The 51497-nt window shown below is 68.0% G+C and carries 50 protein-coding genes, 2 pseudogenes and 1 riboswitch; of the genes and pseudogenes, 32 read left to right on the forward strand and 20 right to left on the reverse strand.

What is annotated here, in order from left to right; all coding sequences use genetic code 11:
* A partial coding sequence (locus N1F91_RS24715; RefSeq protein ID WP_289996147.1) for a peptigoglycan-binding protein LysM occupies positions 1-924 on the reverse strand: 924 nt, incomplete at its 3' end.
* 117 nt (positions 925-1041) lie between these two features.
* Between N1F91_RS24715 and N1F91_RS24720 the strand changes: the two genes are divergently transcribed.
* A complete protein-coding gene (locus N1F91_RS24720) occupies positions 1042-1650 on the forward strand; it encodes a TIGR00730 family Rossman fold protein (protein WP_289996148.1) in 609 nt (202 codons plus the stop codon).
* A 479-nt stretch (positions 1651-2129) separates the two neighbouring features.
* Positions 2130-2417, forward strand: coding sequence for a hypothetical protein (locus N1F91_RS24725; RefSeq protein WP_289996149.1), 288 nt, complete (start codon positions 2130-2132; stop codon positions 2415-2417).
* Positions 2418-2527: 110 nt separating this feature from the next.
* On the opposite strand, the gene N1F91_RS24730 is transcribed toward N1F91_RS24725, so the two are convergent.
* Positions 2528-2836: a lipocalin-like domain-containing protein gene (locus N1F91_RS24730; RefSeq protein WP_289996150.1), complete on the reverse strand. Its 309-nt coding sequence runs from the start codon at positions 2834-2836 to the stop codon at positions 2528-2530.
* Between the two features lie 34 nt (positions 2837-2870).
* On the reverse strand, positions 2871-3971 hold the full coding sequence (locus N1F91_RS24735) for an alcohol dehydrogenase family protein (protein WP_289996152.1): 1101 nt from the start codon (positions 3969-3971) through the stop codon (positions 2871-2873).
* A gap of 211 nt (positions 3972-4182) precedes the next feature.
* On the opposite strand from N1F91_RS24735, the gene N1F91_RS24740 reads away from it, so the two are divergent.
* Together N1F91_RS24740 and N1F91_RS24745 are read left to right on the forward strand one after the other, a co-directional pair.
* The gene (locus tag N1F91_RS24740) at positions 4183-5481 is read left to right on the forward strand and encodes a glycerophosphodiester phosphodiesterase family protein (RefSeq protein ID WP_289996153.1); all 1299 of its coding nucleotides are present in this window, start codon (positions 4183-4185) and stop codon (positions 5479-5481) included.
* A gap of 162 nt (positions 5482-5643) precedes the next feature.
* Positions 5644-6423 (forward strand): SOS response-associated peptidase, encoded by a 780-nt coding sequence (locus N1F91_RS24745; protein WP_289996208.1) that lies wholly within the window; start codon positions 5644-5646, stop codon positions 6421-6423.
* Between the two features lie 83 nt (positions 6424-6506).
* Here N1F91_RS24745 and N1F91_RS24750 read toward each other — a convergent pair whose 3' ends face one another.
* Complete coding sequence (locus N1F91_RS24750) at positions 6507-6689, reverse strand: transcriptional regulator (protein WP_289996154.1); 183 nt, start codon at positions 6687-6689, stop codon at positions 6507-6509.
* Between the two features lie 419 nt (positions 6690-7108).
* Here N1F91_RS24750 and cysS point away from each other — a divergent pair, with 419 nt between their 5' ends.
* The 13 genes from cysS to N1F91_RS24815 all read left to right on the forward strand — a co-directional run bounded on the left by cysS (position 7109) and on the right by N1F91_RS24815 (position 18136).
* Positions 7109-8611 (forward strand): cysteine--tRNA ligase, encoded by a 1503-nt coding sequence (gene cysS, locus N1F91_RS24755; protein ID WP_289996155.1) that lies wholly within the window; start codon positions 7109-7111, stop codon positions 8609-8611.
* An 897-nt stretch (positions 8612-9508) separates the two neighbouring features.
* The gene (locus N1F91_RS24760; RefSeq protein WP_289996209.1) at positions 9509-9907 is read left to right on the forward strand and encodes an endonuclease domain-containing protein; all 399 of its coding nucleotides are present in this window, start codon (positions 9509-9511) and stop codon (positions 9905-9907) included.
* A complete protein-coding gene (locus tag N1F91_RS24765) occupies positions 9904-10407 on the forward strand; it encodes a GFA family protein (protein WP_289996156.1) in 504 nt (167 codons plus the stop codon). Before N1F91_RS24760 ends, N1F91_RS24765 begins: the two co-directional genes overlap by 4 nt.
* Positions 10404-10880, forward strand: coding sequence for a GFA family protein (locus N1F91_RS24770; protein WP_289996157.1), 477 nt, complete (start codon positions 10404-10406; stop codon positions 10878-10880). The genes N1F91_RS24765 and N1F91_RS24770 overlap by 4 nt, the downstream gene beginning before the upstream one ends.
* The gene (gene pip / locus N1F91_RS24775; RefSeq protein WP_289996159.1) at positions 10877-11830 is read left to right on the forward strand and encodes a prolyl aminopeptidase; all 954 of its coding nucleotides are present in this window, start codon (positions 10877-10879) and stop codon (positions 11828-11830) included. The genes N1F91_RS24770 and pip overlap by 4 nt, the downstream gene beginning before the upstream one ends.
* Positions 11831-12059: 229 nt before the next feature.
* Positions 12060-13676 (forward strand): citramalate synthase, encoded by a 1617-nt coding sequence (cimA, locus tag N1F91_RS24780; protein ID WP_289996160.1) that lies wholly within the window; start codon positions 12060-12062, stop codon positions 13674-13676.
* Positions 13677-13681: 5 nt separating this feature from the next.
* Positions 13682-14254, forward strand: coding sequence for a hypothetical protein (locus N1F91_RS24785; protein ID WP_289996161.1), 573 nt, complete (start codon positions 13682-13684; stop codon positions 14252-14254).
* A 129-nt stretch (positions 14255-14383) separates the two neighbouring features.
* A complete protein-coding gene (gene rarD / locus N1F91_RS24790; protein WP_289996163.1) occupies positions 14384-15313 on the forward strand; it encodes an EamA family transporter RarD in 930 nt (309 codons plus the stop codon).
* Between the two features lies 1 nt (position 15314).
* On the forward strand, positions 15315-16001 hold the full coding sequence (locus N1F91_RS24795; RefSeq protein WP_289996164.1) for a glutathione S-transferase family protein: 687 nt from the start codon (positions 15315-15317) through the stop codon (positions 15999-16001).
* A gap of 67 nt (positions 16002-16068) precedes the next feature.
* Positions 16069-16476, forward strand: coding sequence for an NUDIX hydrolase (locus tag N1F91_RS24800; RefSeq protein WP_289996166.1), 408 nt, complete (start codon positions 16069-16071; stop codon positions 16474-16476).
* A gap of 65 nt (positions 16477-16541) precedes the next feature.
* A complete protein-coding gene (locus tag N1F91_RS24805; protein ID WP_289996167.1) occupies positions 16542-16916 on the forward strand; it encodes a TIGR02301 family protein in 375 nt (124 codons plus the stop codon).
* A gap of 133 nt (positions 16917-17049) precedes the next feature.
* Positions 17050-17307 carry a hypothetical protein gene (locus tag N1F91_RS24810; protein ID WP_289996169.1) on the forward strand — a complete coding sequence of 86 codons (258 nt, stop codon included), beginning with the start codon at positions 17050-17052 and terminating at the stop codon, positions 17305-17307.
* 55 nt (positions 17308-17362) lie between these two features.
* Positions 17363-18136 carry a hypothetical protein gene (locus N1F91_RS24815; RefSeq protein WP_289996170.1) on the forward strand — a complete coding sequence of 258 codons (774 nt, stop codon included), beginning with the start codon at positions 17363-17365 and terminating at the stop codon, positions 18134-18136.
* A 130-nt stretch (positions 18137-18266) separates the two neighbouring features.
* Here N1F91_RS24815 and N1F91_RS24820 read toward each other — a convergent pair whose 3' ends face one another.
* Entirely contained in the window at positions 18267-19598 is a 1332-nt protein-coding gene (locus N1F91_RS24820) for a dihydroorotase (RefSeq protein WP_289996172.1), read from the reverse strand.
* A 118-nt stretch (positions 19599-19716) separates the two neighbouring features.
* On the opposite strand from N1F91_RS24820, the gene N1F91_RS24825 reads away from it, so the two are divergent.
* The 3 genes from N1F91_RS24825 to N1F91_RS24835 all read left to right on the forward strand — a co-directional run bounded on the left by N1F91_RS24825 (position 19717) and on the right by N1F91_RS24835 (position 22227).
* A complete protein-coding gene (locus tag N1F91_RS24825; protein ID WP_289996174.1) occupies positions 19717-20601 on the forward strand; it encodes a folate-binding protein YgfZ in 885 nt (294 codons plus the stop codon).
* Positions 20601-21221, forward strand: a complete 621-nt coding sequence (locus tag N1F91_RS24830; RefSeq protein ID WP_289996176.1) for an HD family hydrolase — start codon at positions 20601-20603, stop codon at positions 21219-21221. The genes N1F91_RS24825 and N1F91_RS24830 overlap by 1 nt, the downstream gene beginning before the upstream one ends.
* Before the next feature lie 361 nt (positions 21222-21582).
* Positions 21583-22227: a helix-turn-helix transcriptional regulator gene (locus N1F91_RS24835; RefSeq protein ID WP_289996177.1), complete on the forward strand. Its 645-nt coding sequence runs from the start codon at positions 21583-21585 to the stop codon at positions 22225-22227.
* A 9-nt stretch (positions 22228-22236) separates the two neighbouring features.
* Here the strand turns inward: N1F91_RS24835 and N1F91_RS24840 are convergent.
* Positions 22237-23306, reverse strand: a protein-coding gene (locus tag N1F91_RS24840) for an IS630 family transposase (RefSeq protein ID WP_289996178.1) whose coding sequence is annotated in 2 segments (ribosomal slippage) — positions 22237-22820 and positions 22820-23306 — 1071 coding nt in all. Because the reading frame shifts where the segments join, the coding sequence is not laid out codon by codon here.
* Positions 23307-23458: 152 nt separating this feature from the next.
* Here N1F91_RS24840 and N1F91_RS24845 point away from each other — a divergent pair.
* A pseudogene (locus N1F91_RS24845) lies at positions 23459-23779 on the forward strand (hypothetical protein); the annotation flags it as partial.
* Between the two features lie 199 nt (positions 23780-23978).
* Here N1F91_RS24845 and N1F91_RS24850 read toward each other — a convergent pair.
* Entirely contained in the window at positions 23979-24872 is an 894-nt protein-coding gene (locus tag N1F91_RS24850) for a DUF6602 domain-containing protein (protein WP_289996179.1), read from the reverse strand.
* A gap of 36 nt (positions 24873-24908) precedes the next feature.
* Positions 24909-26075 (reverse strand): hypothetical protein, encoded by a 1167-nt coding sequence (locus N1F91_RS24855; protein ID WP_289996180.1) that lies wholly within the window; start codon positions 26073-26075, stop codon positions 24909-24911.
* Between the two features lie 478 nt (positions 26076-26553).
* On the opposite strand from N1F91_RS24855, the gene N1F91_RS24860 reads away from it, so the two are divergent.
* The 7 genes from N1F91_RS24860 (at position 26554) to N1F91_RS24890 (ending at position 33469) form a co-directional block, all read left to right on the forward strand.
* Positions 26554-27579: a TRAP transporter substrate-binding protein gene (locus N1F91_RS24860; RefSeq protein ID WP_289996181.1), complete on the forward strand. Its 1026-nt coding sequence runs from the start codon at positions 26554-26556 to the stop codon at positions 27577-27579.
* A 112-nt stretch (positions 27580-27691) separates the two neighbouring features.
* On the forward strand, positions 27692-28198 hold the full coding sequence (locus N1F91_RS24865; protein WP_289996183.1) for a TRAP transporter small permease: 507 nt from the start codon (positions 27692-27694) through the stop codon (positions 28196-28198).
* Positions 28198-29499 (forward strand): TRAP transporter large permease, encoded by a 1302-nt coding sequence (locus tag N1F91_RS24870; protein WP_289996211.1) that lies wholly within the window; start codon positions 28198-28200, stop codon positions 29497-29499. Before N1F91_RS24865 ends, N1F91_RS24870 begins: the two co-directional genes overlap by 1 nt.
* 95 nt (positions 29500-29594) lie before the next feature.
* Positions 29595-29707, forward strand: a riboswitch (TPP riboswitch).
* Positions 29698-30303, forward strand: coding sequence for a YkoF family thiamine/hydroxymethylpyrimidine-binding protein (locus N1F91_RS24875; RefSeq protein WP_289996184.1), 606 nt, complete (start codon positions 29698-29700; stop codon positions 30301-30303). It overlaps the preceding riboswitch by 10 nt.
* Positions 30304-30364: 61 nt before the next feature.
* Positions 30365-30958 (forward strand): ECF transporter S component, encoded by a 594-nt coding sequence (locus N1F91_RS24880; RefSeq protein WP_289996186.1) that lies wholly within the window; start codon positions 30365-30367, stop codon positions 30956-30958.
* 7 nt (positions 30959-30965) lie between these two features.
* Positions 30966-32732, forward strand: coding sequence for an ATP-binding cassette domain-containing protein (locus N1F91_RS24885; RefSeq protein WP_289996188.1), 1767 nt, complete (start codon positions 30966-30968; stop codon positions 32730-32732).
* Complete coding sequence (locus N1F91_RS24890; protein WP_289996189.1) at positions 32726-33469, forward strand: energy-coupling factor transporter transmembrane component T; 744 nt, start codon at positions 32726-32728, stop codon at positions 33467-33469. Before N1F91_RS24885 ends, N1F91_RS24890 begins: the two co-directional genes overlap by 7 nt.
* Positions 33470-33490: 21 nt before the next feature.
* Here N1F91_RS24890 and N1F91_RS24895 read toward each other — a convergent pair whose 3' ends face one another.
* Positions 33491-34954, reverse strand: a complete 1464-nt coding sequence (locus N1F91_RS24895; RefSeq protein ID WP_289996190.1) for a RimK family protein — start codon at positions 34952-34954, stop codon at positions 33491-33493.
* Positions 34951-36057 (reverse strand): peptidase C39 family protein, encoded by a 1107-nt coding sequence (locus tag N1F91_RS24900; RefSeq protein WP_289996191.1) that lies wholly within the window; start codon positions 36055-36057, stop codon positions 34951-34953. Before N1F91_RS24900 ends, N1F91_RS24895 begins: the two co-directional genes overlap by 4 nt.
* Positions 36058-36301: 244 nt before the next feature.
* On the opposite strand from N1F91_RS24900, the gene N1F91_RS24905 reads away from it, so the two are divergent.
* On the forward strand, positions 36302-37213 hold the full coding sequence (locus tag N1F91_RS24905) for a mechanosensitive ion channel domain-containing protein (RefSeq protein WP_289996192.1): 912 nt from the start codon (positions 36302-36304) through the stop codon (positions 37211-37213).
* Positions 37214-37235: 22 nt separating this feature from the next.
* Here N1F91_RS24905 and N1F91_RS24910 read toward each other — a convergent pair whose 3' ends face one another.
* Positions 37236-37691, reverse strand: a complete 456-nt coding sequence (locus N1F91_RS24910; RefSeq protein ID WP_289996194.1) for a MarR family transcriptional regulator — start codon at positions 37689-37691, stop codon at positions 37236-37238.
* Between the two features lie 224 nt (positions 37692-37915).
* Here N1F91_RS24910 and N1F91_RS24915 point away from each other — a divergent pair, with 224 nt between their 5' ends.
* Both N1F91_RS24915 and N1F91_RS24920 read left to right on the forward strand, forming a co-directional pair.
* Entirely contained in the window at positions 37916-39154 is a 1239-nt protein-coding gene (locus tag N1F91_RS24915; protein ID WP_289996196.1) for an MFS transporter, read from the forward strand.
* 2 nt (positions 39155-39156) lie between these two features.
* Positions 39157-39690, forward strand: coding sequence for a TlpA disulfide reductase family protein (locus N1F91_RS24920; protein WP_289996197.1), 534 nt, complete (start codon positions 39157-39159; stop codon positions 39688-39690).
* 16 nt (positions 39691-39706) lie between these two features.
* Here the strand turns inward: N1F91_RS24920 and N1F91_RS24925 are convergent, their stop codons facing one another.
* From N1F91_RS24925 to N1F91_RS24945, 5 genes are all read right to left on the reverse strand, one after another.
* Positions 39707-40210 (reverse strand): copper chaperone PCu(A)C, encoded by a 504-nt coding sequence (locus N1F91_RS24925; protein WP_289996198.1) that lies wholly within the window; start codon positions 40208-40210, stop codon positions 39707-39709.
* Positions 40211-40227: 17 nt separating this feature from the next.
* Positions 40228-41544: an FtsX-like permease family protein gene (locus N1F91_RS24930; RefSeq protein WP_289996199.1), complete on the reverse strand. Its 1317-nt coding sequence runs from the start codon at positions 41542-41544 to the stop codon at positions 40228-40230.
* A gap of 3 nt (positions 41545-41547) precedes the next feature.
* Positions 41548-42225: an ATP-binding cassette domain-containing protein gene (locus tag N1F91_RS24935; protein WP_289996200.1), complete on the reverse strand. Its 678-nt coding sequence runs from the start codon at positions 42223-42225 to the stop codon at positions 41548-41550.
* Positions 42222-42641: a hypothetical protein gene (locus N1F91_RS24940; RefSeq protein WP_289996201.1), complete on the reverse strand. Its 420-nt coding sequence runs from the start codon at positions 42639-42641 to the stop codon at positions 42222-42224. The genes N1F91_RS24935 and N1F91_RS24940 overlap by 4 nt, the downstream gene beginning before the upstream one ends.
* A 105-nt stretch (positions 42642-42746) precedes the next feature.
* Complete coding sequence (locus N1F91_RS24945) at positions 42747-44267, reverse strand: alkaline phosphatase (protein ID WP_289996203.1); 1521 nt, start codon at positions 44265-44267, stop codon at positions 42747-42749.
* A 334-nt stretch (positions 44268-44601) separates the two neighbouring features.
* Here N1F91_RS24945 and N1F91_RS24950 point away from each other — a divergent pair, with 334 nt between their 5' ends.
* Entirely contained in the window at positions 44602-46605 is a 2004-nt protein-coding gene (locus N1F91_RS24950) for a PhoX family phosphatase (RefSeq protein ID WP_289996204.1), read from the forward strand.
* Positions 46606-46608: 3 nt separating this feature from the next.
* Here N1F91_RS24950 and N1F91_RS24955 read toward each other — a convergent pair whose 3' ends face one another.
* The 4 genes and pseudogenes from N1F91_RS24955 to N1F91_RS24970 form a co-directional block, all read right to left on the reverse strand.
* Positions 46609-49983, reverse strand: a complete 3375-nt coding sequence (locus tag N1F91_RS24955) for a DUF2339 domain-containing protein (protein WP_354670560.1) — start codon at positions 49981-49983, stop codon at positions 46609-46611.
* A 57-nt stretch (positions 49984-50040) separates the two neighbouring features.
* On the reverse strand, positions 50041-50559 hold the full coding sequence (locus N1F91_RS24960) for a PaaI family thioesterase (protein WP_289996206.1): 519 nt from the start codon (positions 50557-50559) through the stop codon (positions 50041-50043).
* The gene (gene recO / locus N1F91_RS24965) at positions 50556-51320 is read right to left on the reverse strand and encodes a DNA repair protein RecO (RefSeq protein WP_289996207.1); all 765 of its coding nucleotides are present in this window, start codon (positions 51318-51320) and stop codon (positions 50556-50558) included. The genes N1F91_RS24960 and recO overlap by 4 nt, the downstream gene beginning before the upstream one ends.
* Positions 51321-51381: 61 nt before the next feature.
* Positions 51382-51497 (reverse strand): annotated as a pseudogene (locus N1F91_RS24970) (ISAs1 family transposase); the annotation flags it as partial.

The raw sequence follows: 51497 nt of genomic DNA on the forward strand, positions 1-51497 counted from the left end.
CATGGTCTGGCCGGTGCCGGCGGCCGGGGCTTCGGGCAGAACCGCCGGCGCGGCGGTGTCGTCCGCCGGTGCATCGGCGGCGGCGAGTGCTGCGGGCGCAGCCGTGTCGCCCGCCGGGGCATCGGCGGTCTGCGGGGCATCGGCCGGCGCGGACGGCGTCGCCTCGGCGACTGTCTCGGCAGCGGCCTCGCCGGCAGCGGGCGCTTCGGCGATGGCAGCGGGTGCGGCGGCGCCCGCCACGGGCGCTCCGGCAACGGCCGCGGGCGGTTCGAACGAAGTGGCCGGAGCCTCTGCGACGAGGGCTGCAGCCGTGCCGGCCGCGGCGTCATCCGTCGCCGCGGCGACGGCGGCCGGGGCCTCGCCCTCGGGCACGGTGATCAGCCGGCTCGCCTTGCCGGGCTCCTCGACGAGCGCCAGCACCTCGCCCGAGGGCGAATCAGGCACCGAGACCAGCGCGGTCTCCAGCGAGGTGGCGACGACGTTGTCGGGCGAGGTCGAGCGCAGCACGATCTGGTAATTGCCGGGCTTCAGCGGCTCGTCGAGGACGACGACGAACTCCCGGTCAGCATTGGCGGTGGCGGTGGCGATGACGTTGGAGCCGACGACGACCTCGATGCCGGCCTTGGGCGTGGAGCGGCCGGCAATGACCATGGAGCCGTCCGGCTCGACGCGCAGGAGATCGAAGGTGGGAGCCAGAACCTGTTCATTTCCAACGACTTGCGGCTCGGCGGCGGCAGGCTCGACGGCCGCAGACGGCGCGGGCGCGGCATCGGCCTGGGGCGCGGCCTTGTCTTCGGGCAGGGCGGCGACCATCGGCGCGTTGCCGAGCGACCCTTTCCCCGGCCCGTCGACATAGTAGGCCACGGCACCGATGGTGGCGAGACCGCCGATAAGGAAGAGCAGCACCTTCAAGGGAGAATTCACCGTCAAGCCCCGATCCTTTGCCGATTATCCTCGCTCTAGCGCGTTTTTTGCAGTGCCACAAGAAAAACGCCCGTCGCGGTCTTGACCGCCCGGCCACCCCCGGGCCCATTGCCGGCCATGAGCACGATTCGATCCATCTGCGTCTACTGCGGCTCCTCGCCGGGCCGGCAATCCCTCTATGTCGAGGCCGGCCGGGCACTCGGCCGATCCATCGCCGAGGCCGGGCTGCGGCTCGTCTATGGCGGCGGCACCAAGGGCATCATGGGCGCGGTGGCCGACGGCGCGATGGCGGCCGGCGGCCCCGTGACCGGCATCATCCCGCGCTTCCTGATGACCAAGGAACGCACCGCGTCGGACCTCGACCGGCTCGACGAACTCGTCGTCACCGAAGACATGCACCAGCGCAAGCACATGATGTTCGAGAAATCCGACGCCTTCGTGGCCCTGCCCGGCGGCATCGGCACGCTGGAAGAGATCGTCGAGATCATGACCTGGGCGCAGCTCGGCCGCCACCGCAAGCCGATCGTCTTCGCCAACCTGGACGGCTTCTGGAACCCGATGACGGCGCTGCTCGACCACATGCGCGCCGAGGGCTTCGTGCATACGGGGCACCTGGTGCAGCCGCTGATCGTGGAGGCGGTGGTGGACATCGTGCCGGCGATCGTGGAGGCGGCGCGGGCGGCGGACGAGGCGGAGGGGGATGCGGGGGTGATCGGGAGGCTGTAAAAGGGGTGGTGATAGCGTTTGCCCGGCGGCACGTCCGGCGGCCATCCGACAACCCTCGCGCCCTGTCACGCCCCCCTCTGCCTCGCCGACCGGCGCTTCGCCAGCGCTCCGGGCGTTCGGCCTGCGGTAGACCAGAACGTCTGCGGCCGGTCGGGCGCCCCCACCGTGCCGCGCGTGGTCCCCTGCCGGGGCGAGGCTCTGGTCTCGTCCGTCTTCTTGTCCTCCGCCTCGCAGGGAGAAGCAGAGGGCCGCGCGGCGACAGCGTGATCCGGGTTCCTCTTGACCACCGTGGGCAGACCGGCCGGCCGGGAGGGCGGGCGGGCGAATTGCCATCGACATCCTCCGCCCGAAATGCGACTTATGTTCATCGGTCGCCGATCGAGCTTTTTTCCTAGCGGTATCGAATATCGGCAGACCGGCTTCTAGGCTAAAATTTTCTATATTTCATATTATAAAATCCAAAGGGGAAGGAAACTCAGATGACTTATGGCGCAATCTCGAACTGGAAGTCGAATGTACCGAATACAGACGATATGAAGGCGACCGCAAAGGCGAAGTATGTCAAAGCCGTCATGGCCCTTGGCGCGGACGACTGCTACTTCATCGAGACCGGCAGCGACACGTTTTCCGTCTGCACCATCTATCCTGACGAAGCCACAGCGACGACTGCGATGGCAAAGCAGAATGCCGTCCGGGCGGATGCTTCGTCGGAAATGCCCGTCAAGCTGCTGGGCGAAGCTCGCGGGACGGTTTTTGCCTCGTCCTGACGATCCCGTCGCCTGACGATCGGGGCGACGAGCCGCACCCGACCCATGCGCGAAATGTCGCCGTTTCGCGCGTGGGCGTGCCGCAAGTCGGCGAGGCGATCTCCGGCGCGTCAGAAGGCCGACGCCCTGCGCCATTTCAGGACTCCCAGTCCGTTCCGGCCGGGAAACATCGGATGCAACGTCTCTCCAGTGGTGATCGAGAGAATGTCGTCCTCGATCGAGAAGGTTCGCGCCTGGTCGGTGCCGACCCATCCGGGATGCCAGGAGACCTCGACGTCGGTCACGAACCTGTCCTCGCCTTCAATCCGGAATAGTCTCAAACAGGCCATCATGCTTCTGAAAAGGGCGGCGTCGCCGGTTTCACCGATCGCGGACGTTGCAGGCGGCGCGGCGGCGTCGGAGCTGCCGATCCCGCACAAAGGGGAGATCGGTAGCTTCGCCGGTTTCGCAGCGTCACGACGGCGGGATCAGGACGAGCTTGCCGGTGTGGTGCTTTTCCTGGAAGGCGCGCTGGGCGTCGGCGATCTTGTCGAGCGGGTAGGTGGCGGCGAGCAGGGGGCGGATTTCGCCTTTCTCGATATGGGAGACGAGATCGGGGAAGACCGGGGCGTCCCATGCGGTGCAGCCGACGAGCGTGATGTCCTTGAGGTACAGGTCGCGCAGGTCGAGTTCGACGACCGGGCCGGCGATGGCCCCCGATGTGGCGTAGCGGCCGCCGCGCTTCAGGAGCTTCAGCATCGTGCCGAAGCCCGGCCCGGCCACATTGTCGATGACGACGTCCATGCCGTCGGCCCCGAGAACGGCCAAGGGATCGTCGTCGCGGACGAGAACGCGGGCCGCGCCGAGCCCGGCGATGGCGTCGCGCTTCGAGGCGCTCGTGACCGCGATCACCTCGGCGCCGCGGCGCGCGAGCAACTGGACCAGCGCCGACCCGACGCCGCCCGACGCCCCCGGCACCAGCACCCGGTCGCCGCGCGCGACGCCGGCGCGTCGCACCATGTTCTGCGCCGTGCCGTAGGCGCAGGGGATGGTGGCGAGCTCGGCATCGCTCCAGTCGCAGGCGACGGCGAAGGCCTCGCTCTCCGGAACCTTGACATATTGCGCGAAGGCGCCGTCGAAATCGGTGCCGAGCCAGACGGTGTCCATCCGGTCGAAACCCGCCTTGCGCATGCACGGCCGAACCAGAACGCGCTCGCCGATCCGGTCGGCGTCGCCGCCCGGCCCGACCGCGACGACCCGGCCGCAGCAATCGGCGCCCTGGATGAGCGGAAACGGCGTCGCGCCGTTCCAGCCGCCATCCCGGCGACCGGCATCGACGGCCGTGGCGTCGGTGCCCTGCCTTACGGACCCGGCATACCAGCCCAGCCGGGTGTTGATGTCGGTGTTGTTGACCCCCGCCGCGAGCACGCGAAGCAGGAACTCGCCCGGACCGGGGACCGGCCTGGCGACCTGCCTGAATTCGAGCCGATCGTATCCGCCGCTTCCGGTGGTCACGACGGCCAGCATCGTGGCCCGGTCGTCGGGGCTCGCGCGCCCCGCAAGTTCCTGCCGCATCCTTCCGCTCCGTACAGCCCAGCCCGACGGGACCATAGCATCGCGGACGGCGGAAGCACGCGGCTTCCCGAGACCGAGCCGCAAACCGAAGGCGATGATCGCGTCCTCGCGCAAGCGTGATCGGCTTTTCCACAGGGCGGCGGGCGGGCGAGACGGGGGTGTCATGGAGGCGTGGTTCGATGGGCCTTTCATCACGAAAGGACCAGAGCCGATGAACCCTATCCTCGCCGCCACGCTGCACGTCGCACGTGGCTCCGGGCCGCTCGTCGCACGTGCTTCCTCGCTGCACGTCGCGTGTGTTTCCGCGCTGCTTCTCGTCAGCGCCACGGCCGGCGCGCAGGCGCATGAGACGACGGCGAGTTCCGTCCAGCTCGGGCCGCGGCCGTTCCATCTGGTGCAGGACATGGACGAGGGGCCGCTGAAGGAGACATTGCTGGCCTGCCAGGACGGGCCGTTCGAGAGGACGGCGTGGTCGATCGGCCATCGCGGGGCGCCGCTGCAGTTTCCCGAGCATACCCGCGAGGGCTATGTCGCGGCGGCGCGGATGGGGGCGGGCATCATCGAGTGCGACGTGACCTTCACGAAGGACCGCCAGCTCGTCTGCCGGCATGCGCAGGACGACCTGCACACGACGACGGACATCCTGGCGACGGATCTGGCCGCAAAGTGCACGGCGCCCTTCGTGCCGGCGGCGGCCGGGCAGAAGGCGTCGGCAGAATGCCGGGCGTCGGACGTGACGCTGGCCGAGTTTCGCACGCTGAACGGCAAGATGGACGCGGCCAACCCGGCGGCGACGACGGTGGCGGAGTACATGGACGGGACAGCCAGGTGGCGGACCGACCTCTACGCGACGAAGGGCACGCTGATGACGCATGCCGAATCGATCGCGCTGTTCAAGGCGCTCGGCGTCAAGTTCACGCCGGAGCTGAAGGCGCCGGCCGTGGCGATGCCCTACGAGGGCGACTACACGCAGGCCATGTATGCGCAGCAGATGATCGACGAGTACAGGGCGGCGGGCGTGGACCCGGCCGACGTGTTTGCGCAATCGTTCAACCTCGACGACGTGCTGTACTGGATCAAGACCGAGCCGGACTTCGGCCGGCAGGCGGTCTATCTCGACGGACGCGACGGGACCCTGCCCGGCTTCGACCCGATGGTGGCCGCGACCTGGGACCGGTCGATGGCGGAGCTGAAGGCGCTGGGCGTGAACTTCATCGCGCCGCCGATGTGGATGCTGGTGACGCTGGAGAACGGGCAGATCGTGCCCTCGACCTATGCGAAGGAGGCGAAGGCTGCGGGGCTGAAGATCATCGCCTGGACGGCGGAACGCTCCGGCCCGCTGTATTCCGGCGGCGGCTGGTACTTCCAGTCGGTGAAGGATGCGATCGACAATGACGGCGACGTGTTCACGCTGATGAACGTGCTGCACCAGGAGGTGGGAATCGTCGGACTGTTCTCGGACTGGCCGGCGACGACGACCTACTACGCCAACTGCTTCGGGCTGGAATAGGCGGCGGCCGCGGCTGCCTTTCGGGGGCTCCGCCCCTCCACCGCATGCCACCCGCGTGCGGGGGAGGGTTTCGCTTCGCCGTCGGCGCTGCCGCCTTGCACGGTCCCTGCCGAAGTCCTTCGCCGCTTGACCTTTGCAAGCCGGACCGCCAAGTCTGGCGGCATGTGCGGACGGTTCACATTGGCGGCGACGCCGGAAGAGGTGGCGGCGTTCCTGGCGACGCTGGAGCTGGATGCGTTTCCGCCGCGCTACAACATCGCGCCGACGCAGCCGATCCTGCTTGCCATGGCCGGCCCGCCGCGCGAGCCGGGCTCGAACCTGCCCGACCGGGTGGCGCTGCTGGTGCGGTGGGGGCTGATCCCGTCCTGGTGCAAGGACCCCAAGGCGCTGCCGCTGCTGATCAATGCGCGTTCCGAGACGGCGGCCGAGAAGAACGCCTTCCGTGCCGCCATGCGCCACCGCCGGGCGCTGATCCCGGCGACGGGGTTCTACGAGTGGAAGCGGGAGGGCAAGGCCAAGCAGGCCTATCTGATCCGGCCGAAGGGCGGCGGGCTGATGGCCTTCGGCGCGCTGATGGAGACCTATGCCGAGCCCGGCGGCGGGGAAATCGATACCGGCGCGATCCTGACCACGGCAGCGAACGATGAGATCGCCGAGATCCACGACCGCATGCCGGTGGTGATCCGCCCGGCGGATTTCGCGCGCTGGCTGGATTGCCGCGGCAAGGAGCCGCGCGACGTGGCCGACCTGCTCGCCCCCGTGGAGCCGGGCTACTTCGAGGCGATCGCGATTTCGGACAAGGTGAACAAGGTGGCCAATATCGGCCCCGACATCCAGGAGCCTCTTGGGCAGGAGCCGATCGCCAGCGCTCAGCCGGCCGCCCCCGTGCCGAAGGCGGCGCAAAAGCCCGCGCCGCCCGCCGATCAGCTCAAGCTGTTCTGAAACGCGTCCCGCGGGGCATCACCCGCGCCGTCCCGCGATGGCGGAACGGGCCGGCGCCCGCGTCGGGCGCGGGGCGAGGCGCCTCAGTCGGTGTCCTTCTGCGACGACAGCGGGCCCGTCGTCGGGGCGGTGCCGGCCTGCTTCGCCTTCTTGTGGGAACAGACAAGGGCAGCCAGAACGGCAGCCGGGCCGATGGTCCGGAACTTCTCGAGCTGGGGGCCGGCCTTGGCACGTTCGCTGTCGGCCTGCGTGGCGGTGCGTTGCATCGTCTTTTCCCTTGGGGTCCTCTGTGTCCGGGCTCTCCGGCCCGTATCGCGGCAGGTGGTGTCCGATTTCGTCCGAAACATGGCCGAACCACCTCCTGTTCCCGAATATCCGACTCGTGGGGCGGGAACTGTGAAATCTGCCCCATTCACTGTTGCAGGAGCGACACAGGCCAAGGCGTCGCCCGGCTTGACGCGGCCGGAGCCGGGCGGCATAAAGCACGCGATGAAAACGACCTTCGCCATTGTCGGCATCTGCATTTGTGGCTAGCGCACGCGCTGGTCCGGACGTTTTCACCCTTTCTCCCAGGAAAAGAAAAACGCCCCGGCCAGCCGGCGGGTGAATTTCGGTGCGCCGTCAGCAGGCGCCCGTCGGGAAACCTGGCGTCGGCGCCTGCGCCGCGCCCGTTGGGAAAGAGAACATGTCCGAGGGTATCCGCCTCTACAACACGCTGACGCGCTCGAAGGAGCCGTTCCAGCCGATCGACCCGGACAATGTGCGGCTCTATGTCTGCGGCCCGACGGTCTACGACTACGCCCATATCGGCAATGCGCGGCCGGCGATCGTGTTCGACGTGCTGTTCCGGCTGCTCAGGCACCTCTACGGGGCCGAACACGTCACCTATGTCCGCAACATCACCGACGTCGACGACAAGATCAACGCGCGGGCGCTGCGTGACTTCGGGGCCGAGATCGAGGCCGGCCGGCTGTCGCTCAACGCGGCGATCCGCAAGGTCACCGAGACGACCTACGAGCAGTACCAGAAGGACGTGGCGGCGCTGGGCTGCCTGCCGCCGACGGTGCAGCCGCGGGCGACGGAATTCGTGCTGCCGCGCGCCGACGGCCGGTCCGACATGGTGAGCCTGATCCAGTCGCTGCTCGACCGCGGCCATGCCTACGTGGCGCGCGGAGCCTCGGGCGCCGAGGTGCTGTTCGACACCGGCTCGATGGCCGATTACGGCCGCCTGTCGAAGCGCAATCTCGACGAGCAGCAGGCCGGCGCCCGCGTGGCGGTGGAGGCGCACAAGAAGAACCCGGCGGACTTCGTGCTGTGGAAGGAAAGTGCCGCCGACGAACCCGGCTGGGAAGCGCATTTCGACATGGCGGACGGCGGCCACGCGCACATCCGCGGCCGCCCCGGCTGGCACATCGAGTGCTCGGCCATGTCGGCCGCCTATCTCGGCCAGACCTTCGACATCCATGGCGGCGGGCTCGACCTGATCTTCCCCCACCACGAGAACGAAATCGCCCAGTCGCGCTGCGCCCACGGCACCGACGTGATGGCGAACGTGTGGATGCACAACGGCTTCGTGCAGGTGGAAGGCCGCAAGATGTCGAAGAGCGAGGGGAATTTCGTCACGATCCACGAGTTGCTGGAGACGGAGAGGTTCGGGGGACGGAAATGGCCGGGCGAGGTGCTGCGGCTGGCGATGCTGATGACGCATTATCGCGAGCCGATCGATTTCAGTGTGCGGAGGCTGGAGGAGGCGGAGAAGAAAATAATTCGGTGGGGCAAGAGTGCCTACCACAAAGTGGAACCGAGCTCGGACCTGATCTCTCCCGAGGTGATTTCATGCTTGTCAGACGATTTGAATTTCTGGCCAGCGATGAAGATTTTGGATGACCTCGCTTATCCGGGCAACGCCCTCGACGGACATTCTCACCAGGTTCTGGAAGCGACACTCCGTTTCCTAGGGCTTCTGATGCCGTATGAACGATTTCAGAATTGGCTGAACGTCGCAGACGAAGACACAATACTCATGATTAACGCCCGCATCGCGGATCGCCTCGCGCTCATCGCCCAGAAGAACTGGGCCGAGGCCGACCGCATCCGCGACGAGCTGCTCGCGCAGGGGATCCAGCTGAAGGACGGGAAGGATCCCGTCACCGGCGAGCGGGTGACGACGTGGGAGGTGAAGCGGTGAGGGTGGAGCACGACAGCGTGGAGAGGTCGGCGCCTGGGCGCCCCCCTCTGGCCTGCCGGCCATCTCCCCCACGAGGGGGGAGATCGGCAGCTTCGGCGTCTCCGCAGCTTCTTCACCGTCGGCGATTGGCGGAGCCGGCGGCGACGGCCGATCTCCCCCCTCGTGGGGGAGATGTCCGGCAGGACAGAGGGGGGCGCCGTAGGGCGCTGACGTCTGCTTCTGAGACTTCTGCGACCGGCCGAGGCCGACCGCATCCGCGACGAGTTGCTCGCGCAGGGGTTCCAGCTGAAGGACGGGAAGGACCCGGTCACCGGCGAGCGGGTGACGACGTGGGAGGTGAAGCGGTGAGGAGGGAGCACGACAGCGTGGAGAGGTCGGCGCCTGGGNGCGAGCGGGTGACGACGTGGGAGGTGAAGCGGTGAGGAGGGAGCACGACAGCGTGGAGAGGTCGGCGCCTGGGCGCCCCCCTCTGGCCTGCCGGGCGGGGCGAGCCACTTGTCTCGCCCGTCCTTCGGACCCCCCACGAGGGGGGAGATCGGCAGCTTCGGCGTCGGCGCTCAACCTGCCAACATCGGAATTTGGCGAAGACGGCGGAGCGAATGATCTCCCCCCTCGTGGGGGAGATGGGCGGCAGCCCAGAGGGGGGCGCCGTAGGGCTCGACGGCAGCCGAGGCGCGCGCGCCGTCGGGCGCTGGCCGTTCCGCTCGGACGTGCACCCGGCGGTGAAGCGGTGAGGGCGATGATGCAATTGCAGACGCTTGCACTCTACGGCGCCCCCCTCTGCCTGCCGGCATCTCCCCCACGAGGGGGGAGATCGGCAACTCCGCCGTCTTCGCCAACTTCCGATGCGGGGCGGATGAGCGCTCCCCGCACCCCGCGACGGTGGACCGCCTGACCATGCCGCACACACCGCCCCCGCCCCAGAACCGGCCGCGCGCAAAGGCTATGCGCAGGCGCATGACAGAGGCTGAGCTGAAATTCTGGAACGCGGTGCGCGCGCATCGCCTCATGGGGATGGGCTTCCGGCGTCAGTTCCCGATCGGTCCCTACATCGTCGATTTTGCCTGCCCTTCGCACAAGCTCATCGTCGAGATTGACGGCAGCCAGCATGGCGACGACGAGGTTTTGCGCGCCGATGCCGTTCGCACGCGGTTCCTGGAAGACAGCGGCTGGACCATCCTCCGCTTCACCAATGCCGACGCGCTCACCGACATCGACAATCTCTGCCTGCACGTGATCACCGTGGCCGGCCTTTCCCGGCCCGCAACCATCCAGCACGAGGGAGCCCGTCCATGAGCCTCGACAACGTCCCCCGCTATTCCGGCGGCTGCCAGTGCGGCGCGGTGCGGTTTCATGTCACCGGCGCGATGGGCGATGCCTCGGTGTGCCATTGCCGCATGTGCCAGAAGGCAGCCGGCAATTTCTACCTGCCGCTGGTCTCGGTGCGGAATGCGCGGCTCGAATGGACGCGCGGCGCGCCGAAACGGTTCCAGTCGTCGAACGAGGTGCAGCGCGGGTTCTGCGGCGATTGCGGCACGCCGCTGACCTTCGAGGCGCCGGACGGCATCGCGCTCGCCATCGGCGCCTTCGACGAACCGGAGGAGATCGCGCCGAAGATCCAGTGGGGCACGGAGGCGAAGCTGCCTTATGTCGACGCCATCCATGCCCTCCCGGAGCAGGAGACGATGGGCGACGTGTCGTCGGCAACCTACCTGACGCGGCTCGTCTCGTTCCAGCACCCCGACCACGACACCGACGACTGGTCACCGTCGGGCGAGCGCGGAGCCGCGTCATGAGCGAAGCGATCACCGGCGGCTGCCAGTGCGGCGCGGTGCGGTTTTCGGCGCAAGCCCTCGGCCGCGCCTCGATCTGCCATTGCCGCATGTGCCAGAAGGCCTTCGGCGGCTTCTTCGGCCCGCTGGTCACCGGGCTCGGCGTCGAATGGACGCGCGGCCGCCCGGCGCGCTTTTCAAGCTCCAACCTCGTCTCGCGCGGCTTCTGCGCGTCCTGCGGCACGCCGCTGACCTACGAGTACGAAGGCGGCACCGAGCTCGCCATCGGCGCGCTGGACGATCCCGAGCGCGCCGCGCCGGTCATCCAGGTCAATCCGGCGGACAAGCTGTCCTTCGTCGGCGGGCTGCACGCGCTGCCATGGCGCCAGCCCAGCGAAAGCCCCGCCGCGGACGCCTTCATGGCCGCAGTGGAAAACCACCAGCATCCCGACCACGACACGCAAACCTGGCCGCCGGCAAAAGGCATGCACCCATGACGCTGCGCACCCTCTATCCCGAGATCGAGCCCTTCGAGACAGGCATGCTGGAGGTCGGCGACGGCCACACGCTGTACTGGGAGCGCGTCGGAACGAAGGGGGCCAAGCCCGCCGTGTTCCTGCATGGCGGCCCGGGCGGCGGCATCTCGCCGGTGCACCGGCGGCTGTTCGACCCCGCGCTCTACGACGTGATCCTGTTCGACCAGCGCGGCTGCGGCCGCTCCACCCCGCATGCGGGGCTCGAGGCCAACACGACCTGGCGGCTGGTGGCCGACATCGAGCGGCTGCGCGAGATGGCGGGCTTCGAGACCTGGCTGGTGTTCGGCGGCTCCTGGGGCTCGACGCTGGCGCTCGCCTATGCGCAGACCTATCCGGAAGCCGTCTCCGAACTCGTGCTGCGCGGCATCTACACGCTGACCCGCGGCGAGCTCGACTGGTATTATCAGTTCGGCGTCTCCGAGATGTTCCCCGACAAGTGGGAGCGCTTCCAGGCGCCGATCCCGCCCGAGGAACGCCACGACATGATGGCGGCCTACCGCCGCCGGCTGACGGGCGACGACCGCGCCGTGCAGCTGGAGGCAGCGCGGGCCTGGAGCCTGTGGGAAGGCGAGACCATCACGCTGCTGCCGGAACCGTCGACCAGCGGCAAGTTCGGGCAGGATGACTTCGCGCTGGCCTTTGCCCGCATCGAGAACCACTTCTTCGTCCATTCCGGCTGGCTGGAGGAAGGCCAGCTGGTGCGCGACGCGTGGAAGCTCGCCGACATTCCGGGCGTCATCGTCCACGGCCGCTACGACATGCCCTGCCCGCTGCGCTACGCATGGGCGCTGCACAAGGCCTGGCCGCAGGCCGAGTTCCACATCGTCGAGGGCGCGGGCCACGCATTTTCCGAGCCGGGGATTCTCGACCGGCTGATTGCGGCGACGGACGGATTTGCGGGGAAGGTGTGATGGTGTTCGGTTTGGTTAGTAGCGTTCTGTCGCGCCCCCCTCTGCCTGCCGGCATCTCCCCCACGAGGGGGGAGATCGGCAGCGTCGGCGACGCGCTTGATCTCCCCCCTCGTGGGGGAGATGGCCGGCAGGCCAGAGGGGGGCGCGAAGGAACGCGACGGCAGGCCACAGGAACGACACGCCAACCCGCAGGAGCGCGCCATACAACGCTGCCCTCGAGGCCATCCGCATGACCCGCTCCCGCCTCCACCTCTTCGACACCACCCTGCGCGACGGCCAGCAGACCCCCGGCGTCGACTTCTCGGTCGAGGACAAGATCGCCATCGCGGCCATGCTGGACGGCTTCGGCATCGACTATGTCGAGGGCGGCTATCCGGGCGCCAATCCGACGGATACGGCCTTCTTCGAGAAGAAGAGAACCAGCCGTGCAAAGTTCGTGGCCTTCGGCATGACCAAGCGCGTGGGCGTCTCGGCGTCGAACGATCCGGGGCTGGCGGGGCTCCTGCAGTCGGCCTCCGACGCGGTCTGCTTCGTGGCCAAGAGCTGGGATTATCACGTGCGCGTGGCGCTCGGCTGCAGCGAGGACGAGAATCTCGAGGCCATCCGCGCCTCGGTGGAGGCTGCGGCCGCCGCCGGCAAGGAGCCGATGGTTGACTGCGAGCACTTCTTCGACGGCTACAAGGCCAACCCCGGCTATGCGCTGGCCTGCGCCAGGGCCGCCCACGAGGCGGGCGCACGCTGGGTGGTGCTCTGCGACACCAATGGCGGCACGCAGCCGTCGGAGGTGCGCGCCATCGTGGCGGCCGTCATCGCGGCGGGCATCCCGGGCGAGGCGCTCGGCATCCACGCCCATGACGACACCGGCCAGGCGGTCGCCAATTCGCTCGCCGCCGTCGAGGCCGGCGTGCGCCAGATCCAGGGCACGCTGAACGGCATCGGCGAGCGCTGCGGCAATGCCAATCTGATCACGCTGATCCCCACCCTGATGCTGAAGCCGGCCTTTGCCGAGCGCTTCGTCACCGGCATCACGGCCGAGCAGCTGGCCGGCATCTCGCGCCTGTCGCGCGCCTTCGACGAGTTGCTCAACCGCGCGCCGAACGCGCAGGCGCCCTATGTCGGGTCGTCGGCCTTCGCCACCAAGGCCGGCATCCACGCCTCCGCACTGCTGAAGGAGCCGCAGACCTACGAGCACGTGCCGCCCGAGAGCGTCGGGAACCGCCGCCGCGTCATGGTGTCGGACCAGGGCGGGAAGGCGAACTTCATCGCCGAGCTCAAGCGCCGCGGCATCGCGGTCGCGCGCGCCGACCACCGGCTCGACACGCTGGTCTCGCTGGTCAAGGAGCGCGAGGCGCAGGGCTATGCCTACGAGGGCGCCGACGCCTCGTTCGAACTGCTGGCGCGACGGACGCTGGGCACCGTGCCGACCTTCTTCGAAGTCACCTCGTTCCGCTGCATGATCGAGCGCCGCTTCGACGCCAACGGCAATCTGAAGACGGTGTCGGAGGCGATCGTCAAGGTCGAGATCGACGGCGAGGAGCGGATGTCGGTGGCGGAGGGCCAGGGGCCCGTCAATGCGCTCGACATCGCGCTGCGCAAGGACCTCGGCAAGTTCCAGGCCGAGATCGAGGACATGGAACTGGTCGACTTCAAGGTGCGCATCCTGAACGGCGGTACCGAGGCCATTACCCGCGTCCTGATCGAATCGCGCGACGGCACCGGCGCACGCTGGTGGACCGTCGGCGTCTCCGACAACATCATCGATGCCTCGTTCCAGGCGCTGATGGATTCGATCGTCTACAAGCTGATGAAGAACCGGGAAATGGCGGGGCTGGTGGCGGCGGAGTAGAGCAGATGGGTTTCCGGCTATCCTGGATCGCATTCGGGGACACTTCACTCGAAGTCGCCGCGGAGGCCTTCGGCCTGGCGGTGGGGGAAGGCACCGCCGAGATGCCGGAGTTCGACGCCAGCGGCCTGGCGCTCGACGGCTGGTCTCTCCTCATCTTCGACCGCGTGAACGATAGGCTCACGAAGGCGGAGGAGATATCCCACCTGTCGGCCGGCAGGGACGTGATCGTCGTCCACGTCAACGAGACGGTCATGTACGTCTCCGCCGAGCGCTGGCGGGATGGTGTCAGGGTCTGGTCGGTGTCGCACGACTCTGACAAGGGCGGCCGTCACCTCGAGGTCGAAGGCGCTCCTCCCGCCGAGTTCGCGGTCCTCAGGGAGAAGTGGTTCACCGAGCAGGATGCGCAGAAGGACGATCCTTTCCGGGCCGACTATGTTTTCGAGATTCCCGTCGAGCTTGCGGAACTGGACACCGGCTACCGCCACGATTCGTCCGGCTGGGACATGGTGGAGCTCGTCTCGACCGCCCCGGCGGAACCCACCAAAGGTTTTTTCGCGCGTCTGAGAAGCATCTTTTAGAACGTGATCGGCCGCGCAGCGTCGATCGGGCGAAGGCCGGCGCCTTTCGTCCCCGCCCTTCACCCCCCTTCATCCATCCATCAACAAAATCCATTGGCCTTTGCGGCCCGCGCACCGCATAGCACGCGCATGAGACCCGATGCCCTTCCCGAAGGCGGCGCCCGGCGCGGCTTCGTCTATGCTCTCCTCGCCTACGGGCTCTGGGGACTGCTGCCGCTGTTCCTGAAGGCGGTGTCGCACCTGCCGGTGCTGGAGGTGGTGGCGCACCGCATTCTCTGGTCGGTGCCGATCGCCGGCGCCGTACTCGTCGCCACCGGCCGCACGGGCGACCTGAAGGCCGCCTTGCGCTCGCCGCGCACCGTCGCGCTGGCCAGCCTCACCGCCGGGCTGATCACCATCAACTGGGGGCTCTACGTCTGGGCGATCGCGGTGGAGCGCACCGTGGAGACCTCGCTCGGCTATTACATCAACCCGCTGATGAGCGTGGTGATGGGCGCGGTGCTGCTCGGCGAGCGGCTGAGCCGGGCGCAGGTGGCCGCCCTTGCGCTCGCCACCGTCGCCGTCGTGCTGATGACGGTCGAGGCGGGCGTCCTGCCCTGGGTGTCGCTGGTGCTGGCGGGGTCCTTCGCGATCTACGGCTTCCTGCGCAAGACGCTGCCGATCGGCCCGAGCCAGGGCTTCTTCCTGGAAGTGCTGATCCTGTCGGTGCCGGCGCTGGCCTATGCCATCTGGCTGCAGGCGACGGGCGTGTCGCATTTCGTGCCGTCGGAGCCGCGCGACATGCTGCTGCTGCTGGCCTGCGGGCCGGCCACGGCGGTGCCGCTGCTGCTCTACGGCTTCGGCGCCAAGCTGCTCAAGCTCTCCACCATCGGGATCATGCAGTACATCGCGCCGACCGGCATCTTCCTGATCGCCGTGTTCGCGTTCGGCGAGCCCTTCGGCATGGTGCGGCTCGCAGCCTTCGCGCTGATCTGGGTCGCGCTCGCCATCTACACCTGGTCCATGTTTTCCCAGGCGCGCGACCGGCGCGCCGCGGAAGCCGCCACGCACGGAGGTTGACGTGTACGAACTGATCATCGCCAACAAGAACTACTCGTCCTGGTCGCTTCGCCCCTGGGTGCTGATGCGCATGCTCGGCATCCCGTTCTCCGAGACGCTGGTGCCGTTTCCCGGCGGCGACAGCTTCGACACCTACAAGCCGCTGTCGCCCAATGCCCGCGTGCCCTGCCTCGTGGACGGAGAGCTGCGGGTGTGGGATTCGCTTTCGATCGCCGAGTACCTTGCCGAGCGCCACGCGGGCGTCTGGCCGGCCGACGCCGCCGCACGCGCCTGGGCACGCTCGGCCGCGGCGGAGATGCACTCGTCCTTCGGCACGCTGCGCGACATCTGCACCATGAATTGCGGCCTGCGCATCCGCCTGCACGAGCGGCCGGCGGCACTGATGCGCGACGTCGCCCGCATCGGCGAGATCTGGACCGAGGGGCTCGACCGCTTCGGCGGCCCGTTCCTGGCGGGTGCGGCCTTCACCGCCGTCGACGCCTTCTACGCCCCCGTCGCCTTCCGCGCCCAGACCTACGGGCTGGAATTCGGCGGTGCCGCCGACGCCTATGCGGGGCGGCTGCTCGATCTTCCGGCGATGCGCGACTGGTATGCGGCGGCACTCGCCGAACCGTGGCGCGAGGAAGGCCACGAGGCCGAGGCGCGCACCGTGGGCGACTGGACCGGCGACTATCGCACCGCCGGCTGAACGGGACGATGCGACCGCGGGACAGCCGACATCGCGCCTGCATCGCCGGCCGCGCGAAAGCCCGGCAATGAGCGGCCCCGAAGTCGTTGCCGCCGTTTCCGTCGCGCTCCGGCGCGGCGAGCGGCTGCTTCTGGTGAAGCGCGGGCGGGCGCCGGCGAAGGGGCTCTATGCCTTCCCGGGCGGACGGGTGGAGCCGGGCGAGACGCTGGAAGAGGCTGCAAGGCGCGAACTCCTGGAGGAGACGGGGCTTGTCGCGCTCGACCTCGAGGCGCACGAGGAGCTGCTGCTCGAAGGCACGACGGCGCAGACGCGCTACCGGCTCACCGTGTTCCGCGCCCTGCATGTTTCGGGCGAGCCGGTGGCCGGCGACGACGCCGAGGCGGCGGGCTTTTTCTCGCTGGCCGAGATGGCGGACCTGCCGATGACGGCGTCTACTCTTTCCGCCGCAAGGATCATATTGTCGCTTTCGCGTTAACCATCCGGCAACCTATGGCCGGAGGTGTCTTGTTCGCGCCCGATTCCTGCGGCACGAAAAGGGCGATGTCACGCAACACGCGATTCCGTGCCGCCCTGCTCGGCCTCCTCGTCACCCTGCCCCTGCCGGCGGGCGCCGTGGATGCGCCCTACGAGGAGCGGCTGTACCGGCTGGGCGAGGTGCTGGGGTCACTGCACTATCTGCGCAACCTGTGCGGCGAGACCGGCAGCCTGTGGCGCGAGCAGATGGAGGCGCTGGTGACGGCGGAAGACCCCGCGCCGGAAAAGCGCGCGCGGCTGGTCGCCAGCTTCAACCGCGGCTACCGGAGCAATTCGGAAATCCACATGAACTGCACGCAGGCGGTGGCGGCGGCGATCGCGCGCTACATGAAGGAAGGCGAGCAATTGACGCACGAGACGGCGATTACCTTCGGCAATTAGGCCGCCGTCAACTTTTACCGGATTGGCGGCGTGCAAGGCGACCGTCCTGTGGTAAAGGATTAACGGGATGTTAAGGGATGAACGGCGGCGGGTCCCGTTTCGGGACAGCCGCCGCGACAAGGTGGGTGGAACCATGGGACATGGACTGGGCGAAATCGACGCACTGATCCGCGAAGAGAAGCGGCTGACGGCGGTGGAGAGCCAGACGGAGGCCTGGGCCGAAGGGCTGTCGGCCGGCATCGAGCCGGAGATCATCGCCGAAGCGGCGCTGACGACGGCCTTCGTGGAACTGCTGCGCGCCTGCGGCGAGGAGACGGCGCTCGCGCTGCTCGACACGATGCGCGAGAAGGTGATCGCGGGCGAATTCGAGCTGGTCCGTTCCCACCACTGAAGCCGCACGAACCGGCGGCGGCGCCGAACGCCGGACCACACGAGAGCCCCTGCCCATGACGTTCGCACCGAACTCCCTGGCGATCGCCATGCTTGCCGCCGCAGTGCTTCTGCCCGCCGCTGGCGTTTCGCAAGCGGAGACGCGCCTGGCGCTGAGCGAGATCGGCCAGGAGGCGGTGACGCCCGACGACGCTGCCGGCGGCGAGGCGGTGCCGGCGGAGCGCGGCGTGCCGCTGCCCGACCCGGTGCTGCGGCTGCCGCTGCCCTCGGTGCCGGCCGTGCCGCCCTCCCCCGCAGACGACGCGCCGGCCGGCCTCGACCAGCCCGGCGAAGCGGACGAGGGCGAGACGGCGGCCGAGCCGGTGCCGGAGGTGCTCTACGACTATTCGCTGCTGCCGGAAGAGGTTCGCCGCATGCGCGAGCTGATCATCGAGGCCTGCCGCAGCGGCGACCCTGAGCGGCTGCGGCCGCTGATCGGAATCGGCGACGGCGCCACGCAGATCACCTTCGGCGACGTCGGCGACGACCCGATCGCCCATCTGGTCGAGATGTCAGGCGACGAGCGCGGCCAGGAGATCCTCGCCATCCTGCTGGAGATCCTCGAAGCCGGCTACGTGCACCTGGCGCCGGGGACGCCCGGCGAAATCTACGTCTTTCCCTATTTCTTCGGGCTGCCGCTTGAACAGCTGACGGACCCGCAGCGGGTCGAGCTGTTCAAGATCGTGACCGCGGGCGACGTGGAGGAGATGAAGCTCTACGGCTCCTACACCTTCTACCGCGCCGGCTTTTCGCCGGACGGGCGCTGGCTGTTCTTCGTGGCGGGAGACTGAGCGGAAGGCTGCTAGGCCTGACCGGTCGCATCTCCTTCGTCTTCTTCCGCTCAGAGAGCACCTGCGAAATCGGACGGCACGAGGGCGTCGGCGGCCGGCATAGGTCGAAGCCCGGGCGCTAGCCCCGGCTTCAGGCTGGCAACGCTTCCGAAAACAGCACCGGCTCGCCCTGCCCCGGCGTGACGATCTCGCCCTCCCACATGACGCGGCGGCCGCGGATGATGGTGCCGACCGGCCAGCCGGTGACGGCGCGGCCGTCATAGGGCGTCCAGCCGGCGCGCGAGCCCTGGTCTTCGTTGCGGATGACGGCGCGGCGCTTGAGGTCGACGATGGTGAAGTCGGCGTCGTAGCCGCAAGCGATGCGGCCCTTGCGGGCCATGCCGAAGAGCCGGTTGGGGCCGTGGCTGGTGAGGTCGACGAAGCGCTCGATGGTGAGGCGGCCGGCGGCGACGTGATCGAGCATGATCGGCACCAGAGTCTGGACGCCGGTCATGCCGGACGGCGAGGCCGGATAGGGCTTGGCCTTTTCCTCCAGCGTGTGCGGGGCGTGGTCGGAGCCGAGCACGTCGACGACGCCATTGGCGATGCCCGTCCAGATGCCGTCGCGGTGGCGGGCGTCGCGCACCGGCGGGTTCATCTGGATCAGCGTGCCAAGGCGGGCATAGTCGTCGGCGGCGAGCGTGAGATGATGCGGGGTGGCCTCGCAGGAGGCGACGTCCTTGTGCTGCTCCAGGAAGGCGATCTCCTCGGCGGTGGAAATGTGCAGCACGTGGATGCGCGCCCGGACGGCGCGGGCGATGCGGACGAGGCGCTGCGTGCACTGAAGGGCCGCGATCTCGTCGCGCCAGACCGGATGCGAGGCGGCGTCGCCCTCGATCCGCTCGCCCATCCGCTCGCGCAGGCGGAACTCGTCCTCGGAGTGGAAGGCGGCGCGGCGGCGGGTGTTCCTGAGGATCGCGGCGACGCCCTCGTCGTCCTCGACCAGAAGGTCGCCGGTGGACGAGCCCATGAAGACCTTGATGCCGGCAGCCCCAGGCAGGCGCTCGAGTTCGCCGACCTCGGCCGCATTGTCGCGCGTGCCACCGACCCAGAAGGCGAAGTCGCAATGCATGCGGTGGGTCGCGCGGGCCACCTTGGCGGCAAGCGCTTCGGCGCTGGTGGTCAGCGGCTTCGTGTTTGGCATTTCGAAGACGGCGGTGACGCCGCCGAGCACGGCCGCGCGCGAGCCGGTCTCGAGGTCTTCCTTGTGCTCCAGCCCAGGCTCGCGGAAATGCACCTGGCTGTCGACGACGCCCGGCAGGACGTGCAGGCCGGTGCAGTCGATCCTCTCGGCCGCGCTCGCCGCCGAGAGATCGCCGATGGCGACGATGCGGCCGTCGCGGACGCCGACGTCGCGGATGCCGGCACCGTCCTGATTGACCACGGTGCCGCCCGTCAGGATGAGATCGCAGGTTGAAGCCATCGCCGTCACCGCCCTTGCCCGGATGATGCGGCCGGCTTACGTAATGGCCCCCGAGAATGCAAGCCGAGGCCCCTCCGACGCCAGCCCACCGCCGGGACCCGAGAGCCGAAGGAACACCATGCCGACCGTCGTCCTCAGCGCGCGCGCCTTCGTTACCGTGTCGGGTCCCGACGCGGAGCATCTGCTGCAGTCGATCCTGACGACCGACCTCGCGGCGCTGCCGGAAGGCGTTGCGAAACCGGGCGCGTTGCTGACGCCGCAGGGGAAGATCCTGTTCGATTTCCTGATCGGCCGGGCGGGGCCGGACGGCTTCGTGCTCGAGTGCCGGAGCGAGATCGCGGACGATTTCATGCGCCGGCTGATGCTCTACAAGCTCAGGGCCAAGCTCACGATTGCCAAGCGCGACGAAACGCTTGCGGCAGTTTCTTGGCGGGATGAGTCATCGTCTTCAGAGTCCGATTCAACGTCCTTCGCAACCGATCCGACCGGTCTTCGCGACGCGCGGTTTCCCGAGGCGCTCGGCGTGACGCGGCGGCCGCTGGCGGATGCGGCGGCAGGCGACGACGTCTCCGCCTGGACGGAGCTGCGCATCGCCCATGGCGTGGCCGAAAGCGGCAGCGACTATGCGCTGTCGGACGCGTTTCCGCACGACGTGCTCTACGACCAGAATGGCGGCGTGGGGCTGCGCAAGGGCTGCTATGTCGGCCAGGAGGTGGTGTCGCGCATGCATCATCGCGGCACCGCGCGGCGGCGGGTGCTGGTGGCGGAAGGCGTGGCCGACCTGCCCGAGGCGGGAACGCCCGTGCTGGCGCAGGGCCGGCCGGCCGGCACGCTCGGCAGCGTGGCCGGATCGAAGGGCCTCGCGGTCGTGCGCATCGACAAGGTGAAGGCGGCGATGGATGCGGGCGAGCCGGTGACGGCCGGCGGGGTGGCGCTCGCGCTGTCGATCCCGCCCGGCATGGGCTTCGGCTTCCCCGAGACTTCCGCCGGCGAGGACGACTGATGCCGGACCGGGCCGGAGCGCCGCCGCGCGCGTGGCAGCGCATGCTGTCGGGCCGCCGGCTCGACCTGCTCGACCCCTCGCCGCTCGACGTGGAGATCGGCGACATCGCGCACGGGCTTGCCCGCGTCGCGCGCTGGAACGGCCAGACGCGCGGCGACCACGCGTTTTCGGTGGCGCAGCACTCGCTGCTGGTGGAGACGATCTTTTCGCTGCAGAACCCCGTCGCCACGCCGCAGGCGCGGCTGACGGCGCTGCTGCACGACGGCGCCGAATATGTCATCGGCGACATGATCTCGCCGTTCAAGGCCGCCGTCGGCGGCGGCTACAAGGCGGTGGAGGAGCGGCTTCAGAACGCCATCCACATCCGCTTCTCCCTGCCGCTGCGGGCCGAGCGGCTGAAGGCCACGATCAAGAAGGCCGACATCGTGGCGGCCTATTTCGAGGCGACGGAACTCGCCGGCTTCTCGGTGGAGGAGGCGAGAAAGTTCTTTGGCCAGCCGCGCGGGATAGAGGCCGCGGCGCTCGATCTCGAGCCGAAGCCGGCGGGCGCGGTGCAGCGGGCGTTCCTGGAGAGGTTCGAGGGGCTGGTGGGGGAGATGGAGCGGGGAAGAGACGCTTAAGGAGATCGCTGGACGGGTTCAGGTTCCGGCCTGACGGCTTTCGGGTGTCGACATCGAGAATCGGCGGCTCTGCCGGCCGCCCGGCCAGCCGGCGCGTCCGAGGATACGCCAGGCTGCCAGCAGGGAATCACGGTGGTCCGGTCGTCCTGGGCTTGGTTGCGGTGCTTGGTCGCCTGCGCGTTCGGGACCAGCCGCTATCGGTCGGTAACGGTTCCCGAGCGGGAACACACCTCGAACTTTTCCGCAATTCGCATAGTGGTGATTCCGAACGGTAGCAACCGATGCCCGTGATCCCGAGCGGGAACATCCTGACTTGAACGCCCGTCCGAATTTGACTATGTTCCCGTTCGGGAGCAACACAATGCCTAAAAAACCCTCCGAACCTCACCCCGGCACGGCCACGCCAACCGCAACAGAACTGGCCCGTCTAGCCGCCCATGCGGGCGCGGTCCGGACGTTGGTCAATCAACTCGCGACGATCAACGTACCAGTTGACCGGGTGGAGAAAGCCATCCTGAAGCGAACGGCACACAACGACATCGCCAAGGCCAATCAAGCAGCAACTGACATCGCCAAGGCGGTGTCCCGTTTCGGCGTTTCGAGCGACCTGCCCCAGAGTTACACGGTTGCCAGGGTGAATCTCAAATTGCCGGACACGACCCGGATGATACAGGCGTCCCTGCCGCGTGTACTTGCGGACGCGTATCCACGCCCTCAGGATGAGAGCCCGGGGGTTGTCAGTGAACCAACACCTGCGCAAAGGACCGGCCTCCCGATCAGCGAATTACCCAGTATCGAGATAAAATCGCCAGACGAGTTGGGGCTGTTGATCCGCAAAGCCCGAGAAAGGCGAAATCAGTCGCAGCAGAGCTTCGCCGACCTGGCAGGCGTGGGACGCCGGTTCGTCTCCGAACTGGAGAACGGCAAGGCGACCCTCGAACTGGGAAAGGTGCTGAAAGTCATGCGCGCTGCGGGCATATCGATTTTCGCGCGGAACCCAACCTAATACCAACGGTCATATTCCCTGACCGACATGCGCCCAGTCCCTCATTCCGATCGATGTGATCGTGTGCGGCTGGGCGAGGAGCTTGCGCCAGGCGTCGCAGGCGGCCTCGATGATCGCCTCGTAGTCGGCGAAGACGCGGTTCGACAGCCAGTTGCTGCGCAGGTACTGCCAGACATTCTCGACCGGGTTCAGCTCCGGCGCCCGCGAGGGCAGGAAGATCGGCGTGATGTTCTTCGGCACCTTCAGCCTGGCGGTCGTGTGCCAGCCGGCACGGTCCATGATCAGCACGGCATGCGCACCCCTGGCGACGTGCCGGCTGATCTCGTCGATGTGTTCCTGCATGGCCTCGGTGTCAACGTAGGGCATGGCCAGCGCCGCCCCCGTTCCCCGCGCGGGACAGATGGCGCCGAACAGGTAGGCCGAGGTGTAGCGCTGGTCGGCGGGCTGGCGGGGCCGGGTGCCGCGGCGCGCCCACTGCCGAACCACGCCGTTCTTCTGGCCGATACGGGCTTCGTCCTGAAACCAGATCTCGACCGGCTTGTCCTTCGGCAGGTCGGCCAGGTGGGCGCTCAGCGTGCGCGCGAAGTTTTTTTATACGCCTCGACGATCTCGCCATCCTGCGCCGGATGGCGCGGCCGCGCGCTGACGTGGCTGAAGCCCAACTGCTCCAGGAGCTTGCCGACATAGCGCTCGTGAAAGGTCACCCCGAAACGCTGCTCGATGACCCGCTTGAGATCGACGCGCCGCCACCGCACCACGCCGTCGACCGCAAGGTCGGGACCTTGCTCCACGATCCGCGCAAGCTCCGCCTTCTGCTCGGCCGAGAGCCGCTGCTTGCGCCCGGCGCGGTGGCCGTCGGTCAGCCCGTCGGGGCCGAACTGGTTGAAGCGATGCACCCAATCGCGCAGCGTCTGGCGGTCCATCCCGCCGATCCGGGCAGCTTCCTCGCGGCTCATGCCGGCCAACACCGCCGCCAGCGACAGGAGTCGCCGACTTTGCCGCACATCTTTCGTCCGCGTCGCCGCCCGCCGCAAATCGTTGGCCGTGTAGTCCGTCCGCATCTTCACCGCTGATCCCATGGCGAATCTCCTTTCGCGACAGGGAATCACGAAACGGAGGCGGGCGGAATTGCGGAGAGTCTGCGGGAAGAGCCGTTGGTATAAGATGGGGCCGCTTGCCCTCGACGTCCGCCTGGACGGCTACGACGATCCTGTCGGCGTCCTCGTCCGTGACGACCGAGGAGCGGCTGCAGAATGCCATCCACATCCGCTTCTCGCTGCCCACACGCGGCGACCGGCTGAAGGCGACGATCAAGAAGGCCGACATCATCGCCGCCTATTGCGAGGCGACGGAACTCGCCGGCTTCTCGCTCGAGGAGGCGGCGCGGTTCTTCGGACAGCCGCGCGGGATCGAGGCGACGGCGCTCGACCTCGAGCCGAAGCCGGCGGCGGAGGTGCAGCGGGGGTTTTTGAAACGGTTCGAGGCGTTGGCGGGGGAGATGGGGCGGGGAGTGAGACGCCAACGGTTGGTGCCGGCTGCAAGGGGCGCGTGACTGGATGGCGGGATATGGGGGTGGTTGCTGATCGGCCAATTCTGGGCGGAAAATCAGGGAAAGCGGACATACAGTTGGCCGCCCCTCTTCAACCGCGACGCCCCCACCTTGATCATTCCCGCCCCGCAGCCTCAGTTGCCGACCTGAAGCCGACATCGCTTTCGCCGATTTGCGAGACACAATCGTTGATATTTCTATCTCACCCGGTCGTGGACCCCAGCCACCGGGTTTTGGCATACCCCGCCCTTCGAAAGCCTTTTCTAATAGGGTCTTGGTCTGTGAAGTATAGGGAATAATTCTCGGCGGGAACTGTTCTACCCTCTAAGCAATATCTCCTCAGCCACACAATGAGCTGCGAAAAACCTGAAAGCGACTCATCGCAGTAGAACAAGCCATCCGCCTCCATCGCAGAGTCAACAAGTGTTTTCCCTTTTAGGGCCGCGATAAACCCGCTCTCCAAAGATGCCACCAAATTAGGGGCGGAATGAGGTGGGATAGATTGCGAATACTCGGACGCGTGGGTCAGCAATTCCTGACCCGACGTTCTAAATCGTAAAGCTAATACGAATCCGAAAACTTGGTCAATATCTCTACTATTTTGAGAGTACCCCTCCTCCTCGTCAGGAGTGAATGAAAGTGATTCTTGGTAGTGACGGTATGGCGCCGCAGGTGGGAGCTGTTGAATATCTTGCGAAATAAGTGTGCGCCGCCTGAGCGATTTCACTGAATAGATGTTTTCGAACGCTTCCTTTAGCTTCGTTTTATCCAGAGAAGTTTTTACTTCACCGACTGCAATTACTCCTTCAACTGGAAAGCATTTCACTTCGGTATTGCTACTGAGCGGGAAACAAGGGCACAGCGATTCGTATATAACGATGTCTTGTTGCTGGCTAGTTCCTCCGAACGTGTCAATTACGAAACCCGTTCCGATTCTTACTCCGGCCGGTAATAACTTTCTTAGCTCCCCACGCACCGAGTCTTCTATTGCCGTACCACGCGCTTGGCGATTGTTAGTTGCATCGCCTTGTATGGAGTCGATTAGAATTCTGCGGGCGATATTTTCAATATATTTACTTCCATTGAAAGCCGCCACCACATCTTCCTTTCATCGAATTTCTATTTGATTTTCCTATAAATTCTCCACTAACAACGGGAGCTCATTTTCGTCAAAATCATCGAAGAAGCGTACAAAGGCATCGAGGTAAGAATCACTTTCATTACCAGCCCGCTCGGCAATCGTGATCGCGAATGGATCTTTGAACTCCGCTCTGAAGCCGTCAAAAATTGTCTTGTTCTCAGTTTTGGTTCGAATTCTTACTGTAGTCTCGATTGCCCACCTGTCTGCCATTGAGCGCTTCAAGGCTTGAGCGACATGCCCTATTGTTCCGGTAGTCAGCCCGCCATTGACCTGATAACTGAGTAATTCTCCGACCTTTCCACTAAACTTAATAGCATTAGGCAATTGACGCATTTCATTGTCTATTATTCCGGCGATCTCTCGACCTATTTGTGTGAGTCGAACAATATCAAAATTGAAACGCTCCGCGTTTCGGTAGTTGAAAGTTATTATAAAGTCGCCGACTGGCACTACGTAGAATCTACTTGTTTCAATCTTTACAAGGCCGGCCTCCAGAAGTACTTCTAGCGCGTTTTCATTGATTATCCCTTTATCGCCGTCAAAAAAGCCAACCGGGAGACACCCAAGCAACATCAGCAACGCCGATGATTTGACAAAAATTTCATAGCTGTCCGGCTGAAAGTATCTGATTGTATCTAGGGCACGCGGCGATGTCAGAGGTTTATCGCGAGAAGCTGCTTCACTTAGAGCTTTCGCTAATACATCTAGAACCGCTTCTTCATCGACATCTGCTACATATCGAAAGAACCTATCCAACCAATCGTCTCGAAGAGGCCGCGCAGTTTCAGATCCACTCGTGCGTGTTGCATAACCTATCCCTTTCTTAAAAACGCGTTCGAAGCGGTCCTCCCGCTTCTCGATTTCATAGAGCATTCTTGCAATGCCGCGGTCGGTAACCGCTCTCCCAATTCTCCGGCGGGCGTCGGCCTGTTCGTCCACGACTTCCAGATCTCCGGCATCAGACTCGGACGTCGAACTATATCTCGACATTTGGTGCACCTCGTCCTCGCCACTTGTGTTTTCCCCATCTTCGTAAGAAAACTGGCTTTCTAGCAGATCGGGTGGTGTCCACCCCTGCGGAACATACTGCGACTTCAGTGGTCGCAGCGCGGCTCGCCGTATCTCAGCGGCGATCGGATTTCTATTTTTGTTCGACATCAACCCCTCCTACCAATGCGCGATGGCCCAGCCGCAACTTGTAAGGCTGTCGAGAACCCGCCGATAGAAGCGGACTGTTTTTGATAAGATCACGCCCGATGATCGGTGCCAAGTGGCTATAGGTTGTTCTGCGCGCATCATGTTTCTTATACAGAGCGTCGGAAACTCCATCCGTCACTCGTCTGCGGGGTGACGAGTTGTTACGGTCATCCGTTCGAACGACAGAATTCGTTCGCACCTCTACTGAAACAGGGTCAACTCCACCCATACCCCGACCGGCCGCCAGGCAGACCGCCCCCGTCAGACCGCGCGGCGACGCGCCCGGCACCGCTGCCCGCCGGCGCCCTCCCCCTCCCTCCCATGTATACACGCCCCACGAATCCGCTTGCTTGCCGGGGCTGCTCCCCTTAGCTTTCGCAGCGGGAGGCCGGCAGGCGCGTGGCGCGGGCCGGACGAGTCAGGAACAGGGAGGAACGGCATGATCAGCAGGATCTCATTTGCGGCCGGAGTGGCCGCCATCGCGCTTCTGAGCGGAGGCGCACTCGCGCAGGATGCGGCGGTTGAGCTGCGGCTGGCGCACTGGGTGCCGCCGCAGCATCCGCTGCACGTCAACGGCATGACCGAGTGGGCGAATTCGGTGAAGGAGGCCTCGGGCGGGTCGATCACCGTGACGCTCTATCCGGCGCAGCAGCTCGGCCAGGCCGGCGACCATTACGACATGGCGCGCGACGGCATCGCCGACATCGCCTTCGTCAATCCGGGTTATCAGCCCGGCCGTTTCCCGGTGATCGCGGCGGGCGAGCTGCCCTTCCTGATCAGCAATGCCAAGGGCGGCTCGGCCGGCCTCGACGCCTGGTACCGCGCCTATGCCGAAAAGGAGATGGCCGACGTGAAGGTGTGCCTGGTGCACTTCCACTCGCCGGGCACGTTCCATTCGAAGAAGCCGATCAAGGTGCCGGGCGACGTGTCGGGCATGAAGGTGCGGCCGGCGCATGCGACCATGGCGAGCTTCGTGTCGCTGCTCGGCGGCCAGAACGCGCAGGTCTCGGCGCCCGAATCGCGCGATGCGCTGGAACGCGGCGTGGCCGACGCGATCACCTTCCCGTGGAACTCGATCCTGATCTTCGGCATCGACAAGGCGGTGAACTATCACCTCGACATGCCGCTCTACGCGACGACCTTCGCCTGGGTGATGAACCCGGACAAGTATGCATCGCTGTCGGAGAACCAGCAGAAGGTGATCGACGACCACTGCACCAGCGACTGGGCCGAGAAGGTTGCGGCGGGCTGGGCCGACAACGAGGACAGCGGGCGCGAGAAGATCGCGGCGATGGAGGGCCACGAGATGATCGTGCCCTCGGAAGCCGACGTCGCCGCCTGGCGCGAGGCAGCAGCACCGCTGCGGGCGCAGTGGGCCGACAAGGTGAAGGCCGCGGGCGTGGACGCCGATGCCGCCATGACCGCGCTGGAAAGCGAGCTGAAGGCACGCGGCGCGGCCTATTGAGGCCCGTCGGGTGCGGCGGCGCAACGCCGCCGCACCGGCCGCATGAACGGCGCGTCCGGCAACCTATGCCGGACGTCGTCCGTCTGACTGACCCTCTCGAACGGAATGGACCATGAGCGGATTCGATCGGATCATCGGCCGGTTGTCGGCGCTGGTCGACGGCGCGGCGGCGATCTTCCTCGCCATCATCACCGCGCTGACCTTCGTGGCGGTGCTCCTGCGCTACGTCTTCAACCTGCCCTTCCCGGGCTCGTTCGACGTCAGCCGGCTGCTGCTGGGTGTCGCGATCTTCTGGGGCATCGCGGCGGCGGCCTGGCGCAACGAGCACATCAAGGTCGACCTGTTCTGGCAGGTGCTGCCGGCGCGGGCGCAGAAGGCGGTGGACCTGTTCTCGGACATCCTGTTTTCCGGCTTCATCTTCACCTTCGCCTGGATGCTGTTCCGGCAGGTCGAGAAGGTGCGCGGCTCGGGGCTTACCACCTTCGAGATGGGGATCCCGGTGTGGCCCTTCACGGCGGTCGCCTGGCTGGGCATCCTGTTTTGCGCACTGGTGCTCGCGGCGCGGGTGCTGCGATCCCTTGCCGCCTTCGTGGCGCCCACGGGTGACGCAGGCCGATGATGAGCAACGATATCATTGCGGCCGGCGGCTTCGTCGTCCTCTTCCTGCTTCTGCTGCTGCGGGTGCCGATCGGGGTCGCCATGGGCATCGTCGGCGTCGGCGGCTTCGGCATGCTCTCGGCCTGGACGCCGGCGCTGAACCTGTTGTCGCTGTCGCCGATCCGCACGGTGACCGACTATTCGCTCGGCCTCGTGCCGATGTTCATCCTGATGGGCGCGGTGGCCTCGGCTTCGGGCATGAGTGCCGAACTCTACCGCGCCGCCAACGCCTTCCTCGGCCATCGCCGCGGCGGGCTGGCCATGGCGACGATCACCGCCTGCGGCGGCTTCTCGGCGATCTGCGGCTCGTCGGTGGCCACCGCTGCCACCATGGCCAAGGTGGCGCTGCCGGAGATGCGCAAATACGGCTATCCCGACACGCTGGCGACCGGCGCGGTGGCGGGCGGCGGCACGCTCGGCGTGCTGATCCCGCCCTCGATCGTGCTCGCCATCTACGGCGTGATGACGGAGCAGGACATCGGCCGGCTGTTCATCGCCGGGCTGGTGCCGGGCCTCCTGGCGCTGGCGATGTATCTCGTGACCGTGCGGATCTACGTCGCGGTGGCTGGCAGCGGCATTCCCGCGCAGCCGCGCGCGGGATGGGGCGAGCGGCTGGCGGCGCTGCGCGGGGTCTGGGCGATCCTGCTGCTCTTCATCTTCGTGATCGGCGGCATCTATGGCGGCATATTCACGCCGTCGGAGGCGGCCGGCATGGGGGCTGCGGGCGCCATTATCATCAGCGTCGTGCGGCGGCGGATGGGCTGGCGCCGGCTCTACCATTGCCTGCTCGAGAGCATCCAGGTGACGGCCGGGATCTTCATGATCCTGATCGGCGCGATTCTGTTCGGCTACTTCCTGACCATCACGCAGACGCCGCAGAAGGTGACCAACTTCCTGCTTTCGCTGGAGCTCGGCGCCTATCCGACGCTGCTCCTGATCCTTTTGTTCATGGTGCTGCTCGGCTGCATCCTCGACGCGATGGCGATGATCATCCTGATGATCCCGATCCTGTTCCCGGTGGTGCTGGCGCTGGGTTTCGACCCGATCTGGTTCGGCGTCATCATCGTCATGACGGTGGAGCTCGGGCTGATCACGCCGCCGATCGGCATGAACGTCTTCGTCATCAACACGCTGGCGCGGGACGTGAGCCTGCCGACGATCTATCGCGGGGTGATGCCCTTCGTGGCGACCGACATCCTGCGGCTCGGCCTCCTGATCGCCTTCCCCTGGGTGGTGCTGTGGCTGCCGAACACGATGCAGTGACGGTAGCGACCGTTGCGCGGCGGCCGGCATGGCAGCCATGCAGCGAAAGGTTGCAGAGCCGGCTTGCGCCGGCCGCCGGTGCCTGATACCAACGATGCATTCGACAGGGGAGCTCCGTAACGCCGGGGCTGAGATGCGGGGCGACAAGCCTCCGGACCCTCAAGCTGATCTGGTTAATGCCAGCGGAGCGAGGCGAGCATGTTTTCCGGTGCCCAGATATCCCTTTATCCGATGTGCGACGATTTCGTCGCCGTGATCCTCGGCGCGCTGTCGGCGCTCGACCCCTATCGCGAACGCTTCCGCATCGAGACCGACGACGTCTCGACGCTGATCGTCGGGCCGCCGGAGGACCTCTTCCCGGCAATGCGCGACCTGTTCGCCGCCGCAGCCGCCTCCGGGGTGCATGTGGTGCTGTCGGCCACCGTGTCGCGCGGCTGCCCGGGCGAGCCCGACGACCCGCGCTGCACGCCGCTGCCGGGCGGCCCGCGCGGGCCGCTGGGGACGCGGATCGCCGAGGCGCGGCAGCGGGTGGCGGATGCGACCGTGCTCGGCCAGCCGGTGGCGGCGCAGTTCTCGCTCTATCCGCTCGGCGCCGACGCCCACATGGACGAGATCTACGGCTGCATCGTCTTCCTCAAGGCGTCGGGCGTCTTCGACCGGTCGAAGAACTTCTGCACCAAGCTTCGCGGCGATGCCGGGCCGGTTTTCGCCACGCTCTCGGAGGCCTTCCTGAGCTTCGGGACGCCCCAGGGCCATGTCGCGCTCGACCTGACGGTCTCGGCCAACAGCCCGACCAAGAGCTGATCCCGCGCGCGGCCATCCCGCGCGCCCTCCCCTTTCCCACCTGAAAACCTTCGAGGTCACCATGACTGCCGTCATCCGTTCCAACGCGTGGACTCTGCGCGAAATCCTGATCGTCGCCGTGCTCGGCGCGGTGTTCGGCGTGCTCTATCTCGCCTGGGTGCAGGTGTGGCTGATCGCGCAGGCGGTGTTCGGGCCGGTCACCATGGACGTGGTGATGGGCTTCTGGTTCATCGTCTCGATCATCGCCGCCAAGATCATCCGCAAGCCGGGGGCAGCCCTCCTGTCGGAACTGCTGGCGGCGGCGGTGCAGATCCTGCTCGGCAGTCCGGCCGGGCTGCTGCTTCTCGTCACCGGGTTCGTGCAAGGCGCCGGCGCGGAAGCCGTGTTCGCCGCCACGCGCTGGCGCAACTTTCGCCTGCCGGTGCTGCTGGCGGCAGGCGTCGGCGCGGCGGTGTTCTCCTTCGTCTACACCTGGTTCCGCTTCGACTACGGCGCGCTGGCGCCCGGGCTGCTCGTCACCATGTTCGTGCTGCGCTGCCTGTCGGGGGCGCTGCTCGGCGGGCTCGCCGGACATCTGATCACCGAGGCGCTCTACCGCACCGGCGTGCTGTCGGGGCTGGCGATCGACCGCGACCGGCGCGCCGGGATCGCGTGAGGCGGCGATGGTGACGGGCTCCACCGGCATGGCGCCGGCCGCGGAGTGGCGCGACGTCGCCGTGCGCTACCCCTATGCGGAGGCCGACGCGGTGGGTCCCGTCACGCTCGACGTGCGGCGCGGCGAGGTGCTGCTGCTGCTCGGGTCGTCGGGCGCAGGCAAGTCGACCCTGCTCGCCACCCTGACCGGACTGGTGCCGCAGACCATGCCGGCGGACGTCTCGGGCGAGGTCAGGGTGTTCGGCGAGGCGGCCGCGTCGCGGCGACCCGCGCAATGGTCGACGACGGTGGCGCGGCTGTTCCAGAACGCGGAGGAGACGCTCTGCGGCATGACGATCGGCGACGAGGTGGCCTTCGCGCTGGAGAACCGGGCGCTGCCCGTTGCCGAGATCGAGGCGCGGATGGCCGCGGCGATGCAGGCCGTCGGCCTGGAGCCGCAGGAGCGCGGCCGGAGGACCATGGCGCTGTCGGGCGGCGAGAAGCAGATCGTGGCGCTGGCGGCGCTTTTGGCGCAGGACGCGGCGCTGGTGGTGGTGGACGAGCCGACGGCGCATCTGGCGCCGGCTGCGGCGGCCCGGCTTTCGGAGCTGGTGCTCGCCCGCAAGGAGGGGCGCAGCGTGATCGTGGTCGACCACCGGCTGGACGGGCTGGTGGGCAGCGTCGACCGCGTGGCGGTGATCGACGGCGACGGGCGGCTGATGGCCGAGGGCGACCCGCGGACGGTGTTCGTGACGCATCGCGAGGCGCTGGCAGCGCAAGGCATCTGGCGGCCGGTGGCGACAGAGCTTTCGGCGGAACTCGCGGCCGCGGGCATGATGCTGGAGCCGACGCCGCTCGACATCGGCGAAGCGATCCGCGGGCTCGAAGGACTGGCGCCGGACCGTCGCGCAGCGGCGCGGCCGCAGGTGGCGCGCTTCGTTTCGGAGCGGCTTGCGCAACCCGCGCAGGACCACGGGGCGGTGGCGGCGCGGCTTGAGGGCGCAGCCTGCGCGCCCTTCCTCGGTCCCGTGGTGCTGGAGAACATCGACCTTGTCCTCCATACCGGCGAGGCGGTGGCGATCCTCGGCGCCAATGGCGCGGGCAAGTCGACGCTGGGGGCCAGCCTCGCGGGGCTTTTGCGGCTGAAGGCCGGGCGGCGCGACGGCGGGCCGGGCGGCATGGCGTTCCAGAATCCGGAGGGCCAGTTCGTGGCCGGCTCCGTGGGCGAGGAGATCGCGGCGGCGCTGGGGATTGGGGCCAGGGGGTATGATCTGCCTCCGCCCCCTCCACCATGCAAAGCTTGGTGGAGGGGGCGCACGACGACCCACCGCGATGATCCCGGGCACGGTGCGGAGGCCGACGCGGCGCGGATCGCCGCCGTCCTGCGCGCGTGGCGGCTCGACGGGCTCGCCGCGCGGCATCCGTTCGAACTGTCACAGGGGCAGAAGCGGCGGCTTGCACTCGCCTGCCTGGTGGAGCCCGCGCGTTTTCCGCTGCTCGTGCTCGACGAGCCGACTGCCGGGCTCGACGCCGCCGGCGTCGAGGGACTGTCGCGCGTGGCGCAGTCGCTGCGAGGGCGGGGAACGGCGCTGGCGATCATCACGCACGAGCTCGACTTCGCGCTGGCGACCTGCCCGCGGGCGGTCATCGTCGGCGAAGGGCGCATTCTCGCCGACGGCCCCTGCCCCGCTTTGCTCGCCGACAGGGACCTGATGCGCCGGGCGGGACTGGAGACGCCGGCCCTGCTCGACCTCGCCGCCTGGGTCGAGGCCATTGCCGCGGTGGCGGCATGCTGAGCGCGCTCCACCCGCTGCCCAAGCTCGTCCTCTGCCTCGCCTGGATCGCGGCCTCGATCCTGGTCTTCGACGCGGTCTTCCAGGTGGCGACGATCCTGGTCGCGGCGCTGGCGCTGGTGCTTGCCGAGCGGCGCTCGCCGCTGCTGGTGCTGGCGCTGATGGTGCCGTTCGCGCTGTTCGGCTTCGGCTTCCTCACCACCTCGGTGCTGTTTCGGCAGGAGAGCGACTTCGCGCTGAAGATGTCCTCCGAAACGCCGTTCGGCGGCGCCGCGCTGTCGGCCGGCATCGTGCTCTTCCTGCGGGCGATCGCCTGCGGCATGGTCTCGGCGCTGTTTGCGCTGACGACAGACCCCGGCCGGCTGATCAAGGCGCTGATGCTCTCGTGGCGGCTGCCGGCGTCGATCGGCTATGCGCTGTTTTCGGCGCTGCACCTCGTGCCGGACCTCGCCGCCGAGGCGCGGCAGATGCGGCTGGCGCGGGCGATGCGCCGGGGCCGGCCGCCGCGGCGCATCCCCGGCCCCGGCGAGGCCGCCTCGCTGGTGGTGCCGCTGCTCGCCTACGCCATCCGCCGCGCCAGCCGCTCGGCCATCGCCATGGAAGCGCGCGGCCTCGGCGCCCGGCCGCACCGCACGGTGACCGGCGCGCCGGTGATGGGGCGACGGGACGCGGTGTTCGTGGTCGCGGCGGTGGTTCTGATAGGCGCGAGCCTGGCGGCGGCGGCGGCTTGGGGCGGGTGAGCGGGCGAGGTCTCCCCGCGCCTATCGCCCCGTGCGCTCCAGCCGATCCAGGAACCACTGGGTCAGCCGCACCCAGACCTCGTCCTTTTCGGCGGCGTCCTCGTAGCCGTGGTCGAGGTTGGGGTTGTCGTTGACCTCGATGACGAAGACGCCGTCGGACGTCTCCTTGAGGTCGACGCCGTAGAGGCCGTCGCCGATGCAGCGGGCGGCGCGGACGGCGGTTTCGATCACGTGCTGCGGCGCGTCCTTGAGCAGGAAGGGCTTGATGCCGCCCTGGTCGGGCTTGCCGGCGCGGTCGTGGTTGACGATCTGCCAGTGCTTCTTGGCCATCAGATAGTGGCAGGCGAAGAGGGGCTGGCCGCCGAGCACGCCGACGCGCCAGTCATACTGCGTGGGCAGGTATTTCTGGGCGATGATCAGGTCGGAGTCCTCCAGCCACTCGGTGGCCAGCGCCTTCAGTTCCTCGAGCGTCGAGGCCTTCTTGACGCCGCGCGAGAAGGAGCCGTCCGGGATCTTCAGCACGAGGGGGAAGCCGAGCCGCTGGGCCGCAGTGTCGAAATCCGCCGGACCCGCGATCATCACCGAGGGCGGCACCGGCACCTTGTTGGCGGTCATCAGCTCGTTGAGATAGACCTTGTTGGTGCAGCGGATCATCGACATCGGGTCGTCGATGACCGGCATGCCCTCCTGCTGGGCGCGGCGGGCGAAGCGGTAGGTGTGGTTGGAGATCGCGGTGGTCTCGCGGATGAACAGCGCGTCGTAATTGGCGAGCTTCGCCAGATCCTTTTTGCCGATCGGCTCGACCTCGACGCCCATCTTTTCGGCGATCTTGGCCCAGTGGCGCAGCGAGGAGACCATCGAGGGGGCGAGTTCCTCGTTGGGATCGACCAGGGTCGCGAAGGTGTATCGCGAGGGAGTGCGGGTCTTGGTGTCGCGCCATTCGCGCTGGGTATAGGTGGCGAGGCATTCGAGGAAGCGCGCCTCCTCCTCCGGCTTCATGCGGCCGAGCGGCAGGAAGCCGATCTTGCGGATCGAGGCCCAGCCGTTCTCGTCCTTGACCGAAACCTCCAGCGCCGGCGCCCGGAACCAGTCGAACAGCAGCCGGCCGAAGCGGTCGGTGGCCTTCGACGGCGCGATGCCGAAAAAGACGACGAGCCTGGTCGGAAAGGTGCCGCCGAGGTCCTTGCGGCACTTGTTGAGCGCCAGCTCGAGTTCCGGCAGCGCATGCTCGTAGAGCTTGCGCTCCGACAGGTCGATCATGGTCTCGACGGTGGGGATGACGCGGTGACCGCGCGAGGAGGCGAGCAGCGAGGCGTAGTAGCCCCGGCTCTGATAGGCATAACTGGTCGACAGGTTGATCACCTTCGGCCGCTGTCCCTTGAACAGGGCCGGATGCGCGAGATAGTCGCGGTTGGTGATGATCTTGTGCGGCGTGGCGAAGTGGTCGATGTCGTTCTGGCGGCCGGTGAGGATGACCCAGGTCATGGACGGTCGAGCTTTCCGATGATGATGGCGGCCCTGAGCCCGTCTCGGCCGAACTGCGCCATGGTCATGAAGATGGAATGTGGGACAGGAATGTTGGCCGCGTCCGCCTTGGTCTCGCCGCGCTCGTCCTCCACCCATGGGTCATGCAGCAGGATGTGGTCGCCATCGTCGCCGATGGCAAGGACCCAGTGCGGGACCTTCTTGCCGAACATCAGATAACCGCTGACCAGCACGATGACGAGCTTCCCCTCCGCGAGCGCGCCGCGGATGTCGACCAGCCCGAAGGACCGGTAGGACACGGGCAGACCGTAACGCTCGGCGCGCAAACGGAAATCCACCTGCGCCAGTTCCATGACGCGGCGCTTTTCGGCGCTGCGCACCGACTGGAGGAAGAGCGCGCCGTGGAAGGAGACCAGGATCTCGGCGGCCAGGCCGTGGTCGCGCGCCGCCACCGCAAGCCCGAAGGGCTCGCAGCCGCCGGGGCCGGACATCATGAAGACGGTGGTCGATTCGCGCCACAGCCGGATCTCCATCACCGGATCCGGCGTGAAGGAGCGGTCGAAATAGGCCTTGGCCATCATCAGGCAGCAGGGACCGCAGGTGAACTCGCAGGTCTGCTCGTAGAACGGCACGCGCGTCTGCACGGGGACGTCGCCGCGCAGCGTCTTTTCGTAGCGAAGCGCCGCCATGCCGTCGGCATAGTAGTCGGCCTCGCGGCCGATGCGGCGGTAGCCGCGCCTTTCGTAGACCGCGATGGCATGGGCATTGTCCTCGCGCACCTCGAGCCGGAGCATCATGCGGCCGTGCTCGAAGGCGACGTCTTCGGCGGCCTGCAGCAGCCGGCCGCCGGCGCCGGTTCCGGCGCGGTCGGGCGCAACCGCGATCGAATAGAGACGGGCCACGACCGTGCCCTTCCGGAAGAGGACCATTGCGTAGCCGGCGAGGCGAGCCGCCTCCTCCAGCACCAGCGTCTCGGCCGACTCACGCTCGATCAGCTGCCGGAAAGAGCGGCGCGAAATGCGGTCGGTCGAGAACACGGCGTTCTCGATCGCCACCAGCTCGGCGATGTCGCGCAGATGGGCGGGGCGAATGCGGGCGGTCATCTCAGGGACTTATCTCCTCCGACGAAGACCCCCGGCTCCATTCGCGCAGAGCCTGCGGCGCAGCCCGGACGCGGGGCGCGCCCGCTGGCATCGCTCCCGGATTATGACGGAAGTGTGGCGAGGCCGGCGGCTGGCGCGGCCGCCACCGCAAGTGGCCGACCGGCGTTGTCGGGAGCAGCCGCATTGTCTATGCAGGACCTCCCGGTTCGACCGAAAATCCCAGGAATTGCAACGGAGACAGACCTTGGACCCCATCGATCGCATCGAAACGAGCACGGCCGACATGGTGATCGCGGCGCGCACCGCCTGGGAACAGGCGAGCGCGCTGGTCGTCACCTATTCCTTCTCCCTCGTCGGTGCGCTGATCGTCCTGACCATCGGATACATCCTGTCCAATGTGCTGCAGCGGTCGACCTACTCCGCGCTCGGCCGTTTCCGGGGCTTCGACGAGACGCTGCGCAAGTTCTTCTCCAGGATCGTGCGCTATGCGGTGCTGATCATCGTCGGCGTGACGGTGCTCGCGCAGTTCGGCGTGCAGACCGCCTCGATCATCGCCGCGCTGGGCGCGGTCGGCCTAGCGATCGGCCTGGCGCTGCAGGGAACGCTGCAGAACATCGCGGCGGGCATCATGCTGCTCGTGCTCAGGCCGTTCCGGGTCGGCGAGTTCATCAATGCGGGCAGCGTCATGGGCACCGTGCAGGAAATCGGCCTGTTCGCGACCGAGTTGAAGACCTTCGACGGGCTCTTCGTCATGGCGCCCAACAGCGAACTCTGGAACTCGCCGGTGACGAATTTTTCGCGCAATCCGGTGCGCATGCAGGAGATCGCCATCGGCATCGGCTATGGCGACGACATCGCGCTGGCGCTGCGCACCTATGCGGAGATCGCGGCCGCCGACGAGCGCATCCTGGCCGAGCCGCCGATCAACTGTTTCGTCTCGGAGCTTGGCGACAACGCCGTCGTGGTGGCGATCCGCTACTGGACGAGTTCGCCGGACTGGTTCGCCACCAAGCTCGACTTCATCAAGAGCGCCAAGCTCGCCTTCGACGAGAAGGGCATCTCCATCCCCTTCCCGCAGCGCGACCTGCACATCATCCGCTCCGAGGCCTCCGCGGCTGCAAAGGCGGGCGCCGAGACGAAGCTGCTGCTCGAGTAGCGGCTGCGCCTGCAGCCGGCCGTCACCGGGACGGCTGGTCCTTCGGCCCCGCCGGGGCCGGATCGACGTCGCCGAGGAGCGCGAGCGCGGCGCGCAGGCCCTGCGTCCGCGGACCGAGGATCAGGTCCACCTCGGCGTTGACGCCGTCCATGGCGGCGTTCATCGGGCCGAAACGGTCCCGGCCATCCGGGCTCAGATAGACGCGGTTGATGCGGCGGTCGCCCTCGGGGTCAGGACGCCGGTCGACGAGGCCGGCGCTCTCCAGCCGATCGACGATGCCGGTCATGGTGGCGCTGTCGAGCAGGAGGCGGGCGCCCATTTCGGCGCAGCTCCGCCCGTCGCGCTCCCACAGGATGCGCAGCGCGGCGAACTGGACGGGCGTGACCCCGTGCCCTGCCAGCGCCTCGCGCGCGCGGCGGGCGACCTGCTGCGTGGCCTTGCCGAGCAGGAAACTGATGCAATCCTCGATCCGCTCCATTCTGGCCCAATCCGATCCGCTTGCAGACGAATATCTTGTATGCAAGCATCTTGAGCACAAGGCAATCCGCGCGCAGATGCGATCTGCAGGCGAAGCGGCCGAAGGTGATGACGCTGCGGCCGGCAGGCCCGATCCATCAGCGAAACTGAACGGTAGGCGTCGAACAATTCGTTATTCCGACGCGAGCCGGATGCAGTAGACAACGGACGAATGGAGAGCTTCCCATGCAGCAGGCAGCCAAGACCGCACGCGACGTCCCGAGCCTGCCCTGGCTGATCATCCTGTGCGGCGGCCTGATCGCCGCGATGACCTTCGGCCCGCGCTCGGCGATGGGCTTCTTCCAGCTGCCAATGCTGGCCGAGAAGGGCTGGGACCGCACCACATTCGGGCTGGCGATGGCGTTCCAGAATCTCGCCTGGGGTCTCGGAACCCCGATCTTCGGAGCGCTTGCCGACAGGTTCGGGACCTGGCGGGTGCTGGCGCTGTCGGGCGTCATGTACGCCGCCGGCCTCATCGTGATGGCCAATGCCGAGACCGCGACCGGGCTCTACATCGGCGGCGGCGTATTGGTCGGCCTCGGCATCGCGTCGGGCTCGTTCGGCATCGTGCTCGCCGCCTTCGCCCGCAACGTGGCGCCGGAGCGGCGCAGCCTCGCCTTCGGCATCGGGACGGCCGCCGGCTCGGCCGGCATGTTCATCTTCGCGCCGCTGAGCCAGGGCCTGATCGACGCCTATGGCTGGTACGATTCGCTGCTCGTCCTGTCGGCGATCATGCTGGTCATTCCCGTGCTGGCGATCCCGCTCCGGGGTAATTCCAGTTCGGGAACGCAGCGGCAGACAGACATCGCCCAGTCGGCCGGAGAGGCGCTGCGCGAGGCCGTCGGCCACAGGAGCTACCTGCTGCTCGTCTCCGGCTTCTTCGTCTGCGGCTTCCAGGTCGCCTTCATCACCGCGCATTTCCCCGCCTACATCGCCGACATCGGCATCCAGGCGCGTTACGCGGTGATCGCGCTGGCGCTGATCGGCTTCTTCAACATCATCGGCTCGCTCGCCTCCGGCGTCATCGGACAGCGCTATTCCAAGCCGATGTTCCTGGTGTGGATCTATATCGGCCGCTCGATCGTGGTGACGGCCTTCCTGCTCCTGCCGCAGACGCCGGCGAGCGTGATCGTCTTCGCCGTCGTCATGGGTCTGCTGTGGCTCTCCACCGTACCGCCGACGAACGCACTGGTGGCGATCATGTTCGGCACGCGGCATCTCGGAATGCTCGGCGGGCTGGTGTTCCTGTCGCACCAGATCGGCTCGTTCCTCGGCGTCTGGCTCGGCGGCTTCCTGTACGACCTCTACGGCTCCTACGATTCGGTGTGGTGGCTGGGCGTCGCGCTCGGCCTGTTCGCAGCAGTGGTGCACTGGCCGATCCACGAAGCGCCGGTGGAACGGCCGAGGCTGGCTGCGGCGGAGTAGGAATGGTGCGGGGCGCCACTGCGCTGAGGACAGCGCTCGCCACCGCCGGGCTCGCGCTGGCGCAGTTCGTGCATGCCGCGCCGATGATCCCGCCGGTCGCGCCGATGGCGGTCGACGCAGGCGGCCTGGTGCTCGCCCGGCTCGACGGGACAGAGACCGACCTCGCCGCGCTGCTCGCCGGTCGCCCGGCGATCCTGCATTTCTGGGCGACCTGGTGCGGCCCGTGCCGCGAGGAACTGCCGGCGCTCGCCGCCTATGCGGCCGACCTCGCCGTCAACGGCGGCGCGCTGGTGGTCGTGGCGGTGGAGCCGAGCCCGCCGGAGAAGATCGAGGCCTTCCTCGCCGCAATCGGGCTCGACGGCTTCGCGACCCTGCGCGATCCGAGCGGCCGCTCCGGCGCGGCATTCGGGCTGTTCGGCATGCCGTCCACCCTGCTGGTCGATCGCGATGGCCGCGTGGTGGCGCGGCGCGCGGGGCCGCTCGACTGGCAGGACCCGGCGGTGCGCGCCGAACTCGCCGCGCATCTCGGAAAGTAAAGCGCTCCCGTGCCGCTCAGTGCTGGTGGCCAGCGTGGCTGTGGGCGCGGGCGTCGGCGGCCTCGACCTGCAGCACCATGTCGAGATGGCCGGTGTCGAACTCGATCTCGATGTTGCGCTCCTCGCCCGCGCCGAGCGGCTGCTTCACGCCGATGGCGCGCAAAGCGAGGCCGTCGGGCGACAGCACCATCTCGGTGCCGGCCTTGACCGGGACGGGCGGCAGCGCGACCCAGGCCGGCTCGCCGTCCTTCAGCTGGAAGCCGACCAGTTCGACCGTCTCCGCCCAGCCGGCTTCGGCGCCGACGATGGAGACGGTCTTGTCCGAGCCGTTCTCGATGTCGACGAAGATCAGCGCGGTCGTGTCCGACGTGGCGCGGGTCCAGGCGTGGACGGCGCGCAGGCCGCCGGCCTCCGCCTCGTGGTGGGAATCGCCGTCGGCGTGGCCATGCGCCTCCTCCGCGACGGCCGGGACAGCGGCAAGCAGGCCGGCGAGGACGGCGGCGCGGACGGTGCGGATCATGGTCCCTCTCCTTCGGATCAGCTGCGCAGATCGCTAGTGATGTCGCGTGACACCGCCATGAAGGCGGGCAGCAGCGCCAAGAGTACCGTCAGGCTGACGAAGCCGGCGACGAGGTGGAACTCCGGCCAGGCGAGCGTGGCCTCGACCAGGATGTCGGTGCGCGCGGTGACGAGGCGCGAGATCGCGCCGACGGCGGCGAGGCCGACCGCGACGCCGAGCAACGCGCCGGCGCCGATGAGAGCGGCGGCATAGCACCAGACGACGGAAAAGACGAAGCGGGCGGGCGCGCCGATGGCGCGCAGCAAGGCGAGCCGCCGCGCGTAGAGCCGGGTGAGGATGACGAGGCCGGCCAGCACGCCGGCGGTGACGAGCACCTGCGTCAGCACCGCCATGACGCTCATCACCTGGCGCACGTCGCCCAGCATGGAATGCAGGCCGGCCAGCACCGCACCGGGGAAGAAGGCCATGGTGCGCTCGGTGGTGAACTCCGAGCGCAGGGCGTAGTTGGCCCAGAGCTGCTCGGCGCGCACGAGGATGGCCGGGGTGCCGGGAAAGAAGGCGGGATCGAAGGGCGGACCGATGCGCGCGTCGCCGGGCGCATGGCCGGTGGCCAGACCATGCACGGCCCAGACGCTCTCGACCGGGACGAGAATCGCCCTGTCCCAGGGACTGCCGGTCGGCTGCATGCGGCCGACGACGGTGAGCGCGTGGCCGGCATGGGCGCCGTGCTCGGCCGACGCGCCGACGCCGTGGGCGGGCTCGAAGGCGTCGCCGATGGCCAGCGGCACCGCGGCGCCCGCGACCGCTTCGCCGAGCGCGGCGAACATGCGCCCCGCGGCGAGATCGCCGGAGAGATGGGCCACGAACGGCGCCGTGGTTCCGATGACAGGCGAGGCGCCGAAGGAATCGCCATAGGCGATGGGCGCGGCGAGCACGACGTTCTCGTGGCGGGCGATGGCGTCATAGGTCGGCCCGTCGAGGAGCGGCACGTCGACCGGCTGCAGATAGACGGCGGCGAGCAGCATCTGCACCTCGGAACCGGGCGCGGCGACGATCAGGTCGAACTTTTCGGCCGCGCGCGCGGTGCCCTTACGCAGGCCGCGCTCCTGGGCGATGAGCCCGACGCCGATGCCGACCGAGACGGCGATCAGCGCGACGAAAAGCGCGTTGGTGAAGCGGTAGCGCCACAGCATGGCGCCGACCAGCGCATAGGGCCGGTAGCCGCGCAGCACGGCGAGGCCGGCGAGGATGGCGGGCGCCAGAAGCAGGAGGAGCAGGAGCACGTCCTGCGTCGCGGCCGAGCGCCCCTGCCACCAGGCGGTGATCGCCTCCATGGCTCAGCCCGCCTTCCGGATCGCGCCATCAACGACGTCGATGACCCGGTCCATGCGCGCATGCAGCGCGGCATCGTGGCTGACCGCGACCAGCGTCATGCCGCGCGCGGCGGAGAGGCCGGCGAGATCCTCGATCAGCCGGTCGGCCGAGGCGCGGTCGAGGCTGGCGGTCGGCTCGTCGGCGAGCAGCACCGGCGGATTGCCGGCGAGCGCGCGCGAGACCGCGACGCGCTGGCGCTCGCCGCCGGAGAAGCTTGCCACGGAGCGGCGCGCATGGCCTGAGAGGCCGAGATGGTCGAGCATCGACGCGGCGCCGCCTGCGATGGCCGCGCGCCGCGGCGCGCCGCTCCAGGCGGCGGCAAGCGCGGCATTGCCGAGCGCGGACAGTTCCTCAAAGAGCAGGAAGTCCTGGAAGACGAGCCCGACGGTCTCGCGGCGGAAGCGGGCACGGGCGGCATCGCCGAGGGCGGCGATGTCGGTGCCGCCCCAGCGCACCGCGCCCGAGGCAGGGCGCAGGAGCCCGGCCAGCGCGTGCAGCAGCGTCGACTTGCCGGCGCCGGAGGGGCCGCGGATGCCGAGCCGGGTCCCGCCGGGCACGTCGAGCGCGTCGACGCGCAGCAGCACGCGCCCGCCCTCGCCGGTGACGACGAGATCGCGGACGGAGAGGTCGAGCGCGGTCATGCGCGCTCGTAGCTCGCGTCGGTCAGGCGCACCCGGCTGACGAAGCCGAGTTCGGGATCGGTGTAAGCGCCGAGCTCAAGCACACCGCGCACGACGATCGACACATTGAACGGCAGCACCTCGACGGTGCGCTTGGTATAGACGGCGAGGATGTCGTCCGGCCAGTCGGCCTCGGTCTCGCAGAAGGGGCAGACCGCCATCGGCCGGCGTGTCAGCACGAAGAAGGTCGATTCGGCCTTAAGCGGCGGGGCCATGAAGCCTGAGGCGGCGATGCGCTGGCCCTGGCGCTGCAGGGCGTAGCCGGAGAAACTCAGGTCCTTTTCATAGAGGTCGCGCATGTTGACGACTTCGTCGGCCATGGCGCGCGGGGACATGATACCGAACGCGGCGGCAGCGAGCAGAGTGCGGCGGTTCATGACGGTCTCCTTGTCCGTGCCGGCGCCGATGATATGCGCCGCGTGTGACGGAACGGAAAAGGCCCGCGTGGACGCGGGCCTCCCCCGATGCGGTGAAACGTCGCCTTACTGGGCGGACGCCTTCTTCATCTCGCCGGCGGTCACGGCGTAGTTCATGACGTGGAAGATGTAGTTCTGCTCGAGCACGCCGTCGAACAGGTGCGCCCAGGGGCCCATGGCGTGGACGGAGACGTCCTCGCCCGAATGGGTCTCGGACGACATCGGCACAAGGGCCTGCTGCAGGTAGTCCTTGTCGGTCGCGGCTTCCTCTGTGAGGTCGGCGCGAGCGCCCGAATAGGTGCCGTCTGCCTGCTTGACGAGCACCGAGCCGGCGCCGTTCAGGTAGCCGGCGACGGTGTAGGGCTTGCCGTCGGCGGCGAGGTTCGGCTCGCCGGAATGCGCGACGCCGGCGCCGTCTTCCTTCATGCACAGGCCCAGGACGTTGGAGCCGCGGCCGCAATAGCCGTTGAAGGAGATGGCGTGCTCGTGGTCCGCGGTCACGATGATCAGCGTGTCCTCGGCATTGGTCAGCTCGACCGCCTTGGCGATGGCGTCGGCGAAGGCCTTGCCGTCGGTGACGACGCGGTAGAGGTTGCCGTCATGGTTGGCGTGGTCGACGCGGCCGCCCTCGATCGAGAGGTAGAAGCCGTTCTCGTTGGTCGAGAGCGACTTGATGGCCGCTTCGGTCATTTCGGCGAGCGAGGGCTCGCCGGTGCGGTCGGCCTCGTACTTCATGTGGCTCGCCTCGAACAGGCCGAGCACCGGGGCGTTGTTGCCCATGGTGAGCGCGGCGAAGTCCTGGTCGCCGAAGACGACCTGGGCGCCGAGGGCCTTGGCTTCCTCGACGAGATTGCGGCCGTCGGTGCGCTTGCCGGTCTTGCCTTCCGCGTCGGTCACGTCCTTGGGCAGGAAATGCGCGCGGCCGCCGCCCATGGCGAGGTCGATCACGCCGGCCTTCATCTGCTCGACGAGCTGGTCGGCGATGTCCTTCTGGGCGCAGCCTTCCGGGATGCCGGTGTTGTCTTCCCAGTCGCGGCTCGCGGTGCGCGCGTAGACGGCTGCCGGAGTGGCGTGGGTGATGCGGGCGGTGGAGAGGACGCCGACCGACTTGCCCATGTCCGAGGCGATCTCGGCGAAGGTCCTGGTTCCGGCCTCGAGCCCGGCGACGCAATCGCCCTCGGCGACGGTGTCGAGGATGTTGATCATGCCGTTCCTGGTCTTCATGCCCGAGTTCATCGCGGCGGCGGTCGGCGCGGAGTCGGGGGTCTGGCCGTTCGAGGAATAGGTCTTGACCAGAGCGGCGTAGGGGAACGCCTCGTGCGGCTGGACGTAGTCGTCGCCGAGACCGCCGGCCTGCTGGCCCGAGAAGAGGCGGATCGCGTAGTTGGTGCCGACGCCATTGCCGTCGGCCGTGAACAGGATCACGTTCCTGGCGCGGTTGGTGTTGGGCTGACGGGCGATCATCTCCTGCAGCTTCGCGTCGGCATCCGTGAACCACTTGGTCTGGGCCTGCGGCAAAGCGTCCTGCGCAAAGACGGCGGACGCGGAAAGTGCGAGCGCAAGGCCCGCGACGAGTGTCGTTTTCATGGAGATCTCCCTGGAGGTCGGTGCGACGGTTTTCACCTAGGAGCGACGTGTGACACGGGTATTACACCTGCGGCGGGGGCTGTCCGGATAGGGCTTCAGTTTCGATAGTTTATAACATTTCATTCACGTAATTTCATAACGCATCCGGCAACCTCCGCCGTGCATTTCGGGAGAGGCTCCATGACAGCGTTTCGAGCCGCTCGGCCCCAGCAAACCCATGGCCTGCGGGCACTTCGAAGGACCTCTTCACAATCCCGCGACTGTCATGTGGCTGAAACAGCCGCGACCTAGGGCCGACATGCTAGAATCTCACCAACCCACTATGGAGGCAGGGATGAACGAACGCGCCACCCCCCAGGATTTCAGGACGCTGACCGACATTCGCGAGGAATCCGAAGACGTCGGTCGCAATGCGAGCGCCAATCCGACGATGGGCGACATCATCAACCGGCGTTATTCGCGCCGCGGCTTCATGGCGGGTTCGCTGGGCGTGACCGCGATTGCGGCGACCGTGAGCCCGCTTGCGCTGCTCGCGGCCGGCGAGGCCAGGGCGATGACGACGAGCGCCTTCTCGTTCGACGAGGTCGAGGCCGGTGTCGACGAGATGCACCACGTGGCAGCCGGCTATGATGCCGACATCCTGCTGCGCTGGGGCGACAAGGTGTTCGCCGATTCGCCCGATTTCGACCCGATGAACCAGACGGCCGCGGCGCAGGCCAGGCAGTTCGGCTACAACAACGACTATATCGGCTTCATCCCGCTCGACGGATCGAGCGAGCGCGGCCTGCTGGTCGTCAACCACGAGTACACCAACGCCGAACTGATGTTCCCGAACTGGGCGACCGTCGTGACCGAGGTCCAGGAGAAGGATGGGGTCAAGAAGGACGTCCAGAAGGTCAAGATGGGCGAGTACACGCCCGAGCTGATCGGCATCGAGATGATGGCGCATGGCGGCACCGTGATCGAGATCTCCAGGACCGACGGCAAGTGGGCGCCGGTGCTCGACAGCGCCTACAACCGCCGCATCACGGTCGAGACGCCGATGACGCTGTCCGGCCCCGTAGCCGGCAGCGACCGCGTCAAGACCAAGGCCGACCCGACGGGGACGCAGGTGTTCGGCACGCTCAACAACTGCGCCGGCGGCGTGACCCCCTGGGGCACCTATCTGATGGCCGAGGAGAACTTCCACGGCTACTTTACCGGCGACGTGGCCGAGAACGACCCGCAGGCGGCCGCCTACAAGCGCTACGGCGTGCCCGGCGGCTGGTACAACTGGGGCCAGTTCCACGACCGCTTCGACGTGACCAAGGAGCCCAACGAGCCCAACCGCTTCGGCTGGGTCGTCGAGGTCGATCCCTTCGACGCCAACTCCACGCCCAGGAAGCGCACCGCGCTCGGCCGCACCAAGCACGAGGGCGCCGAGTCGATCGTCAACAAGGACGGACGCGTGGTGTTCTACTGCGGCGACGACGAGCGGTTCGACTACGTCTACAAGTTCGTCACCGCTGGCGCCTACAACGCAGCCGACCGCGCCGCCAACATGGACCTGCTCGACCAGGGCACGCTCCATGTGGCGCGTTTCGATGCCGACGGCACGGTGCAGTGGCTGCCGCTCGTCCACGGCGAAGGCCCGTTGACGGCAGAGAACGGCTTCAAGGACCAGGCCGACGTGCTGATCGAGGCGCGCCGCGCCGGCGACGTGCTGGGCGCGACCAAGATGGACCGACCGGAAGACGTGCAGCCGAACCCGAAGACCGGCAAGGTCTACGTGATGCTGACCAACAACACCCGGCGCAAGGACGACCAGGTCGACGCGGCCAACCCGCGCGCCAACAACGCCTTCGGCCACATCATCGAGATCACCGAGACGGACGGCGACTTCGCCTCGACCACGTCCACCTGGGACGTGCTGCTGAAGTGCGGCGATCCGTCGGTCGCGGAGGTCGGCGCGACTTTCTCGCCGGCCACCACGGCGAACGGCTGGTTCGGCATGCCCGACAACTGCGCCATCGATGCCGACGGGCGGCTGTGGGTCTCCACCGACGGCAACAGCCAGAAAGCCACCGGCCGTACCGACGGCCTGTGGGCCGTGGACACCGACGGTGATGCCCGCGGCACGTCGAAGCTGTTCTTCCGCGTTCCGGTGGGCGCCGAGATGTGCGGGCCGCTGTTCACGCCGAACGACGAGACGCTGTTCCTGGCCGTGCAGCATCCCGGCGACGAGGGGCTTGCGACCTTCGAGGCGCCGGCGACCCGCTGGCCCGATTTCCAGGACGGCATGCCGACGCGTCCGTCGGTCGTGGTGGTGACCAAGCAGGGCGGCGGCAGGATCGCCTGACGATCAGCGCGATTTCGGTTTCGGTTTCGGTTTCGGTTTCGGAGAAGGCGGGGCTTTGGCCTCGCCTTTTTCGTTGTCCGCGGCGTCCGAGGTCTTGGCGGATTCGTCGATGGACGTCGCCTCCCCGGCGGGATCTGCCTCATCCGCGACCGGCGCGTTGCCGGCGGGCGCAGCGCCGTCGACGGACGGCGCGGCCTCGACTGCGACAGGCGTTTCGGTGGTGTTCTGTTCATCGGCAGGAGCGGCCTGCCCCGATGCAGCCGGTCTCTCGACCGGCGACACCTCCGCGGCGGGCGCGGGCTCCGCTTCGTCGGCCGGCTTGACGACAGGTGACGCCTCCTCCGCCTGCAGCGGGTCGTCGGCGGCTGCCAGCGCAGCGTCCGGCACGTCGAGTTCCGCAGCCGGGCCGTTTTCTGCAGGCGCTCCGGGTCCAGCCGGAGGAACCTCCGCCTTCGCGGCAGGCTCTTCGGCCACGTCAGCCTCCCGCGCCGGCAAGGTGACGCGCCGCGCCACAGGCTCGGCGGCGCGTTTCTCCCGTTCGGACGTCACAGGCTCGGCGGACCGGGCCTCCTCGACCTCCACCGCTCCGGCGGCAGGCTCTTCGGGCGGCGGGGCGGCGTCGCGCTTCGCCGCACCGACGAGAAGGCGCTGGTAGAACAGGCCGATGCCGATCAGCACCGCGCCTAGGCCGATGAAGGAGACGGCGCGCAGCACGCCGTCGAGTTCGGACAGGTCGAACAGGAAGACCTTGGCCACCGCCAGCGCCACGAGCAGGCCCGAGGCGATGCGGAGCACCTGCGATGAGACGCGGACGCCGAGGACGAGGATGCCGACGCCGAGCGCCAGCCAGACCGCCGAATAGGCATAGGTCTCGAGCTGCGACAGGCCGCGCCAGATGGCGAGGTTCTCGCCCTGGAACAGGCGGCGCACCGTGAGACTGACCCAGGCGAAGGCGAGGGCTGCGCCCGTCAGCGCCAGCATGACGGAGTACCAGCGCGGCCGGCGTCCCTGCGCGAACCAGGCGAGCCCGGCCGCGGCGGCGGCCGGCAGGAGATAGGCGAGCAGGAGCAGGTCGAAGAGCAGCAGCCAGCCGGTCGGTTCGCCGGTGAAGAGCGGGTTCAGCGTGCCGAAGTGCCGGATGGCGATGAGCACGACCGACAGGACGGCGGCAGCGAGCGAGCCGATGCGCATGACGGCGCTGGGCGAGCGGGCGTCGAGCGCGATGAGGATGGCGCCCGCGCCGAGCAAGATCAGCGTATAGATCGACTGCTCGGCCAGCGTGACGGCTGACCCGTCGACGATGCCGCCGCTCATGGCGTGGCGCACCAGCATGGCCACCGTGAGGAGAGCGAAGAGCACGGCCGCCGCCTCCATGGCGAGCCGCGGCCGGCCGTCGGTGGTGCGGGCGAGCTGCCAGGCGCAGAAGGCGAAGGCGAACGCGGGGATGCCGTAACCGGGCAGCAGCGCGTTGAAGACGGGCACCGTTCCGAGCGCCGCCGCGCCGACAATGGTCGGGTCGACGGCAGCGCGGACGAGCACGAACACCGCCGCGCCGACGGAAAGCCAGCCGAGGACCGGGTAGCCGCGCCAGCGGGTGGCGAGCGCGGGCAGCATGGCGGCGGCGCCGGCGAGCATGGTGGTCCAGAGCGGACCGAAGGCCATCATGAGCAGGAACAGGGTCGCCAACGCCGCGCCGCCGAAGAAGAGGCTCGTGGCGAGACCGCCGGAGAGTGGCGGCTCCTCCGATCGCGCGACGGCTTCGCCGGCGGCGACGAAGGCCGCGACCAGCGCCAGCGCGGCGGCGGCACGCAGCCAGTCCCGGTCGATGTCGCCATAGGCGATCCAGCCGGCGGCAAGGATGGCGAGGGGCACGACGACCGCCCAACCTGCACAGATCGCGGCACGGCGGGGACGATCGACGGAAAAGCCGCGCGCTGCGACCATGCCTGCGCCGAAGGCGAGGAGCCCGAGCAGCGCGGAGCTCCAGGCGCCGGCGACGGTCCAGGGCAGGACGGCCGGGCCGTCGAGGGTCACCGGTTCGCCGAGAATCGAGAAGGCGAAAGTGCCCGAGAGGGCGATCCGGACATGTGCCAGGACCAGCGTGGCGCCCGCGGCGTGCAGAAGCGGCAGCGCCGCCGGCTGCAGCCAGGCGACGGCCACCATGGCGGCGACGAGGATCGCCGCGTGGATTTCGCCGCCGGCCAGGATGAAGTCCGGGTCGATCAGCAGGAAGAGGCTGGCCAGACCGACGAAGAGGGCTGTCGCCGCGGTTGGCGGATCGACGCGGGCCGTCTCGCTTTCGTCGCGGAAGCCGAGCCAGACCAGCGCCAGCGCAGCGAGGATGACCGCGTTGGCGAAGAGGGCCGGCGCGAGGCTGATGTCCTGCATGACGATCAGGTAGAGCAGAGACCACAGGCCCATGCCGATGACCGCACCGGTCATCAAGGCGGTCCAGTCACGCATGCGGGCAATGACGGCGGAGGCGACCAGCACCACCGCGAGATAGCCGAACAGGATCCATGGGCTCGGCGCCTGCGAGGCGACGAGCAGGGGCGTGGCGAATGCGCCGAGCAGCCCGATGCCCGCGAGCGCCTGGCCGTGGATCAGGGCGGCCAGGATGGTGCCTATGCCGAGCAGGCCGAGCAGAAGGAAGGCAGGCGCGGGACCGATGAAACCGTAGAGGCCGTGGGCGGCATAGACCGTGCCGAACAGCGTGAAGACGCCGGCAGCGGTGAGGATGCCCGGCACCCAGGCGCCGTCGAGGCCCCCGACGGGCATGCGCAGGCCATTGCGGCGGATGGCTTCGCCGGCGGCGACGAGCGCAATGCCGAAAAGTCCGGCCATGAAGAGCCGCAGGCCGGGACCGAAGAATCCGGCCTCGATGGAATAGCGCACGAGGAAGACGCCGCCCAGCGCCAGCGCCAGGCCGCCGACCCAGACCGCCCAGCGGGTGCCGAGCGCCGTCTCGATGTCGGGACGGGCAGGCATCATGGCAGCCGACGGTTCCGGGGCGGGGGCGGGCTCCGGTTCCGGTTCAGGCTCCGGCTCGGCGGACCAGGCGTAGCGGCGCGGGCGGGCGGCCTGGGCCTCGAGTTCGGCCAGGGCCCTCGTGGTGCTTTCCCGCGCGGCGGCGGCGGCGGCTCGCTCGTCGACGGGGGCTTCGGGAAGTGCCGCAACGTCGGGAGCCTCGCCGTCCCCGGCATGCGCGGGCGCCGCCTGCGAGGCGGGGTTGCCGGCCGCGGCCGGCACCGGCATGGTCTCCAGCACGAAGCCGCGCAGCGCCTCGAACTCGCGCTGCAGCCGGTTCAGGCGGTCGTTGAGGCGCATGGCGACGACGGCCAGCGCGACGATGATGGCAGCGACGATGAACTCGATCATGGGACCGGACCCCTCCCCCGGAGCCGCAGGATGGCCGAAGGCCGTTGAAGGACGGCGTCAGCGGGGCGCCAGGTTCGTCGCCGGGAAGATGGAGCAGGTCTCGGTGCCGAAGGCAAGCAGCTTGCCGCCCGCATCCTTCAGCGTCGCCTCGGAGACGGCGATGGTGCGGCCGCGGCTGATCACCCGGCCCTCGCAGATCACCTCGCCGGTCTTCGGCGTGATCGGCCGGATCAGGTTCACCTTGAACTCGACCGTCGTGTAGGCTTCGCCGCGGGCCATCGTGGTGTGGACGGCGCAGCCCAGCGCCGAATCGAGGATCGTCGCCGCCCAGCCGCCATGGACCGAGCCGAGCGGGTTGAGATGGCGCTCGCCCGGCAGGCCGCGAAACACCGCCCTGCCCTCGCCGATCTCGGTCAGGCCGAAGTTCATCCGCGCGCCGATCGCGGGCGCCGGATAGAGGCCGTCGATCAGCCGCTGCAGCAGTTCCATGCCGGTGTACTGCAGCACCTCGTCGAGCGGGATGGAGCCGAGGCCCAAGGGGGAGACGTAGCCCGGGTAGAGTTCGACTTCGGTCATGACGCAAGCTCGCTGGGTCTGGAAGGTGGAACGTCCCGCCACGACCGCTTCAGGGCGGAGAGGAAGCCGGCGCGGGTCTCGGGCGGCTCGAGGCCGCGCGGCTCGTAGACATGGCGCTCGAAGAAGAAGCCGGTGAGGCGGAAGGCGTCGTCGAGCGCGCGCTCGTCGCCGCGCAGGCCGGGGCCTGCGGTGAGGAAGGCGGGCAGCGGCAGCAGCCTGTCGCGCCACGGCTCGCCCGCGGCGCGGCTGACGGCGCGGCCCGACTTCGGCGAGACGTAGGCCAGCTCCTGCAGGCTGCCGGTGGCCGCGCAGCAGGACAGGTCGAGCCCGAAGCCGAGTTCGTCGAGCACCAGGAGTTCGAAGCGGACGAGGAGTTCGGCCGCCGCGCGCGGGTCGTCGAGATGGGCGATGATGATCGCCAGCGTTTCGAACAGCGGCCCGTGCGGGTCGCGTTCGGGCAGGAGCCGCAGGTGGGCGGCGAGCGTCTGCAGCGCGTAGATCGCCGCGCCGCTGGCGAGCAGACGCGCCGCGTTCTGCTCGATCGGCTCGACCTGGAACTGGCCCATGTGCTCGTCGAGCCGGGCTCGCCAGACGAGGTCGACGCGGTTGCCGGCCTGGAGGACGGGCTGCATGCGGCGCGACCGGCCGCCGCGAACGATGCCCATGTGGCGGCCATGCGCGCGCGTCATCACCTCGAGGATGAGGCTGGTCTCGCCGTGCCTGCGCGACCCGATGATGATGCCTTCGTCTCGCCACTCCATGGCGGGGAGGTTTCCACCGGATCGACGGCGAATGCAAGGAGGGCGGGTGGCGGGGTTAGGGCTATCGCATTTGGCCGATGATTGATCTGGCGAAGGCGTCGGACCACCCTGCTCGCTTTCGTTTTCGGCTGATGGCGAGTTTGGGTCTGGCGGTTCGCAGGAGGTTGAGCGTCAGTC

It is taken from the genome of Aquibium sp. ELW1220, assembly GCF_030398385.1.
Taxonomy (GTDB): Bacteria; Pseudomonadota; Alphaproteobacteria; order Rhizobiales; family Rhizobiaceae; genus Aquibium.

Bases quoted from the DNA above. Each gene is read 5' to 3' on its own strand.
- N1F91_RS24865 (WP_289996183.1), top strand. From the start codon at position 27,692: ATGAGCGGATTCGATCGGATCATCGGCCGGTTGTCGGCGCTGGTCGAC.
- N1F91_RS24950 (WP_289996204.1), top strand. From the start codon at position 44,602: ATGAACGAACGCGCCACCCCCCAGGATTTCAGGACGCTGACCGACATT.
- N1F91_RS24825 (WP_289996174.1), top strand. From the start codon at position 19,717: ATGCCGACCGTCGTCCTCAGCGCGCGCGCCTTCGTTACCGTGTCGGGT.
- N1F91_RS24955 (WP_354670560.1), bottom strand. From the start codon at position 49,983: ATGATCGAGTTCATCGTCGCTGCCATCATCGTCGCGCTGGCCGTCGTC.
- N1F91_RS24945 (WP_289996203.1), bottom strand. From the start codon at position 44,267: ATGAAAACGACACTCGTCGCGGGCCTTGCGCTCGCACTTTCCGCGTCC.
- N1F91_RS24725 (WP_289996149.1), top strand. From the start codon at position 2,130: ATGACTTATGGCGCAATCTCGAACTGGAAGTCGAATGTACCGAATACA.
- N1F91_RS24815 (WP_289996170.1), top strand. From the start codon at position 17,363: ATGACGTTCGCACCGAACTCCCTGGCGATCGCCATGCTTGCCGCCGCA.
- N1F91_RS24895 (WP_289996190.1), bottom strand. From the start codon at position 34,954: ATGACCTGGGTCATCCTCACCGGCCGCCAGAACGACATCGACCACTTC.
- N1F91_RS24870 (WP_289996211.1), top strand. From the start codon at position 28,198: ATGAGCAACGATATCATTGCGGCCGGCGGCTTCGTCGTCCTCTTCCTG.
- N1F91_RS24750 (WP_289996154.1), bottom strand. From the start codon at position 6,689: ATGCAACGCACCGCCACGCAGGCCGACAGCGAACGTGCCAAGGCCGGC.
- N1F91_RS24890 (WP_289996189.1), top strand. From the start codon at position 32,726: ATGCTGAGCGCGCTCCACCCGCTGCCCAAGCTCGTCCTCTGCCTCGCC.
- rarD (WP_289996163.1), top strand. From the start codon at position 14,384: ATGAGACCCGATGCCCTTCCCGAAGGCGGCGCCCGGCGCGGCTTCGTC.
- N1F91_RS24920 (WP_289996197.1), top strand. From the start codon at position 39,157: ATGGTGCGGGGCGCCACTGCGCTGAGGACAGCGCTCGCCACCGCCGGG.
- recO (WP_289996207.1), bottom strand. From the start codon at position 51,320: ATGGAGTGGCGAGACGAAGGCATCATCATCGGGTCGCGCAGGCACGGC.
- N1F91_RS24720 (WP_289996148.1), top strand. From the start codon at position 1,042: ATGAGCACGATTCGATCCATCTGCGTCTACTGCGGCTCCTCGCCGGGC.
- N1F91_RS24940 (WP_289996201.1), bottom strand. From the start codon at position 42,641: ATGAACCGCCGCACTCTGCTCGCTGCCGCCGCGTTCGGTATCATGTCC.
- N1F91_RS24960 (WP_289996206.1), bottom strand. From the start codon at position 50,559: ATGACCGAAGTCGAACTCTACCCGGGCTACGTCTCCCCCTTGGGCCTC.
- N1F91_RS24875 (WP_289996184.1), top strand. From the start codon at position 29,698: ATGTTTTCCGGTGCCCAGATATCCCTTTATCCGATGTGCGACGATTTC.
- pip (WP_289996159.1), top strand. From the start codon at position 10,877: ATGACGCTGCGCACCCTCTATCCCGAGATCGAGCCCTTCGAGACAGGC.
- N1F91_RS24830 (WP_289996176.1), top strand. From the start codon at position 20,601: ATGCCGGACCGGGCCGGAGCGCCGCCGCGCGCGTGGCAGCGCATGCTG.
- N1F91_RS24835 (WP_289996177.1), top strand. From the start codon at position 21,583: ATGCCTAAAAAACCCTCCGAACCTCACCCCGGCACGGCCACGCCAACC.
- N1F91_RS24760 (WP_289996209.1), top strand. From the start codon at position 9,509: ATGCCGCACACACCGCCCCCGCCCCAGAACCGGCCGCGCGCAAAGGCT.
- N1F91_RS24800 (WP_289996166.1), top strand. From the start codon at position 16,069: ATGAGCGGCCCCGAAGTCGTTGCCGCCGTTTCCGTCGCGCTCCGGCGC.
- cimA (WP_289996160.1), top strand. From the start codon at position 12,060: ATGACCCGCTCCCGCCTCCACCTCTTCGACACCACCCTGCGCGACGGC.
- N1F91_RS24805 (WP_289996167.1), top strand. From the start codon at position 16,542: ATGTCACGCAACACGCGATTCCGTGCCGCCCTGCTCGGCCTCCTCGTC.
- N1F91_RS24820 (WP_289996172.1), bottom strand. From the start codon at position 19,598: ATGGCTTCAACCTGCGATCTCATCCTGACGGGCGGCACCGTGGTCAAT.
- N1F91_RS24810 (WP_289996169.1), top strand. From the start codon at position 17,050: ATGGGACATGGACTGGGCGAAATCGACGCACTGATCCGCGAAGAGAAG.
- N1F91_RS24855 (WP_289996180.1), bottom strand. From the start codon at position 26,075: ATGTCGAACAAAAATAGAAATCCGATCGCCGCTGAGATACGGCGAGCC.
- N1F91_RS24930 (WP_289996199.1), bottom strand. From the start codon at position 41,544: ATGGAGGCGATCACCGCCTGGTGGCAGGGGCGCTCGGCCGCGACGCAG.
- N1F91_RS24935 (WP_289996200.1), bottom strand. From the start codon at position 42,225: ATGACCGCGCTCGACCTCTCCGTCCGCGATCTCGTCGTCACCGGCGAG.
- cysS (WP_289996155.1), top strand. From the start codon at position 7,109: ATGTCCGAGGGTATCCGCCTCTACAACACGCTGACGCGCTCGAAGGAG.
- N1F91_RS24735 (WP_289996152.1), bottom strand. From the start codon at position 3,971: ATGCGGCAGGAACTTGCGGGGCGCGCGAGCCCCGACGACCGGGCCACG.
- N1F91_RS24915 (WP_289996196.1), top strand. From the start codon at position 37,916: ATGCAGCAGGCAGCCAAGACCGCACGCGACGTCCCGAGCCTGCCCTGG.
- N1F91_RS24745 (WP_289996208.1), top strand. From the start codon at position 5,644: ATGTGCGGACGGTTCACATTGGCGGCGACGCCGGAAGAGGTGGCGGCG.
- N1F91_RS24740 (WP_289996153.1), top strand. From the start codon at position 4,183: ATGAACCCTATCCTCGCCGCCACGCTGCACGTCGCACGTGGCTCCGGG.
- N1F91_RS24860 (WP_289996181.1), top strand. From the start codon at position 26,554: ATGATCAGCAGGATCTCATTTGCGGCCGGAGTGGCCGCCATCGCGCTT.
- N1F91_RS24880 (WP_289996186.1), top strand. From the start codon at position 30,365: ATGACTGCCGTCATCCGTTCCAACGCGTGGACTCTGCGCGAAATCCTG.
- N1F91_RS24885 (WP_289996188.1), top strand. From the start codon at position 30,966: ATGGTGACGGGCTCCACCGGCATGGCGCCGGCCGCGGAGTGGCGCGAC.
- N1F91_RS24785 (WP_289996161.1), top strand. From the start codon at position 13,682: ATGGGTTTCCGGCTATCCTGGATCGCATTCGGGGACACTTCACTCGAA.
- N1F91_RS24900 (WP_289996191.1), bottom strand. From the start codon at position 36,057: ATGACCGCCCGCATTCGCCCCGCCCATCTGCGCGACATCGCCGAGCTG.
- N1F91_RS24765 (WP_289996156.1), top strand. From the start codon at position 9,904: ATGAGCCTCGACAACGTCCCCCGCTATTCCGGCGGCTGCCAGTGCGGC.
- N1F91_RS24925 (WP_289996198.1), bottom strand. From the start codon at position 40,210: ATGATCCGCACCGTCCGCGCCGCCGTCCTCGCCGGCCTGCTTGCCGCT.
- N1F91_RS24910 (WP_289996194.1), bottom strand. From the start codon at position 37,691: ATGGAGCGGATCGAGGATTGCATCAGTTTCCTGCTCGGCAAGGCCACG.
- N1F91_RS24770 (WP_289996157.1), top strand. From the start codon at position 10,404: ATGAGCGAAGCGATCACCGGCGGCTGCCAGTGCGGCGCGGTGCGGTTT.